Source organism: Pseudovibrio sp. WM33 (assembly GCF_001623165.1).
Lineage (GTDB): Bacteria > Pseudomonadota > Alphaproteobacteria > Rhizobiales > Stappiaceae > Pseudovibrio.
Map to the genome: position 1 here is coordinate 1 of NZ_LMCK01000096.1, position 41,421 is coordinate 41,421.

13 protein-coding genes and 2 pseudogenes are annotated in these 41,421 nt (G+C 50.5%); 8 read left to right on the forward strand and 7 right to left on the reverse strand.

Annotated features, from left to right (window positions below; genetic code table 11):
- The first annotated feature begins 283 nt into the window (after nt 1–283).
- The 3 genes and pseudogenes from PsWM33_RS18360 to PsWM33_RS18375 form a co-directional block, all read left to right on the forward strand.
- On the forward strand, nt 284–505 hold the full coding sequence (locus tag PsWM33_RS18360) for a hypothetical protein (protein ID WP_063301179.1): 222 nt from the start codon (nt 284–286) through the stop codon (nt 503–505).
- Between the two features lie 26 nt (nt 506–531).
- On the forward strand, nt 532–759 hold the full coding sequence (locus PsWM33_RS18365) for a hypothetical protein (protein ID WP_063297798.1): 228 nt from the start codon (nt 532–534) through the stop codon (nt 757–759).
- Nucleotides 760–1,184: 425 nt separating this feature from the next.
- A pseudogene (locus PsWM33_RS18375) lies at nt 1,185–1,538 on the forward strand (transposase); the annotation flags it as partial.
- A gap of 742 nt (nt 1,539–2,280) precedes the next feature.
- Here the strand turns inward: PsWM33_RS18375 and PsWM33_RS18380 are convergent.
- From PsWM33_RS18380 to PsWM33_RS18400, 5 genes are read right to left on the reverse strand one after another with little or no spacing between them, the layout of a single operon-like run.
- Nucleotides 2,281–3,192 carry a TauD/TfdA dioxygenase family protein gene (locus PsWM33_RS18380; protein ID WP_063301182.1) on the reverse strand — a complete coding sequence of 304 codons (912 nt, stop codon included), beginning with the start codon at nt 3,190–3,192 and terminating at the stop codon, nt 2,281–2,283.
- 23 nt (nt 3,193–3,215) lie between these two features.
- On the reverse strand, nt 3,216–3,857 hold the full coding sequence (locus PsWM33_RS18385) for a hypothetical protein (RefSeq protein WP_063301183.1): 642 nt from the start codon (nt 3,855–3,857) through the stop codon (nt 3,216–3,218).
- A complete protein-coding gene (locus PsWM33_RS18390; protein ID WP_153039970.1) occupies nt 3,844–4,557 on the reverse strand; it encodes a hypothetical protein in 714 nt (237 codons plus the stop codon). The genes PsWM33_RS18385 and PsWM33_RS18390 overlap by 14 nt, the downstream gene beginning before the upstream one ends.
- Nucleotides 4,526–5,572 carry a GSCFA domain-containing protein gene (locus PsWM33_RS18395; RefSeq protein WP_063301184.1) on the reverse strand — a complete coding sequence of 349 codons (1,047 nt, stop codon included), beginning with the start codon at nt 5,570–5,572 and terminating at the stop codon, nt 4,526–4,528. The genes PsWM33_RS18390 and PsWM33_RS18395 overlap by 32 nt, the downstream gene beginning before the upstream one ends.
- 35 nt (nt 5,573–5,607) lie before the next feature.
- Nucleotides 5,608–6,846 carry an MFS transporter gene (locus PsWM33_RS18400; protein ID WP_082827070.1) on the reverse strand — a complete coding sequence of 413 codons (1,239 nt, stop codon included), beginning with the start codon at nt 6,844–6,846 and terminating at the stop codon, nt 5,608–5,610.
- Nucleotides 6,847–7,239: 393 nt separating this feature from the next.
- Between PsWM33_RS18400 and PsWM33_RS18410 the strand changes: the two genes are divergently transcribed.
- From PsWM33_RS18410 to PsWM33_RS18425, 4 genes are read left to right on the forward strand one after another with little or no spacing between them, the layout of a single operon-like run.
- Nucleotides 7,240–15,540, forward strand: coding sequence for a non-ribosomal peptide synthetase (locus PsWM33_RS18410; RefSeq protein WP_063301187.1), 8,301 nt, complete (start codon nt 7,240–7,242; stop codon nt 15,538–15,540).
- A gap of 36 nt (nt 15,541–15,576) precedes the next feature.
- Nucleotides 15,577–25,977 (forward strand): non-ribosomal peptide synthetase, encoded by a 10,401-nt coding sequence (locus tag PsWM33_RS18415; protein ID WP_063301188.1) that lies wholly within the window; start codon nt 15,577–15,579, stop codon nt 25,975–25,977.
- Nucleotides 25,974–30,095 (forward strand): non-ribosomal peptide synthetase, encoded by a 4,122-nt coding sequence (locus PsWM33_RS18420; RefSeq protein WP_063301189.1) that lies wholly within the window; start codon nt 25,974–25,976, stop codon nt 30,093–30,095. Before PsWM33_RS18415 ends, PsWM33_RS18420 begins: the two co-directional genes overlap by 4 nt.
- Before the next feature lie 8 nt (nt 30,096–30,103).
- Nucleotides 30,104–39,319 (forward strand): non-ribosomal peptide synthetase, encoded by a 9,216-nt coding sequence (locus PsWM33_RS18425; RefSeq protein ID WP_063301190.1) that lies wholly within the window; start codon nt 30,104–30,106, stop codon nt 39,317–39,319.
- On the opposite strand, the gene PsWM33_RS26895 is transcribed toward PsWM33_RS18425, so the two are convergent.
- Both PsWM33_RS26895 and PsWM33_RS18430 read right to left on the reverse strand, forming a co-directional pair.
- On the reverse strand, nt 39,266–40,033 hold the full coding sequence (locus PsWM33_RS26895) for a 4'-phosphopantetheinyl transferase family protein (protein ID WP_082827071.1): 768 nt from the start codon (nt 40,031–40,033) through the stop codon (nt 39,266–39,268). The two genes, PsWM33_RS18425 and PsWM33_RS26895, sit on opposite strands and share 54 nt — an antisense overlap.
- A gap of 6 nt (nt 40,034–40,039) precedes the next feature.
- Nucleotides 40,040–40,825 (reverse strand): thioesterase II family protein, encoded by a 786-nt coding sequence (locus tag PsWM33_RS18430; protein WP_063297809.1) that lies wholly within the window; start codon nt 40,823–40,825, stop codon nt 40,040–40,042.
- A gap of 264 nt (nt 40,826–41,089) precedes the next feature.
- Here PsWM33_RS18430 and PsWM33_RS28495 point away from each other — a divergent pair.
- Nucleotides 41,090–41,421: pseudogene (locus PsWM33_RS28495) on the forward strand (transposase); the annotation flags it as partial.

The following is a 41,421-nucleotide window of genomic DNA, read 5'->3' on the forward strand; positions in this document are numbered from 1 at the left end:
CCACTTTCACAACCTGTCCAAATTTCCCGAGCCAGCTCTACCAATCACGTAAAATATGGATCGTAAAATAAATAACGTTAATATTCACCAGTAAACAATAGTAAAGAATGGTGTAATGTTAACCGGATGTATTCTAGGTAATATTACTTACACAATACTGAGCAATACTTCAATCTCTGAGATTGTGTAGATTATCTAGGCCGTAATATCATAGGAGTGTAGTCCCGTGGCATGTGATTCAGTTGTCATTACCCCTATCCAGAATGGAGGGAATCTTAATATTATGGTGGGAGCTAAATCCGGTACAAACCCGGCAATCATGACCTGGATAATTGTAAAGCAACCTAACGTTACCCGTTTTTTCTATCCGGATGATTTCAATATTGGCGGAATGTTTGTCTATCCAGGACTTAGCCAGTCCAAGCTCTTCATCCCAATTGCACCTGGTGATATCCAGGTAACTGTATACTACACCGATTCAAATTGCGTTGCGGAAGCACCTTAACCCCCAAAATCACTGGAGATAATTTAATGGCAAAGCGCCGCAAAAGAGCTGGTGAAAGTATCCGTGAGCTTTCCTTCGCAGTTCCAAGGCTGACAATCAAAGAAGTCGATGAGGAAGTCAGCAAGGCTGCAGGCGGAGTACCTGTTCGCTTACTTGAAGCCAAAACAAACGTAAATGGATATGTAACGGATATCAAAATTGCAGATTCCGAACACTTGGTTGATTTCCCTATTCTGATCAAGGCCTGCAGCTAGATCGTCGGTTTGGAATATAAATCAAACCCTTTCCCTGCGATGGAAATTATGATCCCCTCTTGTTCGTGAGGAGATCATGGTAAAAGAGATTGGGTTGGATTTATGTGATTAACAAATCTTTGATGGCCATGATGGCCATGATGGCCATGATGGCTTGTTGACTGTTTTTAAGAATACGCGCAATAGCCAATATTAATCGTTCTGCAGCAAGCAGTTTCCGTGCTTTTTCTTTTTTGTACCGCTTACAATATCGGGGTATGTCCCAGAACCTTGCCTTGAGTCTTGGTACACTGAAGTCCAGATCGTGTGCATTCAACCAGAAGGTCTCACTCAAACTTGGTCACCAGATCGTTCATCCCATGGTGAGTTTCTCCGCAGAGCTGGTCAGATTCCCCCTCTCAGGCAAGGCAGTTGGCTACCAACTGCTGATGAGCATCCCCGGCATCGGATCTATCATCTCCACCGCGCTGGTGGCCGCCATCGGCAACGGATCTGCTTTTGAACGCGGACGAGACCTTGGCGCTTGGTTGGGCCTAGTCCCCCGGCAGTACAGTACAGTACAGTACAGTACAGGAGACAAACCCATCCTAGGCAAAATATCGAAAGCCGGAAATCGCTATTTACGCATGCTGTTGGTGCAGGCGGCACACGTTTTTATGATGCGACCGAAACTTTGGCTGAATCTAAGCTTCGGAGACTGGCTGGAGCGGGCATCCAAGCGAATGCATAAGAATAAACTGGCCGTCGCCTTGGCCAATAAGCCGACAAGGATCGCCTAAAGCGTATTGTATAATTGCAGGGAGCTTGACAGCCATAAAAACTGACATGGAGGCGACCTAACCAGAACCTCCTTAAAAGTTCGCGACAGAGCATAAGCATAGAACGGAAGAAAGAACGCACCAAAAGTCAAAGGGCCAAAATGGCTTTAAGTAACCTGTCTGGTAATTAGACTGTCAGTACGTGTGTATTACCATCAAGGCCACGGCCCGCGCGCCGATAAACAGGTCGGATACATAGTAGCGACTTCAAGATTCAAAGTAAAAAATCTCTTGCGAAATGCAGGCGGTCCATACATATGGCCCAAGCCAGAACAGCTAAGACTTGATGTCGAGTTAGATTATTGCACCGCAGCGAATGGCAGCTTTGGTCAGCACTGCTGCCGCTGGCGTCGTGCTTAAGTGTGATCCGCACACTTGGCAGACTCATCGTCCCCGAAAGCTCCTTCAGCAGTGCCTTTCTCCTTTTTGCCCTGTCGTCCTGCGATGTGTAGGGTCTTCGTCCGTCAGGGCCAGAGCGCTGCGGCAAGGTGTAAGCTCCCTGCCACTCATGACATTCCTGCCTTGCGCCCTACCCACCAGTTCTGCTTGGTTGCAACAAATGTTGTTGCCGATATATTTAGGCGGAGTTCCGACATTTATCAGACCTGATGGTGAACGCTTTTAAGGCTTAAGATAAAAATACTTAACTGGTAGGGGCCAGAGACCCTATCCTTCAAACGAATGAAGTCGTGTTGCGTGGTACTCAGTCTGCCAACTCCATTTCCTTCATGATTAGGTGAGGTTTTGCGGCGGCTGGTTGAGTGCCCAAAACAGTTACGCGTTCGCCAAAGCGGGAGTATGGGTAATAGTCCCAGACTGCGCGATGCTGCGTGCAACGATTGTCCCAAAACACCAATGTCCCCGGCTCCCAACGTATACGGCAATTCAATGCCTGTTCGCGTTCAACGAGTTGAAAGAGCATCTTTAAAATGGCATCACTCTCGTCCTCGGATAAACTCGGAATATGCGTTGTAAAACCCGAGTTCACAAAAAGCATTGGCTTGCCTGTCTCAGGGTGTTTCGCAACTATTGGGTGCTCAGTTTTAGGTAGCCCTTCTGGCGGCGTGAAGCCCTTCCACGGCACGGCTCCGTCGTGAACTGCAGTCAGCCCAAGTAAGAACTCTTTCATCTCAGGCGACAACATCTCATAGGCCAGATGCATGTTCGCGAACACGGTATCCCCACCGCATCCAAGCTCAGGTGTCTCATGCATGTACAACATCGAGCTATGCGAAGGGGCAGGATCAGCTGTACCATCTGTATGCCAAACCTCTCCTGCAACAAAGCGAGATTTCTTACCGGCACGGATTAAGACAATCTCGGGATCATCACCATCAATGTCACTCAACGGAAGAGCACGCAGTGTACCAAACTGCCGGGCAAACTCCTTTTGTTGATCTTTGGTGAGTTTTTGGTTGCGGAACACCAGAACATGATTCTCAAGAAACGCACGGTGAATCTCTGCAAACTGCTCTTTGTTTACGCCATCAGATAGATTTACTCCGCAGACCTCAGCGCCAATGACCGGTGTAAGACGGTCCAGCTGAATACGCCTGTAGGTTTCTCGAGGTGCTGCGGCAATACTTTCAATAGCTGTCAGAGCATGTTCATGCATGAAGTTCTCTCCTTGGAAAATAGTTAAACAATAACAGTTCGAAGGCATCTAACGAGGTGCTGTCGAGCCTCACAGTAACGCCTCTCCAACTCACCAAATGCATGAGCACACGCAAAGGCATAGGCCGAAGCTTTAAACAGGCTGAGTAAAGCAGTCGTGTTTGCATCTTGCAGCGAGCCATCAGTAAACAGTTTGGCGTTTATGTTGGAATGAACTTGCGCGTTTGCTCGCGCAAACGCCTTGGTATTGGCTTCGCTGTTTAAAGTGCCATAATAATCAGCATAAGCTTCCGCAGAGCCAAACTCGCTCTCGATCATATCTTTGTTGCCCGCGGCAAACTCAAGGGCACTGGAGTGTGAAACGCGGTAGGTTTTCTCCGCGACAAACGCAAGGCGAAACAGGACTAAATAGGCGCCTTCTAACGCATCGAGCCAATGCTCTAAAACCGGCATACCCCCAATCGCGGCTTTGCAATGCAACTCTTTGAGGCATTCCAGCTCACACGTATTTTCCCCACGCATCTGTGCTGCTTCAATTCCAAGCACCAGTACTGTTCGCCCCATGTACGCATGGAGCTTCTGAACCGTACCATCGGTCAACAACGACATGGTACAGCTCGTCAGATCAGCCTCAATGTGTTCTTGCTTCAAATCACGCACCAACATGGGCTGATACCCTCTGACTGACAAACGCATTCAAAATAGCCTGCCCAAATGCAGTATTCCCGTGAATCGGGTCATTTTCCTGCGCGAAGTCTTCGCGCTGTAGTTTATCAAAACCCGTAGTACCATCACGAACGTCCAGAACCGGAAGACCCAAGCGTTCTGCTTCTGCAAACAACACGTTTTGCGCTGCTTGGAAAACACTTGGCTCTGAAGTCTCAGGCACCTTCTGGGGAGGAAGAACGGCAAACACCTCAACTCCCATTTTGAGAACGGTGCAGTAGAAATCCAAAGCGCCCTGTGCCATTGCACAGATAAGGTCATGAAACAGAGGGCCTTCCAGAAAGGCTGATGGCAGCTTTCCGTCAACCTCCCTGTATATCTCCCAGTTTTCAGTGGTTGCATAAAAATGCAGCGCAAAGCCGAAAGTGCAGAGCAGTGGAACCTTTACATCCTGCAGCGAATTTGCATCGAGTTCCCCCAGAAAAGTCAGATACATTTCATTGGCATAACCACTTCGAAAAACCGGACTTTTGTTATTCCAGTCAACAAAAGGAGCTGTGAACTCGCGCCCTGCCCCCATTGGACCACCAACGAACGGGATTCCAGCTTCCTTGGCCGCACGCCCAATTGCGCCAGCGTGGGAGTCTCCTAGCAACAAGAACTGGATGTCATTTGTAATAGTCGAGTAGTTCTTCTTCACAGATGATATCCTCAGTTGGCAGGAATGATTGCGTGCTGATTTCTGATTGACCTTGCAGCGTCTGGTCAGCAGAAGAAATGCCATTAAAGAAATGGTCCATTACAAACCGGACGCCGGTTGGTGTGATCGTGCGCTTGTTGGGGCTGTAGAACACTCCGTTCATGGGAGGAGAAGCAACCAGTTCGTAGGATGGAAAATACTCCACGTTCTCATTGGAGGCTTCCAACTGCCCTGCCACAGCTCTCAGAACAGACTTGGTATAGGTGGAAGCTGTTAGCACATGATGCGTCGTGAATGTCGCCGTGACCGGAACCGGTGAGACGGTGAACACCAGACGTAGGTTGGGATTGTGCCTTCCTATAAGATCGATACATTCCTGAAAATCAGAGAGTATTTCTGCAAAGGCAAAATTATGTGCTTTATGCAATCTTTCATCAAACCGGCCTTTCACTGTGCCAGGGCACATAGGATAGACAACATCTGTTGCGGTATTGAGCCATGCCTCTGTCAAACCCATAGTAAACACGAACAGATCAGCAGAGCTTATCGCTTTGCGAATAGCTTCAAGGGTGTCTTCACGTGATGCCCACATGGCTTGAGGGCTTTCAAAGCCATCAGGAGAAATATTGGGCCGGAATGGATCGAAGTACCGCTCTCCATTATTCCAGGTCTCTCTAGACTGGGGGACTTCATCAAAAGCCCATTGGAGCCATTGCAACAACAAACGTGCAGTATAGATATTTCCTGTTCTGAATGAGAAAACGCCATAGTTGTGATCAAGCGCTTCCCGAGCGCACAAATCGTCAGGCGCGGGTTCTGCATTATGCCAGTTCATCCCACGTCGCTGCAGTTCTTTGCCCATGTTTTGAGAGAAGCAAGATCCAGCAGTTATTATGGCAGCATCCTTCTGTATCTTAAACTTCGGGGTCCAGACCTGCGAGATCGAGAAATAGTCTCGCTCTGCGATCGATAGGCGCCAGAACTTGTTGGAAGCCAGAGAACTGTACGGGTTCATTTCACACCACTCCTCACGTGAGATGGGTCAGCATTTCAGCTGGCCTGCTCCGCAATTTCTTCTCTTTGTTTGGTTGCACTGAGCAGCCGGAAACCCAGGTAAGCTACCGGCACGCACATGATCGCGGATGTGAGGAACAATGGCCCTCCACCGATGTGTTCAATCACCATTGCTGCAGCAAATGGGACCGCAGCAGCTCCCGCATTGGAGAGCATGTAAAGGCCCATATAGCTGTTCCTAAGACGGAAAGGAGCAGTGCGATCCACCACTGTAGCAAACAAAGGCATGGCGATAATTTCCGCCAATGTCGCAAGCGCTATTGCAACAAGCCACAACTCCCTTATTTCAGAGCGATTGGAAGCGATCACCAGCAGACCAAGCATCAGGAAAAAGAATGCAGCCAGAATGGCCTTATGTTCTTCAAGCTCAACCAGCCACTTCATCAAGAACAGATGGACAACCAAAACGACGCTCGTGTTGGTAACATTGATCGATGCGATAATCCCATTAATGTCAGGCGTTTCGAGAGACATCAGGAAAAATGTCAGGGGCTCATCTATTTGTGCATACAGGATGACCAGGAAGAAATTTGAGATAAACAGTGTCAGAAAAAGACGATCCACTACGGATGTTTTTAACAGTGTCGAAACCGGCATTTCCTCCCTGTCTGAGACAACAACGCTTGGCGCGACACTTTTCATTATGCAGAGCGCGAGAACAGCGTACGCCACCGCACCTGCCAGAAAAGCGAAGTTTGAGTTTTGGTTTGCAAACCATAGCCCGCACAAAGGCCCTAACGCACCTGCGATATTGACCAGATAGTAGCGTATGTGAAACAGCAGTGGTCGGTCTTCATCTTTCGCTGCGCAGTCCCCCAATGCAGATCGTAAAAGCGGCTCGAGTGCACCATTGGCAACGGACATGCCCACGATAACCGCAAAATAGATCTGCTCGTCCCTGCCAAACGCCAGAACGCAATAGAGCCCTAAGATGCTCAAAGCACTGATCAGCATGATCGCGCGACGATTCAACTTGTCCGCTATAATCCCACTTACAGGCGAGGCAATAAGCGCAGCAAACGCCGACAGCGAAAAAACTACCCCAAGTTCGGCAATAGAGGTTCCGAAGTTTCGTGCCATGAGTACCGCGAAGAAAGGCCAGATCATGAACGATGCAAAGCGTGCGCAAAAGGTGCCAACCAGAATAGTTTTTGCTGGTCTCGGAAGTACCCAGAACTGACGCAGAAATGATTGCCGGTGACGTGGTACGGGCATGAAGAAAATAACCTGCTCGTTAATGAGGACGTTCGGCGCGAAAATTGCGCGGCGAGTTAGTTGCTATAGAAAACTTCGCAATCAGTGTTTGACCAGCCTTTTAGGTTGCCGATCATATCAATGTTGAGATGCTCTCCCTCAAATATGAGTGGTTCATTTGTTTCCCCAGCACGCTAACAAGATGCTTTCAGATTCGAATTATAACTTGACTTTGTGATATATTAGAAAGAATGTTTGAGCAATTAAAAATTTAATACCCGAGGCCCTAATGAATAAAATTCATCTTTACTTCCAAAAATCCGATATAAACGGACGTATGGACTGAGAGTGAGTACAAATAACTCTCAGTAATATAAATTTTTATTCAATTACACAATCAATGATAGTTGTTTCATGGAAGAAACCAATCCTCGCAACCAGGTTACGATGAACCCAGGTGACCTAGGCAATGTCGTGTCGCAAATAGAACAAGTTGTGACGAAAAATGCTTCAAAGCCAGCCTTAGTCGGGGATGGTAAGATTATCAGTTACCGCGAAATGCTTGCCGCGACAGCCCAACTAGCGAGCGTTCTGCAATCAAACGCAGTAGGGCCTGAAGTTACTGTTGGGGTGTGTATGCCTCGCACTCCAGAAGCCATAATAGCGTTGCTTGCCACTCATAAAGCTGGAGGAGTTTATGTCCCGCTGGACAATAGCCTCCCACGCAAACGGCTTGAGTTCATGCTTAAGGACAGCAAGGCCAGTATCGTTGTGTGCACTGAAGAAACGGCTTCTCTTGTGAAGGAGTTATCTGCTGAGATACCGAACTCATTGCAGATCGTTAATTATTCTAAACTGGATCCAACTCCCTTCACTAGCAGCACAAGCCAATCGGTTAATCCAGATCAGCTTGCTTACATCATCTACACCTCAGGCTCTACGGGACAGCCCAAGGGTGTCATGGTTGAACATCGTGGCCTGCTAAATCTAGTCTCTGAACAAGCACGCTGTTTTGGTCTGGATGAGACTTCTCGCGTCCTTCAGTTCGCATCTTTAGGTTTTGATGCGTCAATATCCGAAATTCTGGTAAGTTTATGTTGCGGAGCGCAGCTTCATTTTGCACCCGACGGCACGCTGTTAGCCGGAGATGCATTGAAGCAGATGGTTAGAGAAAGATGTATTTCTCATCTAACAGTGCCTCCTTCTCTTGCCAGTCGCATGGACCCGTTGGATTACTCGAGCTTAAAGACATTGGTGGTCGCGGGCGAGGCAATGCCGTGGCCGCTCGTGGAACGCTGGTCCGGGCACGTTAACCTGATAAATGCATACGGTCCGACTGAAAACACCGTATGCGCAACACTTTACAAGAGCAGCGGTGAAACTGGTAGTTCGGATACAGTTCCAATAGGCAAACCGATCTCAAACGTTGATGTCCATCTTCTCGATGATGACCTGAAACAAGTGAAAGATGGTGAGGTCGGCACCCTGTGGCTAGGTGGTATCGGGTTAGCCCGTGGATACAAGAACCAACCAGATCTTACCGCGAAAGTATTCCGTTCTGTCCTCGGCATTGCAACTGGCCGGCTCTATAACACAGGAGACCGCGCGCGGCGACTTGCGGATGGAACGCTGGAGTTCCTCGGTCGTCTGGATGAGCAGGTCAAGGTGCGTGGCTATCGTGTTGAACTGAAAGAAATCGAGAAGTGTTTTTCTGAGCTTGGATGCATAGAGCACGCCCATGTTACTACGACAACAGAGTACTCAAAAGACCCGGAAATCCTCGCCTATTTCACTTCGCGAGATGGCAATCTTGTCCCTAGCGTAGACGAGTTTAAAACGAGCCTCTCCGCCTTCTTGCCAAACTATATGGTACCGAGCGCGTTTATTCACCTCGAAGAGTTCCCTCTAAATAGAAATGGCAAGATAGATCGAAAAGTGCTTCCAGCTCCCGACAGATATGCCCGCGGCGCGCAGGCAAACGAGTTTCCAAGCACAGAAACTCAGCAGATCCTCGCTGATTTTTGGATAGATCTGCTCCACGTCGAAACGGTCTTTCGTAATGACACACTTCAAACTCTGGGAGGCTCTTCCCTTGATGCAGTTCAGTTTCTCACGCGGTGCCGTGAACGGTTTGGCCCAGCCCTCACACTAGAAGATGTATTTACCGGAAAGAACCTCTGCGAACTCGCAGCAAAAATCCAAACCTCAGAAAAACCGGACAGATCCGAGAGGGCTTTGACTGATTATGATCTGGGAAGAACCACCTTCCCCGTTTCTCATCAGCAAAACGGAGTGTGGTTACTGGAAAAACTAACGCCGGGATCTCTTGCATACAACGCTCAATGCCTGATCCGGATGCAGGGCAAAGTAGATGCATCCGCGTTACGCTCAGCATTGGACCTGCTTGTCGAGCGTCATGAGATTTTTCGCACTACGTTTCACGAAGATACTTCTGGCACGACCTATCAGAAAGTTCATCAACCTGTGCCGGCCCAATTGGACCCGGTGGACCTCAACACCTCAATGGATAGTCCAGAGCTCTGGAGGGCTGTTGATCGTGAGGTCTCAAAACCCTTTGACACCAGCCGCTTGCCGTTGGCTCGTTGGGTATTGTTCAAGCTTGATGATGGCTCTTCCGCTCTCTTGCACATTGAACATCACCTTGTTCATGACGGTTGGAGCGCGAATATCTTTCTTTCAGAGTTTCTGGAGGCTTATGAGGCTTTCGCAGATGGAGCACTGCCCAATCTTGCACCTGTCCCTGCTCAGTACCGGCATTACGTGGGATGGCAGCAAAGTGAGGACGCTGAAAGAACCTATGAAAAGCAGCTGACCTATTGGAAAGAACAACTCTCAGGCGCCAACTTTACTCTCGCTCTCCCGACTGATGCCTCGCGCCCTGAAACAATGTCGTTCAAAGGTAAACAGTCCCGTTTGGAATTAACAGGGGCGCTGCTTCAAAAACTGGAAGCCTACTGTAAGGCCAGTGGTCATACAGATTATACTGTGCTTCTCGGTGTCTTCCATCTTCTACTCTCCCGCTACACAGGCCAAAAAGACCTGCTCACAGGCAGCGCCGTCGCAAACCGGAAAACCAGCTTTTCAGAACATATGCTGGGCATGTTTGTGAACAGTGTCGTTATTCGCTCCGATCTGTCTAACAACCCAAGTTTTTCAGAATATCTACATCAACTGCGAAGCACACTCTCCAACGCTTATGACAATGAAGAAGTGCCGTTTGAACGAGTTGTCCGAGCGCTGCAGCCTGAACGGGACCTTGCCAGAAACCCCATTTTCCAAGTTGGTTTTAGCTACCACAACTCAAAGGTACCAGAGCTTGCAAGAGACGAGTTGAAGGTCTCGCTATACGAAGCCTATAGCAACAACTCTGCCAAATTTGATATTGAGGTAGTCATTCTACCCCGTTCCTCTGACAGTACTGATATCCCGGCGCTGACTCTTTTGTGGAACTATGCGACTGACCTCTTTCAGCCTCAAACCATAGAACGCATGCAGGAAAATTTCTTCGCATTGCTGGAACAGTGTTTATCTGAGCTGAGCCTGTCAGTTGCCAGTTTCAGCGCGGTTTGTGAAGAAGAACGAAAGCAACTGCTCTCGCTCAGCGCGCCTACCCAACCACCGAAGACCAGTGCACCAAGTCTGGTTGTCCATAGACTGGAACAGCTCGCAAAATCCCAGCCTCAACACATTGCAATCCTTCTGGACGAAACATCACTCTCCTGCGGAGAATTAGAAAAGCAAGCCGCATACCTGGCCATGAAACTACGTGTTCATGGTGTAGGTAAGGAGAAGCTGGTCGGCGTATGTATGGAAAGAAACGCCGATTTGATCGTGGCACTGCTGGCAGTCTGGAAAGCTGGTGGAGCATATCTTCCAATCGATCCCGCACTACCAGAAGCGCGAATGGCCTTTATTCTTCAGGACAGTGCGCCAGATTTGATTTTATGCTGCCGTGCGACGCACCAATCTCTTGCAAGTTTGCCAGACAATCAAAATCTCCATGTTTTTGAAGCTCTTGAAGAAAACACAGACCACTCAGTGCCGATAGGTCTTGTGCTGGAGCCTGTCTGCGCTGAGGACCTTGCTTATGTCATCTACACCTCAGGATCTACCGGGCAACCCAAAGGTGTTCAAATTGAACATCGACACATTGCACGTCTGATTGACACCTGCCAGCCTCTGTTCAACTTCACATCTTCCGATGTCTGGTCCTTCTTCCATTCCTACGCGTTTGACTTTTCGGTCTGGGAGATATGGGGAGCTCTTTCTACGGGCGGCTCTGTTGCAATTGTGCCAGAGGATGTGCGCCGTGATCCCGCTCAGTTCTACACTTTGTGCTGCAAACAAGGGGTAACGGTTCTCAGTCAAACACCTTCCGCCTTTCATGCTTTCATGGTGGCACAGGCCGAAGCCAACACGCCACATGCATTGCGCTCAGTGGTGTTTGGTGGTGAAGCCCTGTCAACGCGGATGCTCAAAAGCTGGTTCGATAACCCTGGCAATGCGGAGTGTCAGATGGTGAACATGTACGGGATCACAGAAACCACCGTACATGTTTCCTATATGGAGCTCACGGCTGAGAACATTCATCGCTATTCAGAAGGTAGCCCCATTGGTCGCCAGTTGGATGACCTGAGCCTTCATGTACTGGATGATAACCTCATGCCTGTGCCTTTGGGTGCAACCGGAGAGCTATTCGTCGGTGGAGCGGGCGTTGCACGAGGCTACCTTAACCGTCCTGCTTTAAACGCGGAGCGGTTTATTGAGAGCCCTCTTTCGCCTGCAGATCGCCTGTATAAAACTGGGGATCTGGCTAGGTATGCAACTGACGGAACTTTGTTGTATCTGGGCCGGAATGACAGCCAGGTGAAAGTGCGCGGATACCGCATCGAACTGGGCGAAGTCGAAGCCGCTCTCGCCACCCACGATGAGCTTCAGCACGTTGTTGTCACCTGTAGAAATGAGGCCACAAGTGATGCCCTGCTGGTCGCTCACTATGTGCCCGTGGCACAAACGGCAGGATTGGACACCAACACGCTCCATTCTTTTGCAGCTAATCTTCTGCCAAGCTACATGGTGCCCTCAGTATTCGTTGAGTTAGAAGCACTACCGCTGACCCAGAACGGTAAACTGGATCACAAAGCGCTTGAAAGATACGACGTTGGACAGACCAAAAGCAAAACCTTTGCAGACCCAGAGGGGGACCGCGAAACGCTGTTAGCTCAGGTTTGGGCAGATATTCTGAAGGTCGAACAGGTTGGCCGCTTTGACAACTTTTTTGAACTGGGTGGTCACTCACTCTTAGCTGCAAGAGTACAGGCCTCCCTGCATGCAAAAGGCTTCCATCTGGCAGCAGTGGATTTGCTGCGCTGGCCAGTGCTCAAGGATCTTGCGCAACACATTCAATCCAGCGTTCAACAAAGGTCATCTGCTGGAGAAAACAACACCAACCAACGCCCAATGTCTATCTCCGGCCTTTCGCAAATGCAGATTGAGCATGTTGCAGGCTCGGTCCCCGGTGGCATCCAAAATGTAAAAGACATTTACCCTCTGACACCATTACAGGAAGGCATTTACTTCCATCATCGGCTTTCAGAACAAGGGGACCCTTATCTGCTCTGGAGCCTGATGGCATTTGAGACCGCTGAAGCATTGCAGAGCTATCTTGCGGCCCTACAGAAGGTTATGGATCGCCACGACATTTTGCGCACAGTGTTTGTGTCCGAAGGGCTGGAACAGCCACTTCAGGTTGTTCTGAAAAATGTTAAGCTGAAAACCTGTGAGTTGGATACTGATAGCCTCAAAGGTACTGGAGATGTCGTTGCAAAGCTTCAGGCCTTATTTGATCCCCGAATAACAAAAGTTGATCTTCGCGAACCCTCTCTTCTTCGCGTTCATTATTGCTATGATGCTGACAACAAACGCTGGTTGGCTCTTAAACTGTTCCACCACATTATCGACGACAACACATCACTCAAGCAGCTGAACGCTGAGGTCAAAGCATTCATGATGGAGCAAGGTGAGGCGTTGCCTGCTCCTGTTCAGTTTGGAAAATATGTTGCGTTCCAACAGGAGCAGACCCGCAAGGAGGACACACGCAACTTCTTTCATGACCTGTTCAGTGGATTTGAAAGCGCCACAGCGCCCTTTGGCCTTACAGGTGAGCATGTTCATGGCGCAGATCTGGATACTGATAGCACCAGTACCGACAGCGCGCTCACTGCGGACATCAGAGAACTTGCCAGCCGATTAGGGGTGAGTACAGCTTCAGTATTTCACTTCGTCTGGGCTCTGGTCATGGCAAGGTGTTCTGGTCAGGAAGATATTTGCTTTGCCACAGTTCTCCTTGGACGATTGCAAGGGCTTGAAAATGCTGAGCGGATACTGGGTCCCTTCATCAACACCCTCCCCTTGCGCATCCAGCTTGGTGACAGGGATTGGGTGAGCGCCCTTCGTGCTGTTCACCAGATACTTATCGATCTGATGCACCATGAGTTCTCCTCGCTAACCGATGCGATTGAAGCCAGTGGGGTGGACCGTACTACACCACTCATCACTTCGCTGATTAACTTTCGCCATGCCGAGCTTCTGTCGGATGGGTCTCAAGGTACCTCTCACCGCGACTTACCAGGCGCCACGTACCTCACCGGCCATTATGGCACCAGTTACCCGTTTAACCTGACAATTGATGACTTCGGGGGAACATTCAAAGTCCAGACACAGGCCCCACATGGTTGCAATGCATCTGCACTTTTGAGGATGACACTGGAGGGACTGCAACACCTCACAAAAGTCTATCCAGAGGCTGAAACGACACCAACACATCAACTTGTTGGTTTGGATCGGGATCTGGAGACCAAGCTCCATGAATTTGCAGCAGGGCCAGAGTTTTCGGAGAGTTCAAACACACTCCATGGCGGCTTTGAAGCCGCTGCTGCAGCACGCGGTGATCAGGTTGCCTTGATCAGTGAAGAACTCCAACTCACTTATGCTCAGGTGAACAGTCAAGCCAACAAGCTTGCCAGATATCTGGTTTCCAAAGGCGTTGGATATCAAGACCGTGTTGCGGTGTGCATGCTAAAAACCGCTGATGCCGTCATCGCACTCCTCGCCATCCTGAAAACCGGCGTAGCCTATGTCCCAGTTGATGCAACCTACCCCATTGAGCGCATCACTTACTTGATTGAAGACAGCGCTCCGGCTCTGGTTCTGTGTGATGATGTCACCCTGCCTCAAATGGTAGAGATGGGTGTTACTGAGAAGCTGATCAATCTGGATCAGCCTGATCCATGCTGGCAGGTGCTTGGCGAAGACAACTTGAATGCATCGGTTTCCCGCAAAAACACAGCTTATGTGATCTACACCTCTGGCACCACGGGCAAACCTAAGGGCGTGATGGTACCGCACAAAGGTCCGGCTAATCTCGTTGCTTGGTTCCAGCAGCAAGGACAAATCACGCAGCAAGACAGAGTTCTCCTGTCCACCTCTCTCACCTTTGACATCTCAGTGGTTGAGATATTCGCCAGCCTTACCTGTGGTGCCAGCATAATTGTGGCAGACCGCTCCCGCTTACTGGAAGGTACGTATCTGGTTGAACTCATCGGTGAGTATCAGGTCACAGTCTGTCAGTTTGTCCCTTCTTTGTTGGGCTTCTTCCTGTCTTGCGAAGGGGCTGACACTTGCACGAGCTTGCGGTCTATGCTGTGCGGTGGTGAGGCCTTTTCTTCCTATCTGGCAAAGCGTTGTTTCGAAATACTGGGGCCCGTACGGCTGCAGAACCTTTATGGACCTACTGAGGCAAGCATATATTGCACAGCGCAAGAGGTTGAACATCACGCAGATTATCCGCCAGTTGTTCCTATAGGCCGCCCCATCGCAGGCATGACTATGTATGTTCTGGATCAACATCTGGCACTTGCCGCCCCCGGTGTGGCGGGGGAGCTTTATGTTGCTGGCCCAGGTGTTGCAGCCGGATATCTGAACCGCCCAGAACTCACAGCAGAACGTTTTATTGATAGCCCGTTCAAAGCTGGAGAGCGCCTTTATAAGACTGGTGATGTTGGGCGCTATCTGAAAGATGGCACCATTGAGTATTTAGGGCGAGATGACTTCCAGATCAAAGTGCGTGGCTATCGGATTGAGCCCGGCGAGATCGAACATGCCTTGCGTCTGAGTGAGGGCGTGTCCAATGCTGTCGTCGTGGCCCATCAGGATCAGGCCAAAGACACGCAGCTGGTTGCCTATGTATGCCCTGATAAAGGCGTTGGCCAACTAGATCCTGCTGCATTGCGTACCATCCTCGCCAGTCAATTGCCGGAGTATATGGTGCCGGGGCTCTATGTGCAGTTGGATACCTTGCCTTTGACGTCTAACGGCAAAATAGACCGTATCCAGCTTCCAAAGCCCGATAGCGGCAGCGTTCAGCCGATCACCAGTTACGTGCCTCCTGAAACCCCAATGGAAGAGGAGCTTGCACGTATCTGGGCCGAAGTTCTGCAGCTGGAGCGTGTCGGCATACGCGACAACTTCTTCGACATTGGCGGACATTCTCTTCGAGCCACACGCATTATTGCCCGAATGCATGATGTGTTGGGAATGGAAGTGCCGCTGCGCATCTTTTTCGAGCGCCCCACCATTGAGCAGACACTCGATTACATTTTTGAAGAGCTGGAAGCAGCCGAAGAATATTCCTGACGCAGAAGCAGATTGTCAGCGTCATTGGGAGGAATCATGCAGGACGAATTAAACAAGCGCAAACGTCGCTCTCTCACACCAGAGCAGCTTTTGAAGATGCGTCAACGCAGTGCGCTCAAGGCAGCTCCGCGTGATCAAGACCCCCTGCCTCTGTCCTTTGCGCAGGAAAGGCTCTGGTTCCTCTCTCGCATGGAAGGCATCAATTCAGCCTATCATCTGGCCCTTGGCTTGCGCCTTCGTGGTGAGTTAAACGTGACATACCTGCAAAGCGCGCTAGACCAGCTGATGGACCGTCATGAAGGCCTGCGTACAGTCATTACAGATGATAACGGAAAGCTGTCTCAAAGCTTCTCACCCCGTACCTGTGGCTTTCCCCTTCACCTGCTCAAAATTGAGGTCGATAGCGACCCAGAAACAGAGATCTGCCGTTTGGCAGAAGAGGAGAGCACACGGTCGTTCGATCTGCAGCAAGGACCGTTGGCTCGCTGTTGTCTTATCCGGATCAACGAGACGCATCACGTGTTGCTGCTGGCATTGCATCACATCATTTCCGATGGGTGGTCCAACGGACTCCTCCTCAAAGAGTTGGGTGAAAACTACTCTCATCTGGTAGAAGCAGGAACACCAATCGAGCGGGAAACACCCGATTTTGCATACGCCGATTATGCCGTATGGCAGAAACAGCCGGAGCAGCTCAAAAAATTTAATGAGCAGAAGACTTATTGGAAAGAAACGCTTGCCGGCGCTCCCGAGCGTTTGCTGTTGCCAACGGACCAGCGGCGACCTGCTCAGCAAAATTTTGCGGGTGAACTTCTGCCGTTGGAGTTAGGCCCTGAGTTGAGTGGTAAGGTGCGCCAATTGGCGCGCAGCACGGGCTCCACCCCTTACTTGGTGCTCATGAGCGCCTATGCAATCGTGCTCTCCCGTTTGTCTGGACAAGAGGATCTGGTCATTGGCACGCCATCTGCCAACCGTGTCCGCAAAGAGCTGGAAGAGATGGTGGGCCTGTTCGTGAACACACAGGCTCTGCGCTTTGATTTGAGCGAAAATCCCACTGTAAGCCAGCTGCTCACCCAGATGCGAGGCATTTTCCTCGACAGTCAGGATAATCAGTCCCTCCCTTTCGAGCAGGTGGTGGAAGCACTAAGCCCTCAACGGTTCTTGTCTTACACTCCGCTTTTCCAGGTCATGTTCGCATGGCAAAACACAGAGGGTGGAACATCTCAATTCGCTGGGTTGGAGTTGGACACTGTACAACTGCCTCGCACCGCCTCCCAGTTCGATATCACACTTGAGCTTGTAGACGATGGCTCAAACATCTCCGGCGGTTTGGAATACGCGACAGCTCTGTTTGACCGCCAAACCATAGTTCGGCTTGCAGGTTATGTGTTACAGGCAGTGAAAGCCATTTGCGCAGACCCGGAACAGGCAGTCGCCGTACTGCCACTTATGGATGCAGCCACACATACAGCAACATTAGAAGCTTCCCGTCTTCCATCTATGGATGTACCGGCAGCAAGCGCCATCCATCTGCCGTTTGAAGAGGCCGCTGCAGCCCACGGCGATCGGGTTGCATTGATCGGCAATGAGATCGAACTCTCTTATGCTCAACTGAACAGTCAGGCCAACAAGCTCGCCAGATACCTGCGCTCTAACGGCGTTGCAAATCAGGACCGGATTGCGGTGTGCATGCGTAAATCCGCAGACGCGGTTATCGCCTTGCTTGCTGTCTTGAAAACTGGCGCTGCCTACATTCCAATTGATGCGAACTATCCCCCTGAGCGGATCAACACGCTTGTACAAGATTGCCAGCCCACAGTCATTCTGGCCGATATGCGTGGTCAGGAGCAGTTGGATCAACTCACCAAGCTGCCTGCCCAGACTATTAATATTGAGAGGAGAAGAGATGAATGGGCTTCTCAGGATGAACGCGATTTAGATGTTCAAGTCGCGCCTGACCAACTGGCCTATATCATCTACACGTCCGGTTCGACAGGACAACCCAAAGGCGTCATGGTCGATCATCGTGCGATCTGGACTATCAGGGACGCATGGAGCAGCCTTTACGACTTCAAAGAACCACCATGTGTTTTGCAGATGGCGAGTCTTTCGTTTGATGTTTTCACCGCAGACCTTGTCCGCGCCCTCACTTTTGGAGGCAGGCTTGTCCTGGTGGATCAGGACGAGCTGGTAGACAGTACCGCCCTTCTCACCAAGATTGAGCACCATCAGATAACATTCGGTGATTTTGTTCCAGCAGTTTTGGACAATCTCACAGCACACGTGCAGACGATTGGAAAACAGTCAACCAGCCTCAAAACTGTCGTGTGCGGTTCAGACCGTTGGTCCTCCAAAGGTGCTTGCGAAGCACGAAAGGCCTTCGGGCCTACAGCGCACATTATTCATGCTTACGGCTTGACCGAAACCGCCATTGATTGCCTCGCACTCAGCTTATCAGAGGAGTTTTCTCCGAACACTACTCTGAGTCTCGGCACTGCACTCAAGAATTATCAGGTCTTGCTTTTGGACACTTCCGGCCAACCTGTCCCCGAAGGGGTTGTTGGAGAAATCTGTATTGCCGGATCTGGTTTGGCACGCGGCTATTGGAACGCACCTGAACTCACCAAGCAAAAGTTTACCGATGTATCAATTGGTGATGGCCTGAGGATCTTCAAAACAGGAGATTTAGGCCGTCAGCTACGTGATGGGACACTCGAGTTTTTAGGGCGGAATGACCGGCAGGCAAAGCTACGCGGTTTTCGCGTCGAGCTTGGTGAGGTTGAAGCCGCTCTTGAAGCTGATGAACGCGTCACATCAGCCATTTGTGTTGTAAGGCCTCACACCAGCGGCGAACAGCTTCTCGCTTATGTCGTCCTTGCGGATAATGTAGGAACTGAAGTTCCTCAGGCACTGAAAGCAGGCTTGAGCCACAAACTCCCACACTTCATGGTTCCTGCCGGAATCACCGTCATCGACAAGATACCACTCACACCCAATGGCAAAGTCGATCTGAAAGCCCTCCCGGACTTTGATCTATCCACGCTCTCACAAACAGAGTTTGAGCCTCCACGAACAGGCAGAGAAACGGAACTCAGCCAGATCTGGTGCGATGTACTCGGTGTCGCCAATATTGGGCGCAACGATAATTTTTTTGCTCTGGGCGGACATTCTCTGCTTGCAGTACGGTTAGCTCAACGTATCCGTGATGCAATTTCCGTCGAAGTCCCGGCAACAATTGTTTTCACTGCCCCAACGCTTGCCTCTCTCGCCGAGGCAATAGACAGCCAGACACGCACCGCAAAAAGACAAATTGAGCCCGCAGACAGAACACAGAACCTACCGCTTTCCTCCTCTCAGCAACGCTTATGGTACCTGGCAGAAATGGAGGGCCAGAGCGAAGCCTACCATATGCCATTGGTTCTGGAGCTGAAGGGAGAGTTGGACGTCTCAGCCCTGTCTCAAGCAATTGAGAAAATCGTTGCACGGCACGAGGCTTTGCGGACGTGTTTCAGTCAGAAGAACGGGACCGCCTATCAGGACATTCAGCCAGCAACTGTTTGGCGGATGGGGGCGGCTACGCAAGTGGCTGCGAATGAGACGTTACAAGATCATGTCGCCCGTTTGATCTCTGTGCCCTTTGATTTGGAGGCGGGTCCGCTGTTCCGTGCGAATCTCCTGCGCTGTGACGAGAACCATTATGTGCTGGTGATTGTTATGCACCACAGCATTTCAGATGCTTGGTCCATGGGTATCTTCAGCAGGGAACTGAGTGTGCTTTATTCTGCTCTGTCCCAACATCAGGATACCAAGCTCCCCGATTTGCAAATCCAATATGCAGACTTCGCGCAGTGGCAGAGCAATGAGCTGAAGAATGGCTCATGGAACCAGCAAAAGCGCTATTGGAAGTCCAGGCTCAAAGATGCACCTGTGCTGCTGGAGCTGCCAACCGATCATTCAAGACCAAAGCGGCAATCCTTCAAAGGCACCGCAGTCCCATTGAATCTGGAGCCATCCTTAACTCAGAAGGTGAAGGAGCTTGCTGCATCCAATCGGAACACGTTGTTTAGCAGTCTTCTTGGGATGTGGGCGCTGACTCTGGCCAAGCTTTCAGGACAGAAAGATATCGTTGTGGGCAGTCCGGTCGCCAACAGAGATCATTCACAACTCGACAACATGATTGGTTTCTTCGCCAACACACTGGCCTTGCGGGTGGAGGCCAATGAAAGCCTTACCTTGAAAGAGTACCTGTCGCAGGTGCAGACCACTGTTTTAGAAGCACAACAAAATCAGGACCTTCCCTTCGAACAGGTGATAGAGCATATCAACCCGCCGCGAAGTCTTGCGCACTCCCCCTTATTTCAGGTGATGTTTGCCTGGGAGGGAGAGAACAACGACCGGTTCGAACTTCCCGGCCTTGCTGTTGATGTTCTTCCTCACCACCATGGCGGTGCCAAGTTTGATCTGCTGTTGTCGCTTCAGGAAAGAGACGGCCAGCTGAAAGGCGCTATCGAGTTTGCAAGCGACCTGTTTGAGCCAGAGACCGTCACTCGCATTGCAAAGTACTTCGAGCATGTTCTCACCCAAATGGTGGCAGACGCAACGACGAAGCTTAGTGCCGTAAGCCTGTTGAGCGAAGAGGAACGAACGCTGGCGCTGGATGCATGGCAACAGCCTTCTGTGCCTTACTCTGAGTTTGAATGCATCAGCAGACGCATTGAAGAACACGCCGCTTGCACACCAACAGCCACAGCGCTGATCTTCGGCCAGACAAAACTCAGCTACGACGAATTAAACACACACGCTAATCGGTTTGCCAATGCACTTGTGCAGGAAGGCATTCGCTCACAAGCAAACATCGCACTATGTGTAGACCGATCACCGGAAATGATCATCGCACTGCTGGGTATCTTAAAGGCAGGTGCTACCGTTGTGCCGCTGGATCCAGCTTACCCTGAGGCCCGCCATCAGGCCATCTTGCAGGATGTTAAGCCTGATCTCGTCATAACTACAGATGCGTTAAAGCCCAAACTGCCAGTCGAATTTGCGAGTGCAACAGTCACTCTTGCAGAGCTTGCACAAAAGAGCCAACATATTTCGGCGGAGAATACGGGGCTTACCCCTGCCCCTCTTGACCCGGCCTATGTCCTTTACACCTCCGGGTCTACAGGCAAACCAAAAGGCGTGGTGCAGACCCACCGCACCCTGCGCAATCTGGTCAATTGGCAACTTAAACAGGTTCCGTCAGAAAGAGCCCCGTCGCGCATTCTCCAATTTGCCTCCCTCAACTTTGATGTGGCCTTTCAGGAGATTTTCTGCACGTTGTGTCAGGGCGCAAGCCTTGCGCTGCTGAGTGATGACCAGCGCAAAGACATCGGCAACCTTGCAGGCTTCATCAAGTCCAACGGCATTGAGCGCGCCCACTTGCCCTTTGCGGTACTGCAACAGATGGCAGGTCTTTTTGAGGCTAAACAGCTGCCGGATGGCCCTGCTTGTGAAGTGATCACCGCTGGCGAGGCACTGCTGGTCAATGACAGCCTGCGGCAACTCCTTAAAGCACTGGGAGGGCGCTATTTTTACAACCAATACGGCCCCACTGAAACCCATGTGGTGACCCAGCACGTTCTGGATTGTGCGCGCATGGAGGATTGGCCAGCCTCCCCGCCCATCGGCAAGCCCATGGAGAACACCAGTGTGTTTCTTCTGGATGAGAGCATGCGACCTGTGCCTCCCGGAACGACTGGAGAGCTGTATGTGTGCGGAGACAATCTGGCTTTGGGTTACTTTGGTCAGGAAGAACTAACCGCAGAACGATTTGTTACGCACTCGTTCGCCTCTCAAGGCGCGCAACGCTTTTATCGTACCGGTGATTTGGCGGCCTACCTGCCAGATGGTAGCCTTGCCTTCCATGGCCGTGCAGATGATCAGGTGAAATTCCGTGGGTTCCGGATTGAGCCGATGGAGATCACGAACTGCATCTTACAGATGGATGGCATTCTGGAAGTCGCCGTGATTTTGGACAAGCAAGCAGACCCCGAGCATGCCCGGCTCGTCTGTTACTTCGTCGGCACAAGACCCGCTGGCACATTGCGGGCAGAGCTGAAAGCTCACTTGCCGGACTACATGATCCCAACGGACTGGATGCCTCTGGAGGAGTTGCCCATCACCCGGAACGGCAAGCTGGATCGAAGAGCTTTGCCATCTGCTGTCCGTACAGGGAGTACAGACTATGAAGCACCACTGCCGGGCCTTGAAGCAGATATTGCTTCGATTTGGCAGGTGGTGCTCAAGGTGGAACAGGTTGGCCGCACCGACAACTTCTTTGACCTTGGCGGGCATTCTTTGCTGGCGACACGCCTGATCCATGCAATAAACAAAGAACTGTCACTCGGCCTGTCCCTCAGTGATCTTATTGAAAACCCGACACTTGTTGATCTGGCTGCCTCGGCCAATACCAACACCGGCAAGGCAGAACACTCAGCGCTGCAAATCCATGCAGATGAATCAAACCGGTATGAACCATTTCCACTCACGGACATCCAGCAGGCTTACTGGGTTGGCAGGGATGACAGTTTGGGGCTGGGCGGCGTCAGCGCTCATGCTTATGAGGAAATTGAGATCCCTCACCTTGATCTTGAGAGATTCAACGCTGCTTTGAACAGGCTGATCCTTCGTCACGATATGCTGCGAGCTGTTTTTGCCAGCGATGGCACCCAACGCATATTGGAGGATGTTCCTGAATACATCATCCAGACTGACGATGCCTGTGGCCGCAGTGAACGTGTCGTGGAGCGCATCATCTCAAGAAACCGGGAGGCCATGTCGCATCAGGTTTTGGATGCGGGAACATGGCCGCTTTTCGAGTTCCGGGCCGTGCAGCTTGAGAATGAGATAACTCGGCTACACATTTCCATGGATGCGTTAATCGTGGATGCAGCCAGCAGCCAGATTTTCTCACGCGAACTTGCTACCTTCTATGAGGACCCGCAGGCAGAACTTCCGAGGATTGAAATCACGTTCCGCGACTATGTGGTGCAGGAACTAGCGATGCGGGATGACTCCCGCTATGCGATTTCTCTGAAGTACTGGCAAGACCGCTTGTCGGCTCTCGCTGCAGCACCGGAACTGCCACTTGCAAAACAGCCAGAGGCCATCAGCAATCCCCGGTTCACACGCAGACAACTTGTTTTGGAAGAGGCCAAATGGTCAACGATCAAAGCAAATGCGCGAAAGCATGGTGTCACCCCCTCCGGCTGTCTGCTGACAGCATTTGCGCAGGTGCTGGCCAAATGGAGCCAGTCGTCCCGGTTCACACTCAGCTTACCTGTGTTCAATCGCCAACCGCTCCACCCCCATATCAACCGCCTCATCGGCGACTTCACGTCTATTGTTTTGCTGGAAGTTAGCTCGGACCCGGCAAAGAGCTTTTCTGACAATGCAAAAGCTGTCCAGCGCCAACTCTGGAAGGATATGGATCATAGTGAAGTTAGTGGTGTGCGGGTTCTGCGAGAGCTCACGCGCCTGCGTGGTGAGCAGCAAACGGGAATGCCCATCGTCTTCAACAGCACCCTGGTGGAGATGATCCCGGATCAGGAGGAAATTACGCTTGCCTCCGCATTGGACGCTCAAAATGTACATACCATCACCCAAACACCGCAGGTGTGGCTCGATCACACCATCATGGAGATTGATGGCGAGCTACATTTCAACTGGGACAGCATAGACGAGCTGTTTCCAGAGGGCATGATGCAGGACATGTTTGATGCCTATTGCGCTCTGCTAGAAGAGTTGGTCACCTCTGATCACTGGCAACAGCAAGTCCCCCAACACTTTCCTGTCTGGAACGCTGAGCGCGCACTTTCACAACATTGGCCATTGATGCATGAGCTGTTTGAGGAACAAGCGCTCAAAACACCAGCTGCTCCTGCCGTGATCTGCGGTGATCTGGTTTTGTCCTACAGCAAAGTCCGCCAGCGTGCCCGTAATCTTGCCACTCTCCTTCAACAGAAGGGCCTGGCCAAAGGTGATCTGGTTGCCATTCAGATGCGGACCGGTTGGGAACAGAGTGTAGCTGCCCTCGCCATTCTATATGCAGGGGGCGCATATCTTCCAATCGACCCGGATCTGCCGGCCAATCGCATTAAAGGCATATTGCAACGGACCGAGTGCAGGCTCGTATGCGTCAAGACAAGCCAGAGTGACACACACAAGGGGCTTCCTGCGCTTGCTCAAACGGTTGATGTTGGCGGGGAACTGGATGACTTGAGCGATAAGAAGCTGCAGGTTGTTGATACGCAGCCGGATGACCTTGCCTACGTGATCTTTACTTCAGGTTCCACCGGGGAACCCAAGGGGGTCATGATCGATCATCGTGGAGCGGTTAACACGTTGCTTGACATCAACTGCCGTCTAAACGTGCAGCCCGAAGATCGTGTGTTTGCCATTTCTGCATTGGGCTTTGATCTCTCAGTCTATGATATTTTTGGTTTGCTGGCGGCAGGTGGTTCCTTAGTCCTGCCCAATGAGGTTGAGGCAAAAGACCCTGCCCATTGGCTGGAGTGCCTCATTCGTCACAAGGTCACGATCTGGAATTCTGCACCCGCTTTGCTTGGTGTGCTGACAGATTATGCTCAAAGCGATCGCAAAAATCTCGGCTCGCATTTGCGTGAAGTGATGTTGTCTGGAGACTGGATCCCACTTTCACTGCCTGAGCGGGTGCGTGCACTCGCACCGAACGCGCATGTCTTGTCTCTGGGTGGAGCAACTGAAGCCTCCATTTGGTCCATCTGCTTCCCTATTCAGGATATCGCGCCGCATTGGAAGAGCATCCCCTACGGCAAAGCGCTCGACAACCAACAGTTTTATGTTCTGGATGAAGCGTTGGCCCCTCGCCCTTGCTGGGTCACTGGTGAACTGTACATCGGTGGCATTGGACTTGCGATAGGTTATTGGCGGGACGAAGAACAAACCAACCATCGTTTCATCACCCACCCCAAGACCGGCGAACGCTTGTACCGTACCGGCGATTTGGGGCGCTATATGCCAGATGGAAACATAGAGTTTCTTGGGCGCGTGGATACTCAGGTCAAGGTGCAAGGTTTCCGCATTGAGCTTGGTGAGATCGAAACGGTGCTCAATGCCCATAAAGACGTAAAAGCCTCAGTCTTTAAGATGTTTGGCGAGGCACAAGGCGATAAGCAACTCGTTGGCTATGTGGTTCTGGAAGAGCACGGTGTCGAGATTGACGCTCTTCTGGATCATCTACGCGCCCACCTGCCCCATTACATGGTTCCCTCTGCTCTCCTTGAGATTGAGCGCCTCCCGATTTCTGCAAACGGCAAAATTGATCGGAAGCAACTGCCGGAACCACGCAGTGAGATACAAGCTGAGCTAAGCTTCGAACCGCAAGGGGAACAGGAAGAGAAAATCCACGAGATTATCTCTCAGATCTTGAAACTGGATCACGTCACTCCCGAGGCTAATTTACTGCAGCTGGGAGCGACCTCTATCGATATCACGCGCATTTCGAACGCGTTGTCGAGCACGCTCTCGTTCCGCCCACCACTTGCAAAGTTTATGGGCAGCCCAAGCCTTGCAACGCTCCTTGCCATGTATCGGGAGCAGTTTGGTCAGGTGGCGGAAGAAGCGCAACCTGACGCAACAAATTCCGCAATAGCCACCCTTGAAGACCCGCTGCAGCGACAGTCTTTCAAAGACCGTAATGTTGGATTGCGCAAGCTTGATCAGCAACATGACGTGCATCAGTTGGAAAACTCCAGCTCTCCTGAGTTCGACGAATTTGACGCCTACCGGTCGGTGCGTCAGTTCAATTTGGATCCTGTCCCCAAAACCCGATTAGAGGCCCTCCTCTCTGCATTACGGCGTAATCAGAACCAAGAGGCACCAAAGCACTTGTTTGCAAGCGCCGGGGGGCTCTATCCGGTGCAAACCTACCTTTACATCAAACCCGGTCGTGTGTTGGGCCTGGAAGGTGGGGCCTATTATTACGATCCTGAAAAACACGCTCTGATTTCGACAGCAGATGGCAAGGCACTGACCCCGGATGCCTATGATTATTTCGTGAACCGGCCAGTTTTTGAAGAGGCTGCCTTCGCGCTTTTCTTCATCGCCGAGCGGCAGGCAATCGAACCCCTTTATGGCGAGATGAGCGAGCAGTTCTGGTTGATCGAAACAGGCGCAATGGCACAGCTGTTGACCATGCGTGCCCATGAAGCAGGGTTAGGCCTGTGCGGCATCGGCTCCATAGATGAGACGGTTTTGACGGAGCTGTTCCGGTTGGGGCCTACTCATAAGCTCATCTATTCCATGATCGGCGGCACACCCACCACTGAGCAAAACCGGCAACACACCATAGAGACCTTCGGGACTGCGCTTGCCTCCTCAATGGATGAAGATGAAATGGAGGAGTTTGAAATATGAAAGCTCAACAACTGCTTGATTATTTTGCCCAGCACAATGTGAGCCTCCAGACTGATGGAGAAAAGCTGCGTTTCAAAGCGCCAAAGGGGTTTCTGGGAGCTGATCTTGCCGCCGTTCTGAAAGCGGAAAAATCAGAGCTGATTCATCTGCTGCAACAACATGCAGCAGAAAGGCAGACTGAAGGCGTACCGCTTTCACCATCACAGCGCCATTTGTGGTTCTTGCATCAATTGGAGCCGGAGAGTCCGTTTTACAATAACCCCGTTGCGCTCAAAGTTTCCGGGATGCTCGAGTTGGAAACTCTGCACCGCGCCGTAAATGCTGTTGTTGCGCGTCACGACATGCTCCGAGCGAGGTTCAGCACAAGCAGCGGAACGCCTACACAAACTTTTCCAGAACCTGCTGAGCTGCCCTTTGACCTCTTGAACCTTTGCCATCTGAGTGACGAAAAACAGGTGGAGGCGCTCAATGAACGTGTCCAGCATGAGGCAAGCCGACCGTTTGATTTAGAGCACGGCCCGCTCTTGCGCTCAAGTTACATAAAGCTTGCAGATGAAGAACACGTATGGCTCGTAAACCTGCACCACATTACCGCTGATGGCTGGTCTATCGGTTTGTTTTTCAGCGAAGTTACGGCTCATTACAACGCTTATCAAATGGGCACCTCGCCCGACCTTCCCCCTCTGTCCATGCAGTACGCCGATTATGTGACGCATCATAAAAACGAACGCAGTTCATCCAGAGAGCAGCAACAGATCCAGTACTGGACTGACAAACTTGAAAACCTGCCAGACTTACTTGAGCTACCCACGGATTTGCCTCGCCCGGCAGAACAGACACATAACGGTGCTCACTTTGAATTCACGCTTGATGACAACTTGAGTGAACGCTTGCGACTGTTCTGCAAAAGACGCTCAATCACGCCATTTGCGCTCTATCTGGCCGGATTTACCGCCCTCTTATGGCGCTATAGCAAACAGGAAGACATCTGCATTGGCACCTCTTTTGCCAACCGCCATCTGGCAGAGCTGGAGCCTCTGATCGGGCACTTCATCAACACGCTCGCACTCAAAACGCGTGTCACCGCCACAAGCACCTTTGCTGAGCTGGTAACGCAGTCGCAAACAACCATTCTGGAAGCGCTGGACAATCAGGATTTGCCTTTTGAAAAGGTGGTTGAAGCTGTAAATCCGGAACGCTCACCAGCCCATTCGCCTCTGTTTCAGGTCATGCTGATTTATCAGAACCTGCCGGGGGGGGCAGCTCAAATGGATGGTGTTGAAATCGAAACACTGGCAACAGACAGCCAGACAGCAAAGTTCGATATCACGCTGGAAGTATTTGAACGAGGCTCCACGTTTAGCCTTGGCTTTGAGTACAACAAAGATCTGTTTACGCAATCCCGCATTGCGCGAATGGCCAGTCACCTCACCAGCTTCCTCTCAAACGCTATTAAAGCGCCGGAAGAGCATCTCGGTGTGATTGATTACATCACGCCCGAAGAAAGAGGTCTGTTAACGCAGGTATGGCCTCACGGAGCGCGGCACGCGTTAAGCTCAACGTGCATTCACAAAGCATTTGAGGCTCAATGCGAGCATTCACCCGAAGCACCTGCACTCGTATGCGGCGAAGACGTGTGGAGCTACGCCAGTCTCAACACCAAAGCAAATCAACTTGCCCGCTACCTGAAGGAACTTGGTGTTATTGAGGGAAGTCCAGTGGGCCTGCTCTTTGAACGGTCCAGCGAGTTGGTGATAGCCATGCTTGCCGTGCTCAAGGCGGGTGGTCACTTCATTCCTTTAGAGCCCGGACTGCCAATCAAGCGTCTTGAGTTTATGGTGCAAGACAGCCAGCCCGATCTGATCCTCACCCATCCAGAGGCCTCGGAAGCGGCTACCAAACTCAAGAGCAGTTGTGAAGTTGAAGTGCTGTCGCTGAATACAGAGCAACGAGCTAAAATTATTCAATCCTGTGGCACTGATAATTTGCCAGCTAACGGTATAAGCGCCGAGGGTCTTGCCTATATCATCTACACGTCAGGAACCACCGGCGTTCCCAAAGGCACCAAGCTGACCCACAAGGGCTTGGTGAACCTCGTGGAGTGGACCAAGCGCACATTTCCAGGCAAGCCCGGTGATGCTCTGTTGCAGAAGACGCCGATGGGATTTGATGCCGCGATCTGGGAGTTCTTCTGGCCGTTATGCTCAGGTGCATCGTTGGTGCTGGCTTCGCCTCATGCTCACACCTCTCCTGCAGAGCTGGCAAAGAGCTGTGCATCTCATGGTATCACCACCATCCAGTTCATCCCCGCGATGTTAGATCTGTTTCTTGATGAACCGGAGGCTGCCCAATGCGGCCAACTGCGCAATGTGTTTTGTGGTGGTGGTGAGTTGAGCGGTGAACTTATGCGTAAGTTCTCCAGCAAACTGCCGTGGGCGACACTGCACAATGTTTACGGCCCGACTGAATGCACCGTAGACAGCACCTGGCATAGTGTGAAGCCGGAAGATCTGAACAAACCTTCAGCTCCCATAGGCAACCCCATATCGAACGGAAGGACTTATCTGCTTGATGAAAGCATGTCGATTGTCCCGGTTGGACTGGTTAGTGAGCTATATATCGGCGGTGCCGGCTTGTCTTCCGGCTATCTTAACGCTCCGCAGCAACAAGCATCGGCGTTCGTTACCAGCCCATTCAACTCAAGTGAACAGCTCTACCGTACGGGCGATCTTGCCTACTACGATGAGCAAGGTCAGCTGATTTTTGCAGGCCGCAAAGACAACCAGATCAAGCTGAACGGCTTTCGCATCGAGCTGTCAGAGATTGAAGCTATCCTCCGACAATATCCCGAATGCCACAGCTGTGCCGCGATCGTGGTTCAGCAAGAGGGTGGTATAGCCCAACTGGCACTTTGCTACACTACACCAGACGGTTCTCCCCTCGTAGAAAGCGACCTTCGTCATCATCTGGCAGAAGCACTTCCGAACTACATGCTTCCTCATATTCTGCTGCATTTGGAAACACTCCCTCTCACCAATAACGGCAAGATTGATTATTCCAGCCTAAAGGCATCTGTGTTGGCCCATGAGGCCGTGTTTAAGGTCAATCAGGAAAGCCCACGCGATCATATAGAGCTCCAGATCTATAACATCTGGAAGGAAGTGCTTCTCCATCCCTCCATTGGAATCAGCGACAGTTTCTTCCATGTCGGCGGTTCTTCCATCGCAGCGATCAAAGTGGCCCATCGGGTTGGTGAGACGTTCAAAATTCAAGTCCCGCCCAAAACGTTCATTCTAAATCCGACAGTAGAGGCGCTTGCCAGTTGGATACGAACCGGAGCTGCGGAAGAGAACTCCCGCGACAACCTCATTACGTTCCGCGAAAGCCAAAACGGCGAGCATGTCGTGTGCGTTCATCCTGCTGGTGGGACAGCCTTTTGTTATCTGTCTCTGGCGAAGATCCTGGCTGATGACATTGGCGTTTATGGCCTACAATCGCCCGGCCTCAACGCGGGAGAGGAAACTCTCCCCTCCATAATGGCCATGGCCAGCGCCTATCTGGAACGTATCGAACACATCGCGCATGAAAAAATTGTCCTCACCGGCCTGTCGTTTGGGGGCTACGTTGCCTATGAGATGGCCCGACTTCTGAAAGCCCGTGGTAACCACAATGTCAGCGTCATTCTTCTGGACACTCAGGGGTTTGAGGAGCATGAGCGCCAGAGCCTTGCACCAGTGGATCTTGCAGAATTTCGAGACAAGCTGGTGAAGTTCAATGGGATGTATCCGGGCATCGATGACGAGCAAATAAAGCGCTACCATCAGGTTTACAATCACAATCGGGCCTGTGTGCTGGATTATGACTGCCAGCCATTGGACGCGCGAGTTGTGTTCATTCAGGCGCTTGGCTCACTCAACAAAGGCTTCCTGCATCAACTACGTCAGTTTTGGATTGAAAGAGCTTCAGGTGGCTTCATGACGAGACTGGTTCGGGGGGACCACTGGGAACTGCTTGAATCAGAAGAAATACAGCGTGTCAAAAAAGCGATTTCCTATGAGTTTCAATTATTTGAGCGGCAAACCACCTCTCCTGCCGTTCCTATGCAGATAGACGCTTAGAGGCTTACATGACTATCAACACTTCTCATGAATATTTAGCCTCGAGCTCTTATGATTTAGAAATTGGAGATCAGGGACCCGTCCAATCTTCGTTATTAGACAGTATCAGCTTTTATGCGGACCATTTTCCTGAACTGGCCGCGGTGCAGGATCATGATCGTATCCTCAACTACAAAGAGCTCAACGAACGCTCCGCACAAGTAGCCTCAGCATTGAGAGGCCACGGCGTAAAAAACGGCGATGTGGTTGCCGTCTGTTTGCCTCGCTCTCAAGAGCTCATAGTTGTCATGCTCGCGATACTGAAAGCGGGAGCAACGGTTGTCCCGTTAGATGCCGCCAGCCCGCCAGACCGGCAATCAGCAATCTTATCTGATAGCCAAACACGTTTTCTCATCGTTCCAGAGGCGAGTGCATCCACGCCATTTTCCCAACAAGCGCATCAGGTCCTTCCTGCTGACCAGTTGCTCATACAAAGCCAGCATGAGAATAGCGGCGACCTCCCGCGTCATCCTTTGGCGAAAACTGCGTTTTTGTTTTACACATCAGGAACAACGGGTACGCCCAAAGGCGTTCAAGTGCCTCTCTCAGCAATCGAGAGGCTTGCCCATCAACCCAGCTTTGTCCCAATGAATATCGGAGATCGCTACGCGCACATTTCCAACCCTGCGTTTGATGCACTCAGCTTCGATGTTTGGGTACCGCTTTTAACTGGTGGATGTAGTGTCATTTTTTCCAGTGACGAACTCGCCGATTTTGCAGGCTTTGCCCGGCAGCTAGAGCAGCAATCGATCTCAACCATGTTCATGACAGTCTCTCTGTTCAATGCGATGGTCGATCACGGGACTGCCTGCTTTGGATCGCTTGGGCATCTGCTCATTGGCGGCGAACAGCTAAACCCTAAAACTGTCGAGAAATGGTATGCTGCAAACCCTGAAAGCGCCTGTCAGATCTACAATATCTATGGCCCGACAGAGTGTGCAACCTTTGCCTTGTGCTTTGCAATTCCTCGGGACTTTGATGCAGACATCATTCCCATTGGCAGCCCCATTGCCAGTACAGACTGCCAGCTAAGGTCATCAAACGGCGAAATCACCAATACTGGTGAAACTGGGGAACTCTATCTCGGCGGCGCAGGCGTTGCTCATGGCTATCTGAATAGAACAGAGGAAACACAGCGCAGGTTTGTAGAGCTTCCAAACTCTGGAAAATGGTATAGCACTGGCGATCTGGTCCGCCTCAATCAGCAAGGTCTGGTCGAGTATGTGGGCCGCGTTGACAGACAGATCAAAGTACGCGGGTTTCGCGTAGAACCTGAAGAAATCGAACAGCGCATCCAGCAATATCCGAAGATACAGCAGGCTTGTGTTTTAGCAGCTCAGGAACAAGGCAAACCGCTTGAGTTGCATGCTTACTTAGCGAGTGAAGAGCAGCTTGATTATGAAGAGCTTGATGCCCACTTTTCTGCTTACCTGCCAGATTATATGCGTCCTCATAAAGTCTTTTGTCTTGGCTCGTTGCCTCTGAATGCAAACGGGAAGATCGACCAAAAAGCCCTTCAAGAAATGGAGACTACTCCATTCCGTCGTGTTTCCTCCTGTGATGCCTCGGAGAGTGCCGTTCTGAGCAGCATTCTGCAAACTGCAGAGATGGTTTTGAGTGTGGCGCAGTTAAGCCGTGAAGAGACACTGCTTACCGCAGGTGGCGATTCACTCAAAGCAATCAGCTTATCTAACCAACTCAACACAGTATTTGGCTGCCGCGTTGCACCATCACAGCTTCTAAACCTGACATTTGCTGAACTCTCTGAGATTGTTAGCGAGCACAATGAGCAAGCCAACAGTTTACCGCCTGCACCTGCTCCATCAGGTTTGGCAAAAGAGCAGGCAACCTCGGAGCAAATGCGGTTATGGCTACAGCAACAAAAGAACCCTGCTGACATATCCTACAATACACCGTTCATTTTTCGGTTTTCAGGTCATCTGAGTGCCGAAAATTTGGGTCACGCAACATATGAGCTGGTCAAAAAACACCCGGCACTGCGCACCAGCTTCCATCCCACCGATGATGGGGTGCAGCAGCGGGTCGCTGAAAGCAATCCAGAGGTGTTTCACTTCCACGGAACCTTGGAAGAAGAAGCAATTTCACAATTGCAAACCAAACTCCTCACTCAACCATTTGATCTTGAGCACCCATGCCTGTTTCAACTTCATCTGGTCCACCAACCAAATGGCACCAGTGTCCTTCTGTTTCATGCGCACCACATCATTCTGGACGGCTGGTCACTCAACATCTTGTTTGAAGATCTTTCCCGTTCATTCCAGGCAGAAACAGACGAGACAGGACAGGACCAAAAGCCAATTGGGCTGACGACATTAGACTTTGCAACATGGCAGTCGCATCTATGGGAAACGGAACATTACAACAAGCAAAAGGATGCTCTCTTCAAGCTATACGACGCGCCAGAGATAGAGGAATGTTGGAAACCTGTACTGAGACACGCTCAAGGGAAGCAAGGTGTTTTAGCAGGGCAAACACGTTTGACACGTCTTGATGCAGCCACCAGAGCAAAGTTGCTAACCATTGCAAAGCGTCTTTCACTAACACCTCATCAGGTCTTTCACGCGCTGTTTGCCCATGCACTTTATGTGCACACGGGGAGAACGAGTTTCACAATTGCAAGCCCTGTAGCGAACCGGCTTACAACAGAGTTTGAAGCAACAGTTGGAATGTTCGCCAACACAGCGTTGGTTCCGGTTAAAATCGACCCAACGGCCTCCATTCAACAAAATACAAGCACCCTCACCAAGGCTTCAAAACAAGTCCTTGCCTGTCAGGATGTTGCCTTCGAACATGTGGTTGAACATCTCCAGAAAAGGAAGCGTATTTCAGGCGTTCCGTTTGAGTTTATGTTTGCGACCGAAAACACCCGTTACGAAACGCTAAAGCTCAATGGAGAATGCGCGCAGCTATCTTACCCTGAAGATGTCGCCCCCAAGTGCCCGCTCTACCTGTCTGTTCTTGATGAAGCTGAAACCTACCAGTTCTACTGGGAGTATGATCTCAGTCACTTCGACAATGATGCTATCACCCTGCTGGAGCAAACCATGTTCGCTGGTTTGGATCATATGGAAACTGAAGAGGCTGCAGCGAATGTCTTCCAACTCAACACACAACAACGCATTTCGCATGTAACTGGTACAAGCCAGTCATTGCCGTACACAACGGTCGCAAGCTGGTTTCAGAAACAAGTCTCACTATCACCACATGCACCTGCCCTCGCATGGCGCGGCAAAACTCTCACCTATCATGAGTTGGACGAGTTATCCGATGCTTTGGCTGCTAACATGCAGTCCACTATTTTTGGGTCAACAGAACCTGTAGGACCTACGCGCGTCGCACTCTATATGGATGCTTCCCCAGACTACATAGTCTCGCTTCTGGCAGTGACAAAACTGGGCGTAACAGCTGTTCCGTTGGACCTGAGCTATCCTCAAAAGCTGCTGGAGGATGTGATTTCGCAAGCCCAACCAGTTGGGGTCCTCCATGCAGTGCAGGCATCCTTACCTTCTGCACTTGAACGCCAGGACTTACGCGCGCTCCCGGTAGATTTGCAAGAACTCAGAAATTCACGCGATCATCAGCATCCTCTGAAATTTTCAGATCGCGAAAGGCCCTTGTATACCCTGTTTACCTCCGGCTCCACTGGTCAACCCAAAGGGGTTGATGTCTACAACCAAACACTTTGCAATTTGTTGCACTGGCAACAGCAACAGGGAGGATTACCCGCTGGAGAACACACCATGCAGTTCTCCAAGTTAGCCTTCGATGTTTCGTTTCAGGAGATCTTTTCAACGCTCTGTTCGGGCGGGTGCTTCCATGTCATTGATCCTCTTTGGCGACAGGACATGCAGTGCTTATTGAACTACATGTATGACAATAATCTGCAACGCATCTTTATGCCTTTTGTGGCGCTGGAATTGTTTTGCGAAGCTGCTCAAACATTCAACATCTTCCCCGGTGCTTTGAAGAATGTGATCACGGCCGGCGAGCAGTTGTATTGCACCAAAGCCCTCCGTGCGTTTTTCACGCAGTTACGCCAAGCCTCCTTGCACAATCACTATGGCCCAACAGAAACGCATGTGGTTTGCGCCCACTCTATGCACGGACCAGCAGCAAACTGGCCGACCCGCCCACCGATTGGCGCTCCTGTTCACAACACCGATATTCTCATCGTGGATGACAGCTTCCATCCGGTTCCATCCGGTGAACGCGGCCAACTCCTCATAGGCGGCAATCTGGTTCACCGTTGTTATCTGGACAATGCAGTGTTGAACGCAGAACGCTTTGTCATACTCCAGCCAGATTGTGGCACTGGCGGTTCAAAACTCTATTACAAAACCGGTGACATGGGCTTTCTGGATGAACTTGGGCAGGTAAACTATGGAGGCCGTCACGACCAGCAGGTGAAGATCTCAGGTCACCGCGTTGAACTCGGCCAGTTGGAAGCCTCTTTGATAAATCACGGTGCCATCGAACAGGCTTCTGTTGTCTTTGATGACCAGCATAAAAAACTCCATGCCTATGTCAGCCTGCGAGTGGGCACCATCAACGCAGATGAGCTTGATCACTATCTTTCAACGCAGCTTCCTGACTACATCCGGGTTGACGAATTCAGACAGGTCGACGAGTGGCCCCGCGCTCCAAGTGGAAAGATAAATCAAAGAGCATTGGCCAGCTGCAAATGGCGCAAGATTGAACGTAAAAAACGCAAAATAAACGCAAATAACGCAATTCAACGCACAAATGAACTCATTGCAGCTTTTGAACATGTCACTGGTGCATCCATCACTGCGGACCAAACATTTTTCGAGGCTGGATGCTCTTCCCTGCAATTGATGCGCTACCAAATGCATATCAATAAAGCACTGGAAGGAAAAGTCAGTATCGCAGATCTGTTTCGTTATGTGACGCCTTCAGATCTGGCAGAACATCTTGAAGGAAAAACGGAATCAGAAACTCGGACTAGCAAAGCAAAGACAACGCAGAGCGCGGGAAAAGTTGCTATTATCGGTATGGCACTACGTGTCCCAGGCGCAGATGACCTGGCTGAGTTTTGGTCCATGGTCCGTGAAAACCGAAGCGGAATTGAACATTTCACACCGGAGGATCCTGATTTCGTCGGTGCGCGAAGTCAGATGAGCGAAATGATGTCGTTCGATCCTGAGTACTTCGGTATCAGCCCACGGGAAGCAGCCCTCATGGATCCGCAGCAGCGGCATTTCCTGATGAGCTGTGTACATGCTCTTGAAAATGCTGGCATTCCTCCACTGAACACCAACCAAAACATCGGTGTTATCGCAAGCAGTGGTGAGACAACCTACTATCACGCAGCCCTTCGCTCCAAACCTCCAACCGCCCTTCCCGACAAGTTCCAAATGGCCTTGCACCATGAGAAAGACTTCCTCGCCACCAAGGTTGCCTTTCAGCTGGACCTCAAAGGCCCTGCCATTACACTACAAGCCGCCTGTGGAAGCTCGCTGATTGGCATTCATACAGCCGCAGGCATGCTCCGAAATGGTGAATGTGATGTCATGCTCGCAGGAGGCGTGCTTGTAGATCCCGATATGTCAGAGGGCTATAAGTATCAGTCTCAACACATCTTTTCCAAGGATGGCAACTGCTCACCATTCAGCAAAGACGCCAGCGGTACCATCGGTGCCAGTGGTGTTGGGGTTGTGGTGTTGAAGTCATTGGATCGCGCCCGAGCGGATGGTAATCGCATCTATGCTGTTATCGAAGGATCAGCCGTCAATAACGATGGTCGTTCCAAAATGAATTATACCTCACCTTCAGTTTCCGGGCAGGAAAGCGTTATTCGTCAAGCCCTTACGAACGCAGGAGTAAGGGGTGATCAAGTCGGGTATGTGGAAGCTCACGGAACAGGAACACAACTGGGTGATCCTATTGAAGTACAAGCCCTTTCATCTGCATACGGCAATCTCCCCGAAGCATCCTGCGCATTATCTTCTGTCAAAAGCCAGATCGGCCACTTAGGTGCCGGGGCTGGCGTCCTTGGGCTTATTCGCGCAGCTCTGTCGATCTATCACGGCTATGTGCCACCTAACCTAGGGTTTAAGCAGCCCAATCAAGAACTTGGCTTGGATCAAAAGGGGTTCTATATCCCGACTAACAGCAAAAAATGGGAAGATACATGTCCACGTTATGCAGGCGTCAGCAGTTTCGGAATTGGCGGCACAAACGCTCATGTTGTAATTGGAGAAGCCTCGGAAGACGAGCTTCGACGATACGCAACTACAAAATGCCTTGTTCTATCAGCACATACCAAGACTGCACTTTTTTCTTTGGCAGAAAATATCAAGAATTATCTTGAACATAACCCGACTTCATTTCAGCTGATCCTCTCACATTTGCAAGCAAGCAGGCGAGCACACCCATGGCGTTTTGCAGTCGATTGTGATGAAGTCGAAGAGGCGATTGAAGCTCTGGGATCATTCGTCCCGCATTACTGTGATGAGAATAAAGGAGCTTGCGATCCCGCTAGCCTAACCGCTACTGATTGGCTGGAAGGCAAAGAGATTGAGTCACAAAGTGCAGGTACTCCGCCGCCTTGGGATTTGCCGGGTTATTGCTTCGAGCTTCAACAATACAACGTGTTAGAGCTTCCAGCAGCCAAGAGTAAGGCGAGTGAAAACCTTCCAAAACGCCTGCCAGAGGAACAATGGCTAAGCCAGATGGTTTGGCAACCAGTCTGCCGCGTTGGAAGTTGTCAAACAGCACAGAGATCAAAAACAGCGGTTGTCCTATATGATCCGAACAACGTCTCCGATGACTTTGCCGCATTTAATGCCGTCTACCATCGTGTTGTGCCTGTTTGTTATGACGGACGCATTTCTGGTGCTCATTCAGGCAAGTTGTCGGTAGATCCGTTTTCTAGGGACGCCGTTGAAGACCTTCTGCGCCACCTGTCATTTATGAACCTTGGAGAGTTGGATTGGCTTCATGCTCTTCCATTGTCTTGCAAAGGCGAGCAAAATGAGTTGGATAGCCTTCAGGAAGCAAAAAAGGTTTGTCTGGATAGCCTGACTTATGTGCTTCAGGCTCACTCTAAATATGGGCTTACGATCTCCAGAATATGCCTGCTCTCTTACGACGCGGCACCGGTGAATGGCGCCGTAGCTCAGCCGCTACGCGGACTACTCGCTGGTCCGCTATCTGTGATCCATCAGGAGTTTGGCATCCAAACACTCTGGCTGGATTTAGAAGACACAAAACAAGGTTTCATTTGGTCCGAGGTTGCGTTTGCACTCTCACTTGAACAGGTGAAGGCACAGTGCCTTGCCTTGCGTAATGGATTTGTTTGGGAATGCAGGATCTTACCTCTTTCTCAAAATGGCCCAACTACCGAACCAACTAAACTGGATGCGCCAGCTCTTTTCGTGGTGACGGGTGGCAGCGGTGCGATTGGAACTCAAGTTTGCAAGAGCCTGCTGGCTGATCCTCATGCTCAAATCGCAATTATCTCCCGCAATCCGCGCATTCCAGAAGAACTTCTGCAGTTTAATACAAGAATACACCTGATACAGGCTGACATAGGAAAGCCAGCCACATGGAGTGTCACATTTGAGAGTGTCACTAGATTAGGCATGCCTGTTGCAGGCGTTATCCATGCCTCCGGAGTTGGCGAAGGAAATCTGATTTCGTTCCGTGACCCGATAGAAATCTACAACAAGATGCTAGCAAAATATGAGGGAAGCATTTTTGTTGAGCGTTTCATTGAAGTATTCAAGCCAACACGAGCTATCTACTGCTCGTCAATGTCAGCTATTTTAGGAGGAGCTGGTCAACTGGACTACGCTTCCTCCAACGCTTTAATGGATAGCTTTGCGCATTACAAAAATCCATTGGCACCTGACACAATAAGAACCACCATCAACTGGGATATCTGGAGCGAAAGTGGGATAGCAACCCACTCCAATATTCAAGATGGGTTGCATCAAAAACACCTCGAGCTTGGCCTATCCAACAAAGAAGGCCTGCGCACATTTTCTCGAGTACTTCATACAACTGTACCGCAAGTGCTGATTAGCACTTGTGATGTTGAAAAGGCTCGATACTTCTATCGATCACTGGTCAGGAACGAGATCAAATCTGATGCGCGAACTATCAAGGCAAATAAACTGAATCTCATTCGCGAGCAGATAGAAACCCTTTTTCTGCAACAACTTGGACTCGATCAGATTGCCCCCGATGAATGCCTCTATGATTTAGGTATGGATTCACTTACTCTTCTGGACGTCGTTAGCCTCTTAGAGCACTATGACATTCGGGTGTTACTCTCCCAAATCCCGAAGAACACCTCCTTAGATCAGATTATGAATCTGGTTGAACGGCAGCACAAAGCAATCCCCTCTTCTCCAAACAGTACTTGGGCTGATGCTGTTGTCCCGCACCAATGGCATTCTGGTGAGGGGGATGAAGTTGTTGTTCTCATACATCCAATCGGGGGTGATGTTGAATCATACCGCGAACTGGCAGGAAAACTCCCGGACAACATTGGGATCACTGTGATTGCCGATCCTGCCCTCACAAATCCCAGTCTACCAAAAATCAGTTTAAAAGAAAGAGCTGCAGTTTACGCTGAAGCCATCGCGGAAAGGCTTGCAAATAAGCGGATTCATTTGGTCGGCTGGTCATTCGGCTCATGGGTTGCACAAGAAATGGCGCTCTGCCTCTCGAAGCAACAAAGAGCTCCCGGCAACTTAACGCTCATTGATCCGCCTGCACCAAACTCCGGCGAACACCTGAAGCTAATGAATGAGCAAGAAGTCGAAGTCATCTTCTTGAAAGAGCTGAAGGTGAAATGGCCAGACAAAAGGGCCCTCGTTGAGGACAGTCGTGAACGAAAGGCCTATCAGGAAGCACTTGTTCGCTGTACGAAAGCCAATCTGGAAGCGATGGCGCACCATATAATGAGTCCGGCACCTTTCTGGCAGACGAGTGTATTCTTGGCATCTGAAACTGCCAAAGGGTTGCGCGGAACCCAAAATACAACATCAAACTCCCGTGAGATCTGGCTTAAATTACTACCAGATTTACACAACTGGCAGATTATTGAAGCAGATCACTATTCAATACTCATGGGAGAAACGTTAGATCACGTATTGGCTGCCGCTGGTTTGGTCAAAACACTCGAGTTGGTGTGATTGGAAGGGGGAGTGGATGTCTAACCTGCTGATACCAGGGTCCACAGCAAGACTACAGCTATAACCCTCCCATCCAACCTCAATATCCATCAGTTTCAAAGGAAGAGGTTCTGAAGTGATCCAGGGGTGCTGTTGTTCTAATTTCACGTCAAGTGAGCTGAGGTCATCACGCAGCCCCTCACCTGTTGCCTTTAAGATGGCTTCTTTCCGGGTCCAACAGCGATAAAACATGGCTGCGCGTTCCTCTGGACTCCTCGATTCAATGTGTAAACGTTCCATCGGATGACAAACAACCGGCATCAAATCAGTCATTTGGCTGCCTCGCCGCATGAGTTCAATATCGACACCCAAGGATGCATTACGAGCCAAAGCAACTGCAACTACCCCCCCTGAATGACTAACATTAAATGTCGGGTATCCTGAAAGGTATGGCTTACCACCATCTTGCAGCAGAAAGGGTATTGGCGGTTGATCCACTCCCAGAATGGTTCTAACGACCCAACGACCCATGGCAAACGCGCGCCGATCTCTCAAGAACCTGAAACAGGCACCTCTTGTTTTCTCTTCAGCGGTTAACGCTTGGTCCATTGGAAATGGATACTCCAATGGCAACAAAACAAGCATCACTTTGTTGGCCCCACAGCAACGTTGCCATTGCTCTTTCACAGCCCAAAACCAATGCTGAGCATCAAAGACGGAAAATGAAACAGGCATGAAATCTTAAGCGAGCTCTATGGATGAAGGCTGGTACAACTGACAAACAACGTTTGCAGCATGGTCTTTTATCTGATTAAGGACATTAGCTGGAGAATGCTCGATGAAGAAATGCCCACCTTCGACTTCATCAATGGCAACAGTTTCAGAGCTCAACTTCGTCCATCCCTTCACTTTATGCGCTTCCACAATCTGATCTTGAGTTCCTGCGTAGACAAAGACTGGTGACGCGATTTGCCAAGGAACTCGCGGCCTGTAAGTCTCACAGAGTTCAAAGTCACCTATAATCGCAGGTAAAAGCAAGTCTACAAGATCGTCATGTTGCGCAATCTGAGCAAACTCGGGATTAAACGAGATGAGCTCATCAACCATCTCCTTGCGAGTACACCCATCAAGAAACGGTAGGGTTCTTGGAGCAAAAGGAGACGCCGAAGCCAACACAAAAAGGGCCGTTGGCTTCAGCTGGCTTTGCTTAAAAAGATGGAGCGCCAACTCGTAAGCAATCCACCCCCCCATACTTGAACCCAATATTGCAAAAGGCGCATCGCCGAACTGCTCAATCTCTAGCGCTAGCTGCGATACAACCCTTTCCATCGCATTGATTGCTGGTTCTTTTAACCGGGTTCCTCGCCCTGGAAATTTAGCAGGCATCACATTTACCTGATCACCTAGCGGTACTTTCCATCGGTTATACAAGCTCGTATCACCTCCCGCCTGAGGCAAACAGATTAAGTTCAGCTTGTATTTATTTGCTGTTGTATCAAACCATTGAGATAGTGTCTGATAATTCATATAAAAATCTTCAATATAAACAAACCTAATGGTGCAAATAAAACACAGTTTTGATGTAGGGCTGAGTAGATAAATTTATAAGTTTATCTGCAAGTTGGATTTTTGCTACGGAATATATTCAGCAATGCTATGAAGTGTGTGCGATACGAACGTAGGCAAGTTTGAATATGCATAAGGCTTAGAGCTGGCTCGGGAAATTTGGACAGGTTGTGAAAGTGGATTTAGCTCCTGAAACTGGCATGATGCCAAGAACAGGAGACCATCATGAGCAGACGTCCTCGCCGGAACCATAGCCCGGCTTTTAAAGCGAAAGTGGCACTTGCTGCTATTCGCGGAGAAAAAACCTTGAGTGAGTTAGCTCAGGACTTTGATGTGCACGCGAACCAGATCAAACAATGGAAAGAGCAGGCTCTTGCAGCCATGCCAGATGTGTTTGGTGCTGATAAGCAGGCAAAGCAAGAGCCAGAAGTTGACATCAAGCGACTGCACGCCAAGATCGGTGAATTGGCTTTGGAAAACGATTTTTTGGAAGGAGCGCTCACAAAAGCGGGTTTGTTGAGCGCCAAAAGATGATTGACCGGCCCCATGAGCTCTCA

Bases quoted from the DNA above. Each gene is read 5' to 3' on its own strand.
- PsWM33_RS18415 (WP_063301188.1), top strand. From the start codon at position 15,577: ATGCAGGACGAATTAAACAAGCGCAAACGTCGCTCTCTCACACCAGAG.
- PsWM33_RS26895 (WP_082827071.1), bottom strand. From the start codon at position 40,033: ATGCCTGTTTCATTTTCCGTCTTTGATGCTCAGCATTGGTTTTGGGCT.
- PsWM33_RS18360 (WP_063301179.1), top strand. From the start codon at position 284: ATGGTGGGAGCTAAATCCGGTACAAACCCGGCAATCATGACCTGGATA.
- PsWM33_RS18380 (WP_063301182.1), bottom strand. From the start codon at position 3,192: ATGCATGAACATGCTCTGACAGCTATTGAAAGTATTGCCGCAGCACCT.
- PsWM33_RS18425 (WP_063301190.1), top strand. From the start codon at position 30,104: ATGACTATCAACACTTCTCATGAATATTTAGCCTCGAGCTCTTATGAT.
- PsWM33_RS18420 (WP_063301189.1), top strand. From the start codon at position 25,974: ATGAAAGCTCAACAACTGCTTGATTATTTTGCCCAGCACAATGTGAGC.
- PsWM33_RS18400 (WP_082827070.1), bottom strand. From the start codon at position 6,846: ATGCCCGTACCACGTCACCGGCAATCATTTCTGCGTCAGTTCTGGGTA.
- PsWM33_RS18385 (WP_063301183.1), bottom strand. From the start codon at position 3,857: ATGTTGGTGCGTGATTTGAAGCAAGAACACATTGAGGCTGATCTGACG.
- PsWM33_RS18365 (WP_063297798.1), top strand. From the start codon at position 532: ATGGCAAAGCGCCGCAAAAGAGCTGGTGAAAGTATCCGTGAGCTTTCC.
- PsWM33_RS18430 (WP_063297809.1), bottom strand. From the start codon at position 40,825: ATGAATTATCAGACACTATCTCAATGGTTTGATACAACAGCAAATAAA.
- PsWM33_RS18395 (WP_063301184.1), bottom strand. From the start codon at position 5,572: ATGAACCCGTACAGTTCTCTGGCTTCCAACAAGTTCTGGCGCCTATCG.
- PsWM33_RS18410 (WP_063301187.1), top strand. From the start codon at position 7,240: ATGGAAGAAACCAATCCTCGCAACCAGGTTACGATGAACCCAGGTGAC.